Origin of the sequence: Sphingopyxis sp. MC1 (assembly GCF_000371385.1) — a bacterium.
Lineage (GTDB): Bacteria > Pseudomonadota > Alphaproteobacteria > Sphingomonadales > Sphingomonadaceae > Sphingopyxis > Sphingopyxis terrae.
In genome coordinates this window covers 283,220-335,593 of record NZ_AOUN01000006.1, presented here as the reverse complement: position 1 = coordinate 335,593, position 52,374 = coordinate 283,220, and the positions used below count along the sequence as shown (strand labels likewise).

Genomic DNA, 52,374 nt, shown 5'->3' with positions numbered 1-52,374 from the left:
CCCACTCCAATGAGAAGTTGTACGAGGGTCAGCACGACGCAATTGTCGGGGCTGAGCTATGGAACGCCGCGCATCATTTGCTACGAACGAACCGGCAGGGTTATCACGCGACCAAGCGACCGAACGCGATATTGCTCGCCGGGTTGGTTGAGACCGATGACGGCAGGCGCTTCAAGTCGAATCATGCCTGCAAGGGACGAAAGCGGTATCGCTACTACGTGGTTGATCAGGCTTCGGATGCGGGCGTGCCAGGGAATCCGATGCGAATTCCCAACGGAGAGCTGGACGCGGCGGTCTCTCAACTAATTTGCAAAGAACTTCAGGATCCGTTCGCTCTGCTTTTCAAGGCGGACGTCGAACTGCGCCCGTCCGATATCGCGGGCCTCGAGCCCAGAGCGCAAGCCATGCTAGCCGCGGTCGATCAGCGTGACTATTTCACGGTCAGGTCTCTCATTCGAAAAGTGATCATCGGCTCATCATACGTTGAGGTTCAACTCGATGTGTCGGCGCTCCTAAATGGCCTGGCGATCGCAGGTGTCCCCCATGATGACACGATCGCATTGAAAGCGGCGGCGAGGACAATGCGGACAGGCAAAGCGGTCCGGTTGGTTCAACAAAATGGGCGTTCGCCCAACCGGGCGAAGCCAAATCTCGAATTGGCGCGCCATATTGTGAAGGCTCGCGAATGGTGGTCCGAGCTCAAAAGCGGGGACATCCGTATTGCCGACATTGCGCGGCGAGAGGGACTCAACCCTTCCTGGGTTTCTCGGATGGTGCGTCTGAACTTCCTCGCTCCCGCCGTTGTGGAAGCTATTTTCGCAGGGACGCTACCAGACCATCTGGGACCCGACTTGTTGCGGCATCCAAAATTGCCGTTATCTTGGCAGGAGCAGCTGAAGTTTTTGGCCGTAACGGCGCATAAAAACTAATTAAATCAAAGACTTGGCGGAGCGGGAGGGATTCGAACCCTCGATACGCTTTTGACGTATACTCACTTTCCAGGCGAGCGCCTTCGACCACTCGGCCACCGCTCCGCATCTTGCACTGGAAGGCGCGCCCTAATCGCTTGGCGGGGCTTTCGCAAGTCGCATGGCCATGGCAGACAGGCGGCATGAAATATCTTTTGCTCGCCGCGGCTGCGGCATCGCTCGCCATTCCCGTTCAAGCCCAGGAAGCGACTGAGGTGCCGTCGCCGGGCGAGATTGCGGCCGCGGCGCCCGCGAAGGACTGGGTTGCGATCCCGACGTCGGATCTGCTCGTGATGGACCTTGCGCCCGACGCCAAGGGCAAGGCGCGCCGCGTGGTCATCCAGCTGATGCCCGCGCCGTTCAGCCAGGGCTGGATCGGCAATATCCGCAAGCTCGCCGCCGCTCACTGGTGGGACGGCACCAGCGTCAACCGAGTGCAGGATAATTATGTCGCGCAGTGGGGGGACGCGACCGAGAAGAAGCCTTTGCCCGAGGGTTTGGTAACGGTACCGGAGAGTGAATATTCCGTACCGCCCCATATTTTGGTGGCTCATGAAACCCGTAGTCCGGCCTTCGCGCCGTCCCCGCACCGACCGCGCGGCGATGCCTACGCAGAATTCACCGGTTTTGTCGCAGGCTGGCCTGTCGCCTATGATCATCAGAGCGAATGGCCCATCCATTGCTATGGCATGGTGGGCGTCGGCCGTAACATGTCGCCCGATACCGGTTCGGGCGCGGAGCTTTATGCCGTCATCGGCCACGCGCCGCGCCACCTCGACCGCAATATCGCGCTCGTCGGCCGCGTGATCAGCGGGATCGAATATCTGTCCAGCCTGCCGCGTGGCACTGGACCGCTGGGTTTCTACGAGGATGAAGCCGAGCGCGTCGGGATCCGCTCGATCAGGCTTGCCAGCGACTTGCCGGCGGCGGACCAGCCGCGCTTCGAATATCTGTCGACCGACAGCGATGCCTTCACTAACTATGCCGACGCCCGCGCGAACCGGCGTGATCCCTTCTTCATCCGCCCTGCGGGCGGCGCCGATATCTGCAATATCCCCGTGCCGATCCGGCCCATCGCGGCGAAATAGGCGCGCGTGGAAGATTTCACCGTCACGACGCCGCTCTGGCGCTGGCAGTCGGCGACCGCGCCCGCAGCCTGGTTTTTCCTGACCATCGCGGGTGAGGCGGCAGACGGGATCCGCTTCGCAGCGATCGGCGGACAGTGGCTCGACGGCCGCAAGGGATTCGGGTCGGCAAAGGTCCGCGCGACCGTTGGCGATACCTGTTGGAACACCTCGGTCTTCCCGCACAACGAAAGCGGCGGCTGGCTGCTGCCGGTCAAAGCGGCTGTGCGCAAGGCAGAGGGCTTGGCGGAAGGCGACGCGGTAACGGTGACGGTCAGTCTTTAAGTGCGTCATCGGACTTTTCGACTTGCGTCTGGGCTTCGCGCGTCTGCGCCTTGCGCTTGCGCAGGTTCGCGCGCAGCGCTTCCGCAAGGCGGCGTTCGCGCTCGATATCGGCGGGGGAAGGCGTCTTGGACATTGCCGCGTCCATGCCCGGGAATTCGGCAAAAGGTCAAGCCTCGCACCTTGACAGGCGCGGGCCGCCCCGCCATAGGCCGCGCCTGCCCAGCGAGCGTGACGCCGCGATGGGCCCGGATGCTGCTGTAGCTCAGTGGTAGAGCGCACCCTTGGTAAGGGTGAGGTCGAGAGTTCAATCCTCTCCAGCAGCACCATTCTACCCCTAGAAATCCCTGATTTCCGCCCTTCTTGGCCTTCCACTGCTACACAAATATGCTACATGGAAGGCATGGAAATGACCTATGCGCTGAGCCGTAATAAGCGTTCGTCGAAGTGGCAGTTTCGGAAGCGGTACCCGTCCGACGTGGCGAGAATCCTCCCCGGCGAGTTCATCAAGTCGACAGGGGAAGAGGACAAGAGAGCGGCGCAGGCGCGCGTCCCGATGATCGCGGCGGAATATGAAAGGCGCATAGCGGAGGCCCGTGCGAAACTTGCGGAGGCGCCGCCGACCACACTATCGGACGCGCAGGCGCTCGCGATGGCCGCGAACTTCTATCGCTCCGCGCTTCCCTCCTACCTTGTTACCCGGCCCATTGGTCAGCTGGAGCAGCGGCAGCTCCTTCAGGACACCCGCGAGCGCCTTGAGGCCACCCGTGAGGCTCTCGGGCGCAATGAGTTCGGCATGGTCGCCGCAGCGGCCCGAACGGCAGCGCGAGGGGCAGGGGTGGAACTCCCTGAAGATTCGCCTGCAATGGATATGCTCCGCCGGTGTCTTATGCTGGCGTTCGTCGAGCTGATGCGCGCCGCCGTGGCTCGCCTTGAAGGCGCGCCCGACTACATGCCGCAGGGGCTGCCATTGGATGCCCCGGCAGTTCCGGCACCGACCGCAGCGGCCCCTAAGCGGACCGTAGAGGCCCTTCTGACGGCCTATGAAGCCGATAAGGCGGCGGGTTGGAGCAAGGCCAGCGCCAATGCGTTCGGGCCGGTTTCGCGCGTTCTGCGGGAAATGTTCGCCGACCGCGAAGTCGGCACGATCACCCGCGAGGAGGCCAAGGGGCTGGTGAAGGTGCTGGAAGGCCTGCCGGTTTCCTTTGGTCGCCGAAAGGATCTGGCGGGGCTTTCCGTGCCGCAGATGGTCGAGCGGGGCAGGGCACTCGGTCTCCCTCTTCTTGCCCCGAAGACGATCAACTCCAAATACCTCGTCAACGTCGCTGCCGTGTTCAACTGGGCGGTGACGGAGCAGTGGATAGCCTCCAGCCCCTTCAAGTCCCTCTCGGTCCACGATCCGGTGGACGCTGCAGACAAGCGCGACCCGTTCAAGGTGCCTCAGCTCAATAAGCTGTTTCGGTCGGGGCCTTGGCAGTCCCCATGGGCGGAAGATGGGCGCTCTTCGGGTGACTATTGGGTGCCGCTGCTATGCCTCTTTCATGGTCTCCGAAACGGCGAGGCTGCCGGTCTGCGGGTGGAAGACGTTGGCGAGGAATCCGGTTTCGCGGTCCTGCATGTCCGGCCCTACGGTGGGCGGACGTTGAAGACGAAGGACGCGCGGGCAACCCTCCCGATTCATCCCGAGCTAGTCAGGCTCGGTTTCCTGTCTTTTGTTGCGGCGCAGCGTGAGGCAGGCGCGGTGCAGCTATTCCCCGATTCCGATGTCGGCGGCAAGCGCGAGGTCGGCGGGAAGATCGGCGCGCGGTTTAGTCACCATGTTCAATCGCTCGGGCTGGAAGGGAAGCGGCTCGGTATGCACTCATTCCGGCACTCGTTCGAAGATGCGACCCGCGAGGCCGAGCTGGCGCCTAGAACAGCCCTTGCGCTGTCCCGAAGGACCGAGACGGGGTCCGGCAAGTCCTATGGCGACGGTATGTCTACGCGCCAAAAAGCGGAGGCGCTGGGGAGGGTGGCCTATCCGGGTCTCGACCTCTCGCACCTTTATCGAAAATGACGCCGTGAGGGGGCCGTTTGGGGCCGTGGAGGGGCATTGCTCCGCAACCGCCGCACAGCGCCGAAGTGGAGCTTAATCGGCTCGACGAAGCGAACCGAGGTCGCTTAGGAATACGCTATGGCGAGTCCCGACAATATTATTCCTGAGGAATCCTTCAAACAGGACACTACGCAGGGCATTGTAGAGCTGCACCTGACTGGCGGCGTACGCGCTATTGAAGACGGTAACCGGCGGTGGATTTGGCATCCCGTGCTTTCTGGCGGAACCGTGCAGGCATTGGAAGCTTTGCCCATAAATCGGATCGATCAGCACGCCGGACGTGTCGGCCTTCTGCTTTTTGGGGGCGATCAGCAATCAGGTCTAGAAGGCTCGTTAGTGTCGCGGTCTTGGACTCCCCTTGACGGTGCCCACGATGGCACATTGCAGCCTGCTGACCTGTGGGGCGCCATTGCCGGTAATGCGGACAAAGCGGGTGATGAAGTTTATGCGCGGGTTGCAAGATATATTTCTTTCACCCTCCACGCGGCGGGTATTCGTTTGCGCGATGCGTCGGACGGGTATCGCGCACAACTCCTCCATGCTGTAGAGATGAACTGCCAACACGGACGTCGATACGCCAACATTCCGATGCGAGATATTCAGCTCGCATTCCATTCTGTCCTTTCAGAGCTTGCTAGTGCGCGGGACTATCTTGCCAAGCTGTTAGCAGGACGTCTTGGTGCGCCTCAAAAAGTCGATGCAATGCGCAGTTTCGCGGCGTGGCTCGACAAGGCGCAGCAGGCTCACCTCCGCTCAGAACCGGTCGTTGCTGAGATGCTCGCGGCATACGACGCGACCTCCGCAGACCCTTGGCTACATCAATTGACGGAGTACCGGAACATATTCACTCATCGTCAGCCGATGGGTTCAACGGGACGACCGCAGTGTATGGTATACGAGATCGTGACTGTTTCAGACATCGAATACCCCCGGATAACGCTGCCGCTGTCTGATGGGGACGCTGCGGCGCACGGGCAAGACGCGCTAACCCGCTTTGTCGGATTGTACCGATCCATGATCTCTCTTTCAAAGCTCGCTGCGGCTAATGCGCCCTATAGTACTCAATTGCCCAGCTTCGAGGTACGGTGATTTGCCCCCGCCGCCTTCCTGCCCCTGACGGACGACCAGAAGGTCGATGCAAGGGCGCTGCACGGCTGGCTGGGGATCGCCACGCGCTTCAATGACTGGATCGCGAAGATCATGGACGACTACGGATTTGAGGAGGGGTCAGACTTTTACTCAAATCTCAGTAAAACCGGCGGGCGTCCCCGCAAGGACTACCTCCTGTCCCTCGACGTCGCGAAGGAAATCGCGATGATCGGCAACACCCCCAAGGGCAAGGCCACCCGCCGGTACTTCATCGCCGCCGAGAAGGCTGCCGCCGCACCCACAAGCTCCGCACCGTCGAGTTGGACGGCCATCCTTGGTTCTGCGGCGCCGATGTGCTGCACATCCTCTACGGGGCAGCGAACGGCAAGGCTTGGGCATACCGGCTCCTCGAAGACGACCAAGTTCGGGAAGTTGATCCGATCAACTTTGGTCTCGGCGCGAGGCGGGGGATGAAGGCTGTTTCCGAAAGCGCCTCTACAAGCTCATCATGCGCTCGGACAAAGCCGAGGCGGTCGAGTTCCAGAACTGGGACACCCGCGAGGTGTTGCCTGCGATCCGCCGCACCGGCGACTATGTCATGAAGGACGCGAACGTCGGCGCGGTGCTGGACCAGCAGCCCGCCAACCCCGCTTTAACGCATTCGCGCTATCCATTTCAGCGCCGCCCCGGACGCTAACGGCTCAGCGACCGCCTTCCGGTGCCCCGTGCGGTACCCATCAAGCCCTTACCATGACACCGTGGCGGTGGCTTTTTCGCGCGCACAACGCTGTTCGCGCCTGCGGGGCTGCTACCCTACCCGAAATCACCTGTGCGGACCTGAGGGGCCGGAAAAGCCGCCCAGACGGTCACGAATAAGTCAGGACCACTGATGAAAGAAACCCCGGCTGCGCAACTGCGCATTGCGAGAAGTTGACCGGCGGCCCGCCTATCGCCCATGATCGCCTGCACAGTAGGGGGGGGGGGGTCCGTGAATCGTCGTCTCAAAGCCGCTGCCGTGACCGCCGCGTTCTACGCGGTTTGCGCTTTTCCGCTGTGGGGGCCTGCCGACTTGGCAGACGGGGCGAAGTCTACACTGCTAGTACTCCTCGCCCTGTGGGTCGGCGGTGGCATGTATCACGAATTACTCGCCGCATCAGATTGATGCGGCATCACATCCATCTAGCGCGCCGTGCCTAGGCTGTGGCCTGACCCTCGCGACCAGCGTCCAATCAGCTGGTGGGAAATCGCGTTCGTGTCGGTAACGACGGCGGCAGGAACGGTGATGATGGTAGTAAGCTGGCTGCGCTGAGGCTCAGCAAATCAGCGGTATCGGGCGGTAGGTGCAATTAGTCAGGACTATCGGACAAGGGAAACCCTCCGTCCCCGGTCAGGATATTTAAGGTATACCTTAAGGGCACCCTCAAGACCCCCTGACCGTTCCCATGGGCACCCATGGGTAACCCCCTCCTACATTCCCTTCAAACACCTCCTACATCGGGGTGCGTAAGGCGGTGGCCTAAGGCCGCTGCCACTACTGCGCTGGTCGAGCGGCGCTACCACAGGCGCGGATAGATTCTGCGCAAAAATCCGAAGCGGGATAGCGTATCAGACCGAACCGGCGTTCCCCCCATAGGGTGCGCCGTGCCGACGGATCGCTGGCGCTATTCCCTTCGGTCGCCCTCAACACCCCGGCAGCATCCCCTAGGGCCGCATCCCTGCGCCTTTTGCACCGGCACCCCGAGCGCGCACCAGTTCAACCGCCCGCCACGGGCTACGAAAGCAAACACAAATGGCAATGGACCTATCGCGGGCGGAAACGCGCACCGCGAACCAGCGGCGCGACCGTCTCGTTGATCGCCGCACCTCGATCCTCCCCGAGCGCCGGGATACCCGAGCGCCCGAGCTACGGCCTTCAGGGGACATGCGGTCAGCCAGCAGGGGCGACGTAGGGGGCGCTGAGGCGCTCATGAAAACCCTCGGCCTCGTCAACCGCGCTGCCGGTGACTTCCAGCAGTATGCCGATAACCGATACAAGAAGACGCCCTGACAGCGGAGATTATGGCCCCGGTCTACACCGGGAAGCGGAAGCCCGAAGAGGCCCGCGCCATGATGCTGCAGCGGCTCGCCAAGGTGCCCCCTTCGGTCGCCCGAAAGGCTCTCGCCGAAATGACCCCGGCATTATCCGCCATGGAAAATGCCAACGAACAGACCGGCGAGGCGCGGGACGCGCTGGAGTATATGGACGATTCCGACCGCAAGGCATGGATGGCCGCTGTACTTAAAGGCATGCCGCCCTCCCGTGCTAAGCGCCTCGGGGCCGAAGCCTCCAGCTTGATGGACCGAGCGATCCAGCGGACCCAGCGCGACATTGCGCGCGGCGTTGCGCCGAAGGATGCGCGAGAGCGGGCCTACCAATGGCTCCGCGCGCAACTGGACGGGCTGCGCCGGTCCCGCTGAAGGAAATGGAAAGTCCCCGCTAGGTGGTCGTAAGGGCACCTGCGGGGACTTCCTCTCCCTCAATGAGCCAGAGCGGCTCGGCGGGCTTGCTCGGGGCGCGCTAGATTCTGAGGGTCGCCCTGAGCCACTGTCGCGCCCGCATGAAAGGGCAACGGCTAACGGGCGGCGCCCAAGGGTCGCCCTCTAAGAGCGCCGAGATACGCGCCCGCAGTTCCGTCCGCTGTTGTGAAGATTTGGGTTTCATATCGCCTCCTGTTGTTGAGGCTGAACCATCTACACACATCTGCGGGCAGGTGTTTCCGTTAGCCTGAGCATCCCGGCGATTTGAGTCCAGACGAGTCCGCAGCGCGACGAGTTGAGCGGAACCCCTCATTCCATATCCTTACAAAACGGCCTAACGGACGTTACGAGGATTTGTAAGGAGCCTGCACCATGTGCCGCGTTGTCGCCTATTACCGCGTTTCGACCGAAGGGCAGGGCCGCTCAGGCCTCGGGCTGGACGCCCAGCGCCATGCCGTCCACGCGCTATGCGATGGCCGGGGGTGGGAGGTCGTCACCGAGTATACCGAGGTGGAGAGCGGCAAGCGGAATGATCGCCCGCAGCTGGAGGCCGCGCTTGCGGATGCCCGCCGCACCGGCGCAAAGCTCGTTGTCGCGAAGCTCGACCGGCTGAGCCGCAACGCGGAGTTCACCCTGAGCCTGCGTAACAGCGGTGTCGATTTCGTCTGCGCCGACAATCCCGACGTTAACCGGCTGACCATCGGCCTGCTCGCCGTCATCAATGAGGACGAGCGCGAGCGGATTGCTGAGCGCACCCGCGTTGCCCTTCAGGCCGCAAAGGCCCGTGGGGTCCGTCTGGGGAACCCGAACGGCGCCGCTGCGCTCCGCAGGGCAGGCAAGGGGAACGGCGCGGCTGTGGAAGCGGTGAAGGGTAACGCTGAGCGGCTTGCAGCGGACCTGAAGGGGACCGTGGAGGAGATAATGGCAAGCGGGGCGACCTCGCTCCCGGCCATCGCCGCCGAACTCAACGCCCGCCATATCCAGACCCGCAGGGGCGGGAAGTGGCATGCATCGAGCGTCCGGAATCTCCTCGTACGTCTGTAAGCATGCGCGCACCCTCTTCTGGCCCTGCTTTTTTCGTTTAGAGGCTCAGCGCTGCACCACGCCCGAAAATGAGCATTCGAAGCCGTGGTGGTAGCTGCAACCCTCTTCGCCTAATGTGATGGTCTTACCGTTGCGTTTCAGGGCAATGCGGCATGACTCGCCAGACTCGTCCTCCGGCAACGCCACGACTCCTTCTGTGTCGGACAGGACCGCTAGCGTCGCTTCGAGGCCCCCGGTGCAGCGCGAAGCGCCGATGCCGAGTGAGAACTTTAGCCGGCCTCTGCTCCCCTCGCGGATGGTAAGTTCGCCACGAGCATCGCCTTCAAACGTCCCTTTGTACCTTCCGACCCAAGGGTTCGGAGGTGGGGGCGGGGGCGCAGGGTCGGGAAGTGGAACGGCGACTGGTGCGGGATTAACCGGAATCGCCATCTTTGGTGCGGCTTTTGAGGCAGATTGGGGAACGGGGGTGCTTCCCAACTGCCACGCCGCATATCCCCCGCCAGCTAGCACTGCGGCAATGATAAGCACTGCCCATCGGTGCCCGCCGCCCGGAGGTGCCGGATCTATTGCAAGCAGCTTGCGCTTCTCCACTTCGAACTCTGTCACAGACAGCGCGCCGGAGTCACGAAGCCGCGCTAGGCGTTCGAGTTTCTCAATATTTGCTCCCAAGCCCTTTCCCCTCGTCGCTCTCATAATTCTCAATGCGCACATGAGGGGCGCCCTCTCATGCGATATAAGGCGATAGCAGCTGCTATGCCCCCGGAGACGTGCCGTTCGCGGGAAGTGAACCGTCACTTTGAGCGCCGTTTTTGCCCTTGTTTAAGCGGCCTGCGATAAGTTCCGCCCAAGGGCTACCATGATTTTCTTCCTCGACATGACGGAGAGGCGCTTCGTCGAGCCGATCCAGGATCGAGCTGAACAACCTCTTTTCGAACGCGGGATCGACCTTGACGGCTTCACGCCGATAGCCTTCAAATGCTTTCGCCACGGATGCCTTGAACGCGTAATCCTCAGCTAGCCGGAACCGCTGCCCGATCTGCTTGGTCAAAATCCAAGCCAACCACACCGGCCCGGCAACGCTAATAGCTGTAAGCAATACGTGGACCCAAAGAAGTTGTAGGGACACATCCGGCTTTTCGATAAGCTCGTGGATCGCCTTAATGCGCCCCGATGACAGCCATGCCGCAACCCCTAGCGTCACGGCAAGTATCACGCCCAAGATTGCGGTGGACATACCCAAATCACGCGCCCTTTTGTCAAAGGCAGCACCCAGGCCTTGAGTGGTCGCGGCAGCCTGAGCGGCTTCCGTATTTGCTACCAGTTGTTCGGCTTGCTGTTTGAGTTCATCGATCTGTTTTTGATCGGCGTCAGCCTTGGTGAGTGCCGCCGTCACCTTAGCCCTCGTGCCTTCGATCTCCTTCATCGCCTCCGCATATGCCATTTGGGCTTCTGCAAGAGCCTGAAGGTCCGCGGGGAGCGCTTCCGCAATCGCGCGAGCCGAATTAATCTCCTCAATCTTCGCAGCTATGCCTTCGCTATCGCCAGTCGCTTTATCTATTGAAGCTTGTAGACGCCTAAGTCTTTGGAGCTGGGAGGCGGGGACTAAATTGTTATCTTCAATCTTTTTCCAGTCGCTATCGGATGGCGTATACTGATCGATAATCACTTTAAGCGCGTCGATCATAGACACGGCTGTCAGATAAGCATGGAATGAATTGCCGCCCGCCACATGCGGTAGAACCTGATCCACATAATTGCTTATACGCGAAGGATACGAGCTTAAGGCGTCAAAATCGGCCTCACCAACGCTCTTGTCTTCGAGACTATGGATTAGCTGAATAGGCTCACGAAAAATCGCCGCGAACTCGTCGCGGGTGATGGCGGGCATATTCCAACCCCAGATCTGATTTAACGGCTCATCCCTGCCAATGTTCGCATGTACCTGTGTAGCAAGCGATTCCAGCGCTCCTGCTATTTGATCAAGTATCGCGGTTCCATCGATCATATCATTCCCCCTCTGCAGGCCGTCCCCCGTCCGGCTCTTCTGTTCTGCCTGCCACACTATACCGCCCATTTGGCCAGCTACAACGGGATGTCTTGCAGTTCCCAACAGGAGGAAGGAGACCGTGAGGGAGTTGTGGACGCTTGCTGCTCTACCGCAGGACTGCTACACAAATGCCCGCAAGTGGTTGTCCATAATTGGCAGAAAACTGCGATTCCTAGGGGTGCATCTGCGAGTTCAATCCTCTCCAGCAGCACCATTTCTCCCTGAACTCGTATGTGAGGACCGGTGCAATCCGGCGTCCCATATATTGCCACCTATGCGGTCGACTGCGTCGTCGCTAGAGAAGGGGAATTGCTGCAGGGGTAATGGATCATGGCGAGCGAGGGTGAAGGGCGGGGCACGGACGGGCGTTGGTCCTTTCTGGTCATCCTGATCGCCATCTCGGCCGCTTTTGCGCTCGTTCTGTGGCCATTTCTGACGGCCATCCTCTGGGCGGTGATCGCGGCGATCCTGTTCACGCCGGTCTATCGCCGCTTGCTCGCGCGCATGCCCGGCTGGCGGAACAGCGCCGCCTTGCTGACCCTGCTGCTGATCGTCGGGATCGTCATCCTGCCGGCGGCGATCCTGAGCGTGGCGCTGGTCGGAGAGGCGACGACGGTCTATCTGCGTATCCAGTCGGGCGATATCGACATTGCGCGCATTTTCACGACCTTGTTTGCCGGATTACCCGGTTGGGCGACGACCCTGCTCGCCAATCTGGGAGTCAAGAATCTCGCCGACGCGCGCGACGTCTTCGGATCGGGCGCGGCCGACGGCGTGCGCGCGGTGCTGGGGCAGGCGCTGCTGTTCGGACAGAGCATCTTCGGCCTGCTCGTGAAGCTGAGCGTCGTGCTCTATCTCGCCTTCTTTCTGCTACGCGACGGCGATGCGCTGCAGCGCCGTGTTGCGGCCGCCGTGCCGCTGCGCGCCGACCAGCTTGGCCTGCTCGTCGATCGGTTCATTGTGGTGGTGCGCGCGACGATCAAGGGCAGCATCGTTGTCGCGATCATCCAGGGGATGATCGGCGGGACGGTGCTGTGGATGCTGGGGGTCGAGGCACCGTTGCTCTGGGGCGTGCTGATGGGCGCGGCATCGCTAATACCGGCGGTCGGAACCGGGCTCGTCTGGGTGCCGATGGCGCTCTATCTCTTTTTCAGCGGGGCGATCTGGCAGGGAGCAGTGCTCGTCTTTTGCGGCCTCTTCGTCATCGGCATGGTCGACAATCTGCTGCGCCCTATACTGGTGGGGCGCGAGACGCGCATCCCCGATTATGTCGTGCTGATCACGACACTGGGCGGGCTGCAATTGTTCGGATTTCACGGCATTGTAATCGGGCCGGTGATCGCGGCTATGTTCATCGCGGTTTGGGATATAGCTGCGCAGATGCGCGGCGAAGCCCTGTCGCCGCCGACCTAGCGTCCTGACCTAGATCTTCGCTTCGAGCAGCCAGTCGTGGAACAGCTTGACCGCGGGCTGGCGCAGCGCGCGGGGGCGGCAGACGAACCAGTAGCTGTAAGGGCTGTCGACGTCGAAATCGAACAAGCGCACCAGCCGCGGATCCTGCGCGTCGTCGAAATGATGACCGTGCATGAAAGCGACGCCGATGCCCTGTGCTGCAGCCTCTAGCATCAGCGGTCCCGAATCGAAGAAATCGGTCCCCATCGGTTCGAGATACGGCATGCCGATCGCATTGCGCCATTCGTTGAAGGTTTCAGGCATTTCGCGGTGCAGCAGGATCGTCGCGCGCTGCAGCTGTTCGGGCACCGCAATCGGGCGCTCGCCATCGGTCAGTCCCCGCGCCGCGATCGGGAACACTTTGTCCTGATCGAGCCTGGCTGCATAAAGCGCCGGATCAATTGCGCGGGCAAGCGCGATCGCGGCGTCGATGCCTTCGCCGAGCCGCGCTTCCCCGTGCGACAGCGTGTCGATGTCGATGTGCAATTCGGGATGCGCGCGGCGCAGTTCGGGCAAGCGCGGGAACAGGCGTTGCTGCGCAAAGAGCGGCAGCACATTGAGGTGCAGCCTTACCGACGCGTCGGGACTCCCGACCTGGCCGATAACGCTGCGCAGCTCGTCGAGGATGGGCGACAACTGGTCCTGCAGGTCGCGCCCTGCCTCGGTCAGTCGCAGCCCATGGTGATGCCGATCGAACAGCGGTCGACCGACGGCATGCTCTAGCGTTTGGATACGGCGCGAGAGCGCGGGCATCGACAGACCAAGCTCGCTCGCGGCGGCCTTTACGGTGCCGTGACGGGCAACCTCCAGAAAGGCTTCCATACTGCTGAGGGGAGGAAGGCGTGGCATGATCGTGTCTCGATGGCGATGATGACATGCGTGTCAATCCCGCGCCAGACTTTTGTGCAGTGCGGCATGATTGGACGGCGGGCTGGGGTCAGGACCCATTAATTCCACGATCGAAGCCATTTCGGCGTCCCTGCGGGATTTGACCGATTTTGCCCATGGCGTCGTCGAAAAGTCTCGAAATATCAGAATATTCCTTCGCCTTTTCTCCTCGACCTGAGCAAAATCGATTCAAACCTCGATCGCGGAATTAATGGGTCCTGGCCCTAGGGGTCGCAAATCGGGAACTGCCGTCCTATCTCTGCCGTTCTGAACTCTTTGTGGGAGATTGGCGTTGGCCGACGCACCGGTAAAAGAAAAGCAGGTCAAGCTTCAGGTGGCGACACTGCGCGCAGAAGAAAGCGGCGCGGGGATCGCCCGGATTCCGCGCACCGCAATGGCCGAACTCGGCGTGACCGAGGGCGATGTCATCCAGATCAGCGGCAAACGCGACACCGCGGCGCGTGTCGTAGCGCCCTATGCCGAGGATGAGGGGATCGAGGTAATCCGCCTCGACGGCTTGCAACGCGCCAATGCTGGCGCCGGCGCGGGCGATATGGTGCATCTGAGCCGGGTCGAGATGCGGCCCGCGACGCGCGTAGTCTTTGCGCCAGCACAGGAAAATCTGCGGCTGCAGGGCTCGGCCAATGCGCTCAAGCGCAGTTTCTTCGGCCGTCCGCTGGTCGCCGGCGATACGGTCGCGACCGCAGGGCAACAGCGCGTTCCCGCAGGCGATATGCCGCCGCAATTGCGCCAGATGCTCAACGCGCCCGCCTATGCACTCGCCGAGGTGCGCCTGCTTGTTGTCTCGGCGAATCCGAAGGGCGTCGTGTTCATCGATGAAAGCACCGAAGTCGAACTGCTGTCCGAATATCAGGAGCCGCAGGACGCGCGGCGCACCGACGTTACCTATGACGATCTGGGGGGGCTTGGTGACACGATCAATCAGCTGCGCGAGATGGTCGAGCTGCCGCTGCGCTATCCCGAACTGTTTCAGCGGCTCGGCGTCGATCCGCCGCGCGGCGTTCTGCTCCACGGCCCGCCGGGAACCGGCAAGACGCGGCTGGCCCGCGCCGTTGCGAACGAAAGTGATGCACAGTTTTTCCTGATCAACGGGCCGGAGATCATGGGCAGCGCCTATGGCGAGTCCGAAAAGCGCCTGCGTGAGATTTTCGAGGCCGCGACCAAGGCCGCGCCGTCGATCGTCTTCATCGACGAAATCGATTCGATCGCGCCGAAGCGCGGACAGGTGACGGGCGAGGCGGAAAAGCGCATCGTCGCGCAGCTTCTGACGCTGATGGACGGGCTCGAACCGCGCACCAATCTGGTGGTCATTGCGGCAACGAACCGCCCCGACGCGATCGACGAGGCGCTGCGTCGTCCTGGCCGCTTCGACCGCGAGATCGTGATCGGTGTGCCCGATGAAAGCGGGCGCCGCGAGATACTCGCGATCCATACGCGCGGCATGCCGTTGGGTGACGACGTCGATCTGGGCGAGCTTGCGCGCACGACCTTTGGTTTTGTCGGGGCGGACATGGCCGCGCTGACGCGCGAGGCGGCCATCGAGGCGGTGCGGCGGATCATGCCCAAGCTGAACCTTGAGGAAGGAACGATCCCGCCCGAAGTTCTCGCGGAATTGCGCGTGACGCGCGACGACTTTCTGAATGCGCTGAAGCGCGTCCAACCGTCGGCGATGCGCGAGGTGATGGTGCAGGCGCCGAAAACGCGCTGGAGCGACATCGGAGGGCTCGACGCGGCGCGCGACAAGATGATCGAAGGCATCGAACTGCCGCTCAAACATCCCGAGGCGTTCCGGCGGCTGGGTATTCGCGCGGCGAAGGGCTTTCTGCTCTATGGTCCGCCCGGTACGGGCAAGACCTTGCTGGCAAAAGCCGCAGCGCGCGAATCGGACGCGAATTTCATTGCGATCAAATCGTCGGACCTTCTGTCCAAATGGTATGGCGAGAGCGAGCAGCAGATCGCCCGGCTGTTCGCGCGGGCACGCGCCGTTGCGCCGACGATCATCTTCATCGACGAACTCGACAGTCTGGTGCCGGCGCGCGGCAGCGGAACGTCGGGCGAACCGCAGGTGACCGAGCGCGTCGTCAACACGATCCTAGCCGAGATGGACGGAATCGAAGAGATGCAATCGGTGATCGTCATCGGCGCGACAAACCGCCCGAACCTGATCGATCCCGCGCTGCTCCGCCCGGGGCGACTCGACGAGCTGATTTATGTCTCGGTTCCGAATGCCGAGGGACGGAGGCGGATTCTTGAGATCCATACCGCCAAAATGCCCCTAGCCGACGATGTGTCGCTCGACACGCTCGCCGAGCGTAGCGACCGCTTTACGGGCGCCGATCTGGAGGATCTGGTGCGCCGGGCGGGGCTTGCCGCGCTCAAGCGATCGATCGCGAGCGATCTCGTCACCATGGCCGATTTCGAAGCTGCGCTGAAGGATACCCGCGCTTCGGTCACGGAGGCGATGGAGCGCGACTATGAAAAAATCCAGGGCGAGATCAAGCAGCAGGCGATGAGCATCGACCCGATCGGCTTTTTCGCGCCCGGCATGCTGAAACCCGTTCGCGAGCAGAAGCACGCCGATGATGCGAAGGGCTGACGCGAAGCGCTAATGCTCAGTTTGCGGGCTGGTCCTGTCGTAAGGCGGACCAGCCCCAGAGGACGAGCCAGCCGCAAAAAGCGGCCATCAGTCCGTAGCTGATCATCGGGTGCCAATTGTAGAGCAGGACGCCGATGGCGGGCGAGATGATATAGGCCGATCCATTGATCGACGCCGTCATCCCGGCGACGCTGCCTTGGTCGCGGCGCGGGACCGAGAGCGAGGCGCCGGCGGTAAATCCGGGCCGAAACAGTCCGAAGCCGAGCGAGGCGAGGGCGAAACCGATGACGATCGCGTGCAGATCCTGCGCCAGCCCGGTCATGAGGATGCCGACGCCCCCAAAAGCGGCGCCGTACAGGACGGTGGTGCGCGGGGTCATCTTGAGCAGCGGGATCAGCCCCCATTGCGAGAGCAGCGTCGCAAAGGCGCCGGCCATCAGCACGATACCCGTAATCGCTGCGCCTTCGTCGGGCCTCAGACGCAGATGCAGCCGGTCGAGAATGAGAAAGCCGATGACGCCGAGCATCATCGCCTGCGCCTGACCGCCGAAAAATCCCGCGAGCAGCCAGGGGCGCACGCGCCGGTCGCGCCAGCCGAGCGATTCCTGCTCGGCGGGGTCGAGTTCATTCTCATCCTCGGCGGTCGGTTCGCCCGGTCCTGCAGAGAGCGGATAGGAGGCGATCGCACCGCGTGCCGCGAAGCGCGGCATATCGTCGGGAAGCCGCCAGCGCAGCATCACAAGCACCGTGAGGCCGATCAGGGCAAAGACGAGCAACGGCCCCGCAAGGCCGAAGATCGGGAGAATGAAGAAGGGCGCAACCGCGGGGCCGATCACCGTGCCGAGCCCGAAGGAGGAGGAGACCAGCGACAGCGCCTGCGTGCGCTCCTCGGGATCGGTGCGTGCGGCAACATAGGCCTGGACCGCGGGCGGCGCGGCCGAGCCGAAGCCGCCGTAGAGGCTGCGGAAAAGCGCGAAGAGAATGAAGGTCGCGCCCGCGGCGAGCCAGCCCTGGAGCCCGGCCCACAAGGTCACGCCGCACAGCGCCATCGACAGGAAAAAACCGATGATTCCGCGCGCCATCAGCACCTTGCGCCCGCGCTTGTCCGACTGGCGCGCCCAATAGGGAGCGGTAAGCACCCAGAGCAAGGCCGACCAGCTGAACGCCAGGCTGACCCAGACATCGGGGATGTGAAGCTTGGCGCCGATGGCGGGAAGAATCGACTGCATCGCGGTATTGCCCGCGGCGGCGACGAGCATGATGGCGAAGAGGACGGCCATGCGATCGGCCGGAATCGAGCGCGTCATATTGCTCAATTCGTCCTCCCCCTGTTTTCCAACCATTTACCGCAAGTGGCTGTTTCCCTACACGCCGCCGGGCGTCTGTCCAGTGTCAAGACAGACTCTTTTCTTGCACCGCCGCCACGATTTTGCCACTCCACCAAGAACCGCAACAACGCGAAAGCCATCATGACCAATCCGCGGGCGCAGGCCCAAGAATCGAAAATCGCGATGTCCCGTCGGATCCGCGAGAGGCTGAAGCGATTTTTTGGCCCTTGGGGTATGTTCGTGAAGGGATTCATCAAGCATCCCGTCATGGTCGGGTCGATCGTGCCCTCGTCACCGACGCTGATCCGCCACATGCTGCGGCCCGTCGACTGGAAGAATACCAAGCTGTTCGTCGAATATGGCCCCGGCGTCGGCACCTTTTGCCGCCCGGTGCTCGAACGGCTGGCGGGCGATGCGATGCTGATCGCGATCGACACGAACGAGGATTTCATCGCCTATCTGCGCAAGGAGATCCGCGACAGCCGCTTCGTTGCGGTGCATGGCTCCGCGGCAGACGTTGAAGAAATCGTCAAGGCGCACGGTTTCGACAAGGCCGATTATGTGCTGTCGGGTCTGCCCTTTTCGACGCTCCCGGCAGGCGTCGGGCCGGCGATCGCGGCAGCGACGCACCGCGTGCTACGCCCGGGCGGGGCCTTCCTCGTCTATCAGTTCCGCGCCCGCGCCCGCGATTTTCTCGCGGCACATTTCAAGCGCATCGACAACGCCTTCGAATGGGTCAATGTCCCGCCCTGTTTCCTGTTCTGGGGCTGGAAAGACTGAGCCCTCAAAGCTCGGGATCGGGTTCGGCGAGCCCGAAATTCAGCCGCCGCGATACCGTATAATCGGCCACACCGACCACGAACCAGGCAAGCGTCCAGCGCAGCCGGGTCAGCCAGCCGGCGCGGGCCTTGTGCGTTTCGGCGGTAATTACGTCGCAATCCTCTTCGAGTCCTGCGACGAAACCGCGCATGCGCTGTGCAAAGTCCGCATCCGCGATCCGCACCATGATCTCGACATTCACGAACAGGCTTCGCACGTCGAAATTGGCCGATCCGATATAGACGATGTCGTCGATGACGATCAGCTTCATGTGCAATTTGCACGGCCGATATTCCCAAACCGCCCCGCCTTTGCGCAGAAGATAGCCGTAGAGCAGACGCGAGGCGCCGATCGTCGCAGCATTGTCCGATTTGCTCGCCATGACGAAACGCGCGCGCCCGAAGCGCGCGACGCGTCCGAGCCGGCGCAACATCCCCTGCGTCGGCGAGAAATAGGCCATCGCCATGTCGAGTTGCCGTGCCCCCTCGAGATCGGCGCGCACGGCGCGCGCCCATGGTGAGAGGCGCTGCGTCGGACCGCCGACAAGCCAGGTCACGGCGCCGTATTCGACCGGCCATTCGCGGATCAGTCGCCGGAGCATGAGAAGCTTGCCGTCATGATGGACGGCATAGTCGCGTATTTGCGCGAACCACTGGACGGCGCGCGCGACGCTCGGCCCGCGCAGGACCATCCCCAGATCGAACCAGCAGTCGGCGCGCGGTGGGCTCAGATAGTCGTCGGATATGTTGAAGCCGCCGGTGATCGCGATATCGCCGTCGACCAGGATCAGTTTTTGGTGGTTGCGGATCAGATAGCTCGATCGCCAGCGGCGCGAGAAATAGGTCACTTCGCCGCCCGCATCACGCAGCGGCACGAAGATGCTGTCGGCCGTGTTCGACGAACCGAAACTGTCGATGACCGCGCGCACGCGGACGCCGCGCCGCGCCGCGCGGGCAAGCGCTTCGAGAACGTCGGTCCCCGCGCCGTCGCCCTCGAAGATATACATGACGAGGTCGATGCTGCGGATCGCGCCATTGATCAGGGTGAGCAATCGTTCGAGCCGCGCGGCGCCGTCGAACAGCAGCTCGATCCGGTGCCCCGCCACATCGGCGCTCCAATGCAATCCGTCGCGGGCAGGGGCAGGGGGTTCGGTCATTCTGCGCCTGTCATAAGCAGGAGCCGCGAAGCGCCGCAAGCGCCCCGGTTTTGTTGACATATCGGGCGCTGCCTGCTAGCGCGCAGCGCTTGCCGCCATGCCCATCGGGCTGGCCTCTCCTCATCTAAGGAAACAAGATGGCCCGCGTTACCGTCGAAGATTGCGTCGACAAAGTTCCCAACCGTTTCGATCTGGTGCTGCTTTCGGCGCATCGCGCCCGCGAAATTTCGGGTGGCTCGGAGCTGACCATCGATCGCGATCGCGACAAGAATCCGGTCGTCGCGCTGCGCGAGATCGCCGAGCAGACGATCCGCCCCGTCGACCTCAAGGACGCGCTCACCGGATCGCTGCAGAAGGTTGTCGTCGACGATGACGATACGCCCGATGAAATCAGCTCGATCGCCCGCTCGGCCGAGGCGCTTCGCCTCACCGCCGCTGCGCCGCCGCGCAGTCCCGCGGGTGGCGGCGCCGATTTCGACTAAGATCGGCGAAAGCACTACCGAAAGGGGCTGCGGGAAACCGCGGCCCCTTTTCGTTTCTGGGCCCCCTTGGCGGCGCGCTCAGGGAAGCTGCGTGAGTTCGGCGACGCGGATCGCGCGCGAGGCGAGCATCGGTTCGATAATGATGCCGATGCGCCGTGCACGCGGTGACGCGACCTCGACATTATAGAGGCTGTTCGCGACGACATCGGCGATCTGCACGCCTTCCGAGCGGCGGCTGTCGGCGAGCGACGCGCGGCCCCAGCCGCCGAGCCCGGTCTGGATCGCCTCGCGGACATTTTCGAGAATTACAGGATCGTAGCGGCCGTCGTCGATCACCACGTCGCTGCACACACCGCCCGTTTCGGGGAGCCAGCTTCCGATCGCGAGATCGAGAAGCGCGGCATAGAGCGCCAGATCGCTTGTCGGCTGGCCGTTGGCCGGCGGCTGGAGCCGCGCGCGTTTGGCGACGGCCACCCAGGCGCGTCCGCCCGCCCGGTCGAAAAGTTCGAGGAGATAGGCGCGCTCGGTCAGGCTGATACGGCTGCCCTTGAGTTCGCCGCGCAGGCCCGTCACGGCGCGAAAGCGGGCATGGATTTGCGCCGCGGCTTCGGGGGTAAGCATCACAGCGGCAAAAGTCATCGCGCCGGCGTTGAGGCCGCCCGATTCGTCGCAATATATGGTCATGCCTGCGCCGCGCCCCGTGCGTCGATCATTTGACGCGGCCGAAAAAGGCAACCGAGCGCGATCCGCCTGCCGGTACGGCGGTGCTCCAGAGCCAGCGGACATGAGTCACGTCGGCATCGGTCGCCGCGCGCGGCGACCCATCGGCGCCGGGGAGGGTGAGTCCCACAAGATCGCCGAAGCTCTTGCCGCCGTCGACCGAGACGCTGAAATCGGCGCGGTCGTCGGTGCCGTCGAAAACTAGCCCTGCGGGGATCGGGTTGACGATGCGAACCCCCGTCGCCGGGCTGAGCCCGGGATTGGCGAACAGCAGCGTGACGCGCACGCGGTCGCCGGGAACGACGACGTCCGGGGCGACGTAGGATTTGACGGGCTTGGCGCTGTCGGCGCCGCTCACCTTCTCGAGTTCCACCGTCGAGGTCAGCGCGCCCTTTTCCTGCGCGGCGGCCATGGGGCCGGCGGCGCCAAGGCCTGCCGCGAGAATATATGCGAAAAGCCTGCCGCGCATCATCTGGTCCTTAGAATGTTGGAAATCGGCTTGGTCAAGCGGGGCAGGGATAGCGTTTCCGCATCAACCCGTCGAACGCCATGTTGATCGTTGTGCGGCTGCGGCTCTGCGGTGGATAGGTGCGAAGATGCGCGAGCCATTGCTCGGGGGTCAGCGTGCCGCTTTTCGGCGGACAGCTGGCCGATTTGCGTCCCGCTTTGCGGTCGGCCTCGATCCGCGCCTGATAGCGCTTGCCTGCCGCGATGACCTCGCCCTTGAGCTGGTCCGTCTCGGGCATGGCGAGCGCGAGCGGCCCAAGCCGCTGCAACGCTTCGGCGCGCTGGAGGAAGGTCGCGACGCTCATGTCGCCGGGCGACGCCGCGGTCAAAACCAGCCCGGCGGCCAGAGCCGCCGAAACCAGTCCCATGCGCTGCATCCTGCCGTTCATCATGCCGCCGAAATTCCTTCGGCGCCCTGAATACCGGCTGAATCGACGGTCGTCACGCGCCCTGAGGATGCGTGTCGCCGAAGGGGCGCGGTTTGCGCTTGATCTGCGGCAGGCCGCCGGCGTGACCCTGAATGGGGGCGCCGGGCTTGTTCGCGTCGCTGTCGCGGCCGATGTCCTCGCCCTTGATCGCTCGGCGCGCTTCCTCGCCCGAGAGCGTCTCATATTCGAGCAGCGCTCCTGCAAGCAGATGCAGCTCGTCGAGATGGTCGGTGAGCACCTTGCGCGCCGTCTTCTCGCCGTCCTCGACGAGGCGGCGAACTTCGGCGTCGATCAGCTTGGCCGTTTCTTCCGACATGTTCTGCGCGCGCGAAACGCTGTGGCCGAGGAAGACCTCGTCCTGATTGTCGCGGTAGCGCAGCCAGCCGAGCTTGTCGGACATGCCATATTCCATGACCATCGAGCGCGCCATGTCGGTCGCCTGCTGGATGTCGTTCGACGCACCGGTATTGAGCTCATCCTTGCCGTAGATGAGCTGCTCGGCGATGCGGCCGCCGAAGCAGAGCGCGAGGCGCGCCTTCATCTGCTTCATGCTCATCGAATAGCGGTCGCGTTCGGGCAGGTTCCACGTGACCCCAAGCGCGCGGCCGCGCGGGATGATCGTCACCTTGTGCAGCGGATCATTATGCTCGACGTGAATCGACACGAGCGCGTGGCCGGCCTCGTGATAGGCGGTGGCCTTCTTTTCGTCCTCGGTCATCACCATCGAACGGCGTTCGGCGCCCATCAGCACCTTGTCCTTGGCTTCCTCGAACTCGCTCGACGCAATCAGGCGCTTGCCCTTGCGGGCCGCGAGCAGTGCGGCTTCGTTGGCAAGATTGGCGAGGTCGGCACCCGAAAAGCCGGGCGTACCGCGCGCGATGCGGCGCAGGTCGACATCGGGCGCGAGCGGCTTCTTGCGCGTGTGAACCTCGAGGATCTTCTGGCGGCCTTCGATGTCGGGGCGCGGGACGACGACTTGGCGGTCGAAGCGGCCCGGACGCAGCAGCGCCGGATCGAGCACGTCGGGGCGGTTGGTCGCGGCGACGATGATGATGCCCTCGTTCGCCTCGAAGCCGTCCATTTCGACGAGCAACTGGTTCAACGTCTGTTCGCGCTCGTCATTGCCGTTGCCGAGGCCGGCACCGCGATGGCGGCCGACCGCGTCGATTTCGTCGATGAAGACGATACACGGCGCATTGCGCTTGGCCTGCTCGAACATGTCGCGCACGCGGCTCGCGCCCACGCCGACAAACATTTCGACGAAATCGGAACCCGAGATGGTGAAGAAGGGGACGCCGGCTTCACCCGCGATCGCGCGGGCGAGCAACGTCTTGCCGGTGCCCGGCGAGCCGACGAGCAGCGCACCCTTCGGAATCTGGCCGCCGAGCTTGGAAAATTTGCTCGGATCTTTGAGGAATTCGACGATTTCCTGCAGTTCTTCGCGCGCCTCGTCGATGCCGGCGACATCGTCGAAGGTCACGCGGCCCTGCTTCTCGGTGAGCATCTTGGCGCGGCTCTTGCCGAAGCCCATCGCGCCCGATCCATTATTCTTCTGGACCTGGCGGAAGACGAAGAAGGCGATGCCGAGGATCAGCATGAAGGGCAGCGCCTGGATCAGCAGATAGACCCAGATATTGCCCTGGTCGGTCGGCTTGCCGTCATATTTGACGCCATTGTCGTTGAGCAGCTTGAGCAGTTCGGGATCGCGGACGATATTGGCCGAGAAGTTTTCGCCATTGGTCAGCTTGCCGGAAACGCGGTCGTCGGAGAGGACGACTTCCTTCACGGCGCCTTCCTGAACCTTCTCACGGAATTCCGAATAGGCCATCGGCGAACCGGTGCCCTGTGAGACGCCGCCGAACATCGATGCGACGAGGAGCATGGCAAGCAGGATGCCGCTCCAGATCATCACGCTCTTCATCCAGGGGTTGCCCTGCGGTTCCTTGTCGTCCTGCATTCGGAAAATATCCCAATCAACGCCAGCATCGCGAGAAGCCGCGACTATAGGCTGCAAGATAGGAATATCCGGTTAAATGACAATGCGCCAAGCGCGATAAATTCAGCTTTTCCGCCGCGGCGCCGAGGAAATGCGCCAGATTGAGCCGTCGCGCTCGCCCGCGGCGTCGATCAACAGGCTACCGACCATTGCGCGCCGGCCCTCGCGCATCGCCGCGATGACCGTGTCGAGGGTAACGCCGCGCAGCACGAGTCGCGGGTCGGCATGCGAAAGGCGGCGCATGACGATGCGGCGGAAAAGCTCGGGCGGATAGCCGAGATCGCGGATGACGGCCGTGTCGTCGACCTCGGGCCAGCTCGTGATCGCCTGGTCGACAGCCCAGTCGAGCGCCTCGTCGGCTTCGGCGAGCCAGCGCGCCGAGCGCGCGGCGGCTTCGGCGTCGATCGTGGACTGATAGCGCAGCGCATGGCGCAGCCGCGCCCGGTCGAAGCGCTCGTCACTGTTCGACGGGTCGTCGACGAACGGAATGTCCTGGTCGAGCGCGAGCCGCGTCAGGTCCATGTGCCGCCAGCCGAGCAGCGGGCGCAAAACCTGGCCGTTGCGGGCGCGGATCGAGGCCAGGCCGCCGACGCCGCTGCTGCGGTTGAGCCGCATGATCATGGTTTCGAGCTGATCGTCGGCATGGTGCGCGGTGACGATGAAGTCGATTCCCTGTTCGCGGCGCCAGCCGTCGAGCAGATCATAGCGCGCCGTTCGCGCCGCGGCCTGCAGCGAGCCCGCGATTGGACTATCCGGCGTCAGCGTTGCGTGGGGAATATGTTCACGCGCGCAGAAAGCTGCGACCATGCGCGCCTCTTCGGCCGAACCGCTGCGCAATCCGTGATCGACCGTTGCCGCCCGGACCTGCCCGGGCAGCAGCGAAGCCATCAGCCAGAGCAGCGCCATGCTGTCGGGGCCGCCCGATACGGCGACGCCATAGTCACGGCGATGCCAGTCGGCGCCGACGAGCGTGGCGAGTTCGCCGCCGAGCCGCTCGACGGCGTCGCTTTCAACAGCCTGCTTTTGCTTTTGCGGCGGCAGCATCGTCGCGGACATCCTTCGGTGCCTTGTCGCCATAGACCTCATCCAGTTCGCGGAAGGCCTTGCAGGCGTCGGCTTTGCGCCCGAGCTTGTCGAGCGCTACTCCCATATACATCAGGCTGTGCGGCGCGCGGGGCCCGCTCGGCCGATCCTTGTAATTATTATAGAAAGCGACGGCGGCAAGGCTCGGCTTGCCTTCATCGAGGTAGGCGCGCCCGAGCAGGTTCTGCGCATAGCTTGCCTGGTTGCTCTTCGGCCATTTTGCCACGACCTGTTTGAGCTGCGCCTGCGCCTCGGGATAGAGTTTGGCGTCCCACAGGCGGAAGCCGTAGGTATAGGCATCTTCGGCTTCGTTGCCGGTCGCCGGAATTTCGACCTTCTTGACGAGCGCGAGCCGGTTGGCGTCGGGTTTGCTCGCGGCGGGCGTCGTCGTTGAGGGCTTTTTGGTGGTCGTAGTCGTCGACGCCTGCGTCACCGTGGCAGGCTTGGTCGCCCCCGAACCCGATGCAAGCGGCAGACTTGCCGGGGTTTCACCGCCGATGGCGGGGGCGGCGAGGCGCTTTTCCATTTCGGCCTTATAGGCGGCGAACTGCTTTTCGAGTTCGCGTAGTTGATAGCTGTTCTGCTCGGTCTGGCCGGTGAGCGTCTGAAGCTGGGCTTCGAGCGCATCGACGCGCGCGGTGAGGTCGATGACCGGGGCATTGCCCTTCGCGCGTTCGCCGGGCGTGTTGTCGGGCGCGATCTCGCCCTCGAAGAAAGCGGGGCTGCCGCCGGGGAAGACCGAGCGCTGGACCGCCCGCATTTCCTTTTCCAATCGCTCGACGCGCTTGTCGATCCCGGCGTCCTGCGCCTGTGCAACAGGCGCCGCTGTCAGCGCGATCATTGCCGCGCCGATCAAAGACCCTTGTAACTTCCTCATCTGCCGTGCGGCCCCCACCAGTTAACTATCTCGTCTCTATGCTCTCATAACGCCGCAAACGGCGGATACGCAAACCCATTTCGGCGCGCGGCCGCGTCGATCCGTCGGGAACGGAGTCGATCCGTCGGGAACGGAGAGGAATCAGGGGCGCGCGGGCGCGCCTTTGGCCTTGGGCAGCGGAACCGTCGCGGTACTGCCGCTTCCTTCGGCGCGCGCCACGAGGTCGGCGGGTTTGAGCGAGATTCCCTTGACGAGCGTATCGGCGGGGCCGGTCGCGCCGACGTCGCGGCCGCCGACGGTGATCTTGAGCGCCTGCGGGCGGCTCGTGCGCAGCGTGAACTGCTCGATATAGGCTGCGGGAACCTCATAGGTCTCGCCGGCGTCGAGCGTCCGCCAATTCTCGGTCTTGCCGGTCGCATCGTCGAAACCGATCCACACTTCGGAAAGGCCGGTGAGCACGACCGGGGCATTGGCCGGAATGGCAGCATTCGGGGCCGCCGCCTTGGGGGTGCCTGCCGCGGGCGTTGCGGCAGCGGGAGCTTCCGATGCATCGGCGTCGGCATTCTGCGCCGCGATCAGCGCCTCGTCGGGTTCGACCGACAGGAAACGCCACACACCATAGGCCGACACCAGCAAGAGCGCGACGATGACAAGCGTCCAGGTCAGCCGTGCGGTCGGCAGGCGGGCGGGGTCGGTCGGCTCATAAGCTTCGTAAAGCGGTCGCGCGCCATATTCATCCTCGTCGAGTTCGCGGCGAAGCTCGGCGGCGATTTCGGCCTCGGGCAGATCGAGCGCGCGGGCATAGGCGCGGGCGAAGCCGGTGACATAAGTCCGGCCCGGAAGTTCCGAAAATTCCGAGTTTTCTATGGCTTGAAGATGCCGCTGGGTCACACGCGTACGCGTCGCGATGTCGGCGAGCGAAAGCCCCGCCGCCTCGCGCGCTAGGCGAAGCCGGTCGCCGGTGCGCGTGATCGCCAACTCGCCCTGCTGCGGGGCGACGTCCTCATCTGCCATTACTGTCTCCGTGCCGGTCGCTTGCAACCCGTTTCGACCGTGTCGCCTCGTTCTCGCATTGTGGACGCGCGAAAGTCAAATGAAGTTCCGCAAACAACAGGCCGAAAGGAAGCGGATTCCGGATTGGCGGAAAAGCCGACGTGCGGACGCGAGGACGGGGCAGGGAACATTCGCCGCCGCTCATCCGTTCAGATCATCGTTCCCGCGAAACAAAGCGCGCGAATCCGGATGATTAGGTGTCGAAAGGATTTCAGCATGTTCAAATGGGCGTTGATCTTCGCCGTGATCGCATTGCTCGCGGCCGTTCTCGGCTTTTCCGGCGTTGCCGGCGCGGCAGCCGGGATCGCCAAAATCCTCTTCTTCGTCGGCTTGGCCTTGGTTGTTCTGTTCCTCGTCCTCGGTTCGGCCGCGGCGAAGAAGATCAGCTGACAGGTCGCGACATAAGTGACGAAAAAAAGCGGGCGGCTTCAAGCCGCCCGCATTTTTTGTGCGCAATCGGGGGGGGGGAGGGGGGCGGCTCCTGCCGCCATCCGGCGATGGGGCGCTAGCTGTCAGAGCACATATTTGCTGAGATCTGTGTCCCCCACGACATCGGCGAGTTGCTTGTCGACATAGGCGGCGTCGATTTCGAGCGTCGTGCCGGGCATATCCTCGGCAGTGAAGCTCACTTCCTCGACAAGCCGCTCCATGATCGTCTGGAGCCGGCGGGCCCCGATATTCTCGACCTTTTCGTTCACCTCTGCCGCGAGCCGGGCGACGCGTGCGATCGCATCGGCGGTGAAGCTGAGCGTGACCCCTTCGGTCCCGAGCAGCGCGGCATATTGCTCGGGCAGGCCCGCCTTGGTTTCGCTGAGGATGCGAACGAAATCCTCCTCGCTCAGCGCGCCTAATTCGACGCGGATCGGCAGACGGCCCTGCAATTCGGGGAGAAGGTCGCTGGGCTTGGCGACATGGAACGCACCGCTGGCGATAAAGAGGATATGATCGGTCTTCATCGGGCCATATTTGGTCGCGACGGTCGTCCCTTCGATGAGCGGCAACAGGTCGCGCTGGACGCCCTCGCGGCTGATCGAGCCACCGCGCACGTCGCTGACCGCGATCTTGTCGATCTCGTCGAGGAACACGATCCCATTGGCTTCGGCATCGGCGAGCGCGACGCGCGCGACATCGTCCTGATCGAGCCGCTTGTCCTGCTCTTCCTCGATCAGCCGTGTCGCGGCGTCGATGACCTTCATCTTGCGGCGCTTCTTGGGCAGGCCGCCCATCGCCTTGCCGAGCATGTCGGAGAGATTGATCATGCTCATCTGGCCGGGCTGGCCGGGCAGGTCGAACGGCATGCCGGGGGCGTCGGAGACCTCGATCTCGACTTCGCTGTCGTCGAGATGGCCTTCGCGGATACGCTGGCGGAAGCTCTGGCGCGTGGCTTCGCTGGCGCCCTTGCCGGTCAGCGCGTCGAGGAGGCGCTCCATCGCGGCTTCCTCGGCGGCCGCGCGCACCGCGCCGCGGCGGCGATCTTTCTCGAGCCGCACCGCTTCCTCGACCAGATCGCGCGCGATCTGCTCGACGTCGCGGCCGACATAACCGACTTCGGTGAACTTGGTCGCCTCGACCTTGATGAAGGGAGCATCGGCGAGCTTGGCCAGGCGGCGCGAAATCTCGGTCTTGCCGCACCCCGTCGGGCCGATCATCAGGATATTCTTGGGGCTGACCTCATCGCGCAGATCGGGGGCGAGCTGCTGGCGGCGCCAGCGATTGCGCAGCGCGACGGCGACCGCGCGCTTGGCATCCTTCTGGCCGATGATGTGCGTGTCGAGCGCGGCGACGATCGCCTTCGGAGTCAAATCCTTGTTCATGATATTATGCCTGAATTTCGATGGTTTCGAGCGTGGTCTGGTCGTTGGTGTAGACGCAGATATCGGCGGCGACCTGCATCGCCTTTTTCGCCAGCACCTCGGGATCCTTTTCATAATCGGCGAGTGCGCGCGCCGCCGACAGCGCGAAATTGCCGCCCGAGCCGATCGCGGCGATACCGCCGAGCGGTTCGAGGACGTCGCCGTTGCCGGTGATGACGAGCGTCACTTCCTTGTCAGCGACGATCATCATCGCTTCGAGATTGCGCAGATATTTGTCGGTGCGCCAGTCCTTGGCGAGTTCGACCGCGGCGCGCAGCAACTGACCATTGTGGCGTTCGAGCTTGGTCTCGAGCCGTTCGAACAGGGTGAAGGCGTCGGCGGTCGCACCCGCGAAACCCCCGATCACGCTGCCGTCGTGGAGGCGGCGGACCTTACGGGCGTTGGGCTTCATCACCGTCTGCCCCATCGACACCTGACCGTCGCCGATTACGACGACCTTGTCTGCATTGCGGGCGGAGAGGATGGTGGTTCCGTGCCAGGGCGCGTCACGGTGCGCGGTCGATTGGGTCATGCGGCGCGATATGGGTAAAGCGGCGCCGAGCCGCAAGGGGAGGGGGCGATCAGGCGGCCCAGCAGAGCAGCGCTCGGGTGCCCGGCGCCATTTCAAGCGAAGATAAGTCTTCGAGCAGGCCGACTGCCCCGAACGGCAAGGGTTCGTCGCCGATGCTGCAGCCGTCGGCTAGCGGAACGAGCGTCAGACTTTGCCCGGTCGGTCCGACAAAGTCGCGATCGAAAGGCGCCGCCAGATGCAGCAGATGGAAGTGGGGCCCATCGACAAGGCGCTTGTTCACCGCCGGGTCGATCGCGCAATGCGGCGCGCCGTGGGACAGCGCAGCATCGACAACCGCAAGCCCGTCATCGAGGTGCAGTTCGCGCGGCCGGCCATAATCGAAGAGGCGGTAGGTGCAGTCGGCATTCTGCTGCACCTCCACCAAGGTCAGCCCGCCGCCGATCGCGTGGATCGTGCCCGCCGCATTATAGAAGAATTCGCCCGCGTGTGCCGGCCGCCAATCGATCATGTCGACGATCGATCCATCCTGCGCCGCGGCGCGAAGCGCGGCCACATCGGTGGGGGCTTTCAGGCCGAGGCCAAGTTCGGCGTCCGGTTCAGCGCCCAGGATCAGCCAGCATTCGTCCTTGCCGCGCGCATGTCCGGCGGCGCGTGCGCGGACGTCGTCGGGGTGAACCTGAATCGACAGCCGCTCGGAGGTGAACAGGAATTTGATCATCAGCGGCGCGGCATCGCCGTCGGGATGCGCGAACCATATCTCGCCGATGCGCCGTTCGCCGAAGTCACCGAATGCCGCGGGAATGTCGGTCCGTCCCCACGGCTTTTCGACGATATGCGGGGGAAGGTGGGTCAACATGACGATGTCATGTGTCGCGTGCGCGAGGACGTCAAGCGACCGCGCGCATCAAGCGGCGCGATTGAGCCGGTTGGGGGTGCACCCGCCGGGCTGGTCGAGCCAGAGACCGCGCGTGTCATAGACAATCTTGTCCGACCGTTCTTCGAGCGGGATCGATTTGAACAGGTCGTGATCGACGAGCACGATCAGCAGGTCGCACTTCGCGAGTGCGGTATCGAGGTCGATGAGTTCGGATCCGGTACCGGCGAATTCGGCCGGCAGGCCGCGCGCATAGGGCTCGACGATGTCGACCTGCTTGCCGAAGCGGCGAGCGAGGGCTGCCGCCACCTCGACCGCGGGACTTTCGCGAAAATCATCGATGTTCGGTTTGAAGGCGAGGCCGAGGCAGGCGACGCGCGCCTGCGGATGCTGCGACACCAGCATTTCGGCGGCACCGATGACATGCGCGGTCTTCGCGAGATTGACTTCGCGTGCGGTACGGATGAGTCGGCTGTGATCGGGCGCCCCATGAACGAGGAACCAGGGATCGACGGCAATGCAATGGCCGCCGACGCCGGGGCCGGGCTGAAGGATGTTGACGCGCGGGTGGCGGTTGGCGAGGCGGATCACCTCCCAGACATCGACGCCCATTTCCTCGGCCATCATCGACAATTCATTGGCGAAGGCGATGTTGACGTCGCGGTAGCTGTTTTCGACGAGCTTGACCATTTCGGCGGCGCGCGCCGATGTCGTGATGCAGGCACCGCGCACGAACTGGCGGTAGAAGGTCATCGCACGGCGCGCGCAGCGCGGCGTGATACCGCCAATACAGCGGTCATTATCGACCAGCTCAACCAGTATGCGGCCGGGCAGGACACGTTCTGGACAATAGGCGATGAAGATGTCGGCGGCACCGGCGCACGCGCCTGGCACCTTCAGGTCGGGGCGCAGTTCGGCGATCAGCGCGGCGACCTTTTCGGTCGTGCCGACGGGCGATGTCGATTCGAGGATGACAAGATTGCCGGCTTGCAGTTTGGGCGCGATCGCGCGAGCTGCTGCCAGCACATAGCTGATGTCGGGGCGATGATCGGCGTCGTGCGGCGTCGGCACGGCGATCACGAAGCTGTCGCCGGGAGCGACTTCGGTCGAAGCGATGAGTGCACCGCGTGCAACGACGCCCTGGACGAGACCATCGAGATCGACTTCCTCGATATGCACCTTGCCGCTGTTGACCGTTTCAACGACCTTTTCGCTGACATCGACGCCGGTGACCTGGCAGCCCGATCGCGCGATCAGCGCCGCGGTCGGCAGCCCGATATAGCCGAGGCCGAGGACGGTAACTTGCTGGTCGGTATCAATGGGCACGCGCGACAATCTCCGCAATTCGCTGGGCAGCGAGGCCGTCGCCGAACGGATTGTGCGCGCGGGCCATCGCCGAATAGGCTTCGCTATCGTCCAAAAGGCTGAAAATTTCGGTAACGATACGGTCCTTGTCGGTGCCGACGAGCTTTGCCGTGCCTGCCGTAATGCCTTCGGGTCGCTCGGTCGTCTCGCGCATGACGAGCACTGGTTTGCCGAGAGAAGGCGCTTCCTCTTGCACGCCGCCGCTGTCGGTCAGCACGAGATCGGCTTCGGCGAGCAGGCGCACGAAATGCGGATAATCGAGCGGGTCGATCAGCGCGACGTTGGAAAGCGCGGCGAGCAGCGGCTCCATCGCGCTGCGGACCTGCGGGTTCGGGTGGACGGGAAAGATCACCGCGACGTCGGGGCGCGCGGCGATGGCTGCGATCGCCTCGGCGATCGCGCGCATCCCCTCGCCGAAATTCTCGCGCCGATGCGAGGTGACGGCGATGATCCGCTTCCTCGCATATCGTTTTACCAGCGGATCGAGGCCAGCTGCGAGCGACGGGTCTTCGTTGATGCGCGCGTTCGTTGCGAGCAGGGCATCGATGACGGTGTTGCCGGTGATGTGAATCCGCTCGTCTGGCACATTCTCCGAACGCAGCGCAGCGGCGGCGGTCTCGGTCGGGGCGAAATGCAGGTCGGCGACCGAGCCTGTGACCTTGCGATTTACCTCCTCGGGCCAGGGATGATAAATATCTCCGCTGCGCAGCCCCGCCTCGACATGGCCGACAGATATCTTGCGGAAATAGGCGGCGAGCGTCGCTGCCATTGTTGTCAGTGTATCGCCATGGACGAGAATGCGGTCCGGCCTTTCTGAGTCGAAAGTCTCGCCAAGACCGGTGACCAGTCTCGCGAGAAGGGCATCGAGCGACTGGTTCGGGGTCATGACGTTGAGATCGACGTCGGGAATGATTCGGGCGATTTCAAGAACCTGGTCGAGCATCTCGCGGTGCTGGGCGGTCACGCAGACGCGAACGTCGACGCCCTCGGTGCGCTGAAGGGCGTGAATCACGGGAAACATCTTGATGGCTTCGGGTCGTGTGCCGAATACGACAACGATTTTTCGCGCCGCTGAATGCTGTGATGAACGCAATTCCGGACTCATAAGGCAAAGGCTTTCTCGGCGATTCCTTCGCCCGCCTTAGCGCAAAGCTCTTGCCGCTGGCTTAACTTGCCACTATTCGCCCGGCCGTTCGCGGAATTCTGGTTCGAAACGATCGGATACGCCTCCCGTGGGCCGTAACACATGCCATCGAGGGGGCGGCAGGTGACGCATTTGTCTGTAATTTCAGAGTTCTACTCGTTAAGCCCCATATGTCCTTACTTGGTTTTCTGAAGCGCCGGCGAGGCGAAGAGCGCGGTTCGCGTGCGGCGGAGCCGCGCGTTCCCGCTGGCGAGCGTGTTTATGCGATCGGTGACATTCATGGTCGTGACGATCTGTTCGAGCAATTGTTGGCGAAGATCGAGGCCGACAACGCCGGCCGAGGCCAGGCGAAAACGACACTAATCCTGCTCGGCGACCTGGTCGATCGCGGACCCGATTCTGCATCTGTCATCGAGCGCGCGATCCGCCTCGGGGCTCCGTTCGACAAGGTGACTCTTCTCATTGGAAATCATGAGGAATGTTTTCTGTCCGCGCTTTCGGGCGACCTGCGGCGCGTGCGCTATTTTATCCGGATTGGCGGCGATGCGACCATAAGAAGCTATTGGTGCGACGATGCCGCCTATGCCGCAGCGGACTTTGAAGAGGTTGCCGAGCGCCTGCCGCATCTGGTTCCCCAATCGCACATCGATTTTCTGGGGCGCGGCGAAGATATGGTTCAGATCGGAGATTATGTGTTCGTCCATGCCGGCGTCCGGCCTGGCGTCCCGCTCGATCGGCAGCAATTGTCGGATCTGCGTTGGATTCGTGACGAGTTTATCGATGGCGAGCATGATCATGGCGCAACCATAGTTTACGGCCACACGATTTCGGATGGCGTCGATGAGGCGCGTGGACGCATCGGCATCGACACCGGCGCATATCTAACGGGCCGCTTGACAGCGCTTGGACTGGAGGGAAGCGAACGCTGGTTTCTCGACACCGCGGATATTGAACGCGAATAGTCTTTTGCCTGCTTTATGATGAAGCGATAGACTCTGAACCGGTTGGATCGCTCTCTCGGTTGCGCTACGAATATTGGGATAGGAATTTAATGAGGCCGACCAAGTCGATGAAACCCGTATCGGGCAATTTGCTGCGAAACCAATTGTCTCCAGCAGCGAGTGTTGTCATTCTCGCCCTTTTCGTCTTTGCCGTTGCGCTGACCGGGGGGGGGTCGCGCAGCGATATTGCCTCGCTGCCCCTGCTGCGCGGGCTCGCCACGATGACTTTTTTCGCTATGCTTGCGTTCGTGCCGGCCCAGGCATGGCGGGGAATTCGTGTTCCGCTGATCCTACTCGGCCTGCTGGCGATGTGGATGCTCGTCCAGTTGATTCCGCTGTCTCCGAACATCTGGAGCGTGCTTCCGCTCCGCGATCGCATCTTTGCGATCGATGAGCTGCTCGGCACGGCAGAACGGTGGCGACCGATCAGTCTGACCCCGACCCAGACGGTTAATAGCTTGCTTGCGCTCATCGTTCCTGCGGCGGGTCTGCTCGTTGCTGCTGCGGTTCCCAACGACGAGCGGATACGCTTGTGGTGGGCGATTTGGTCCTTCGGCGTGGCGTCGGCGCTTTTCTGCCTGTTACAGTTCGTCGCAGGGCCCCGAAGCCTGTTTTATCTCTTTCGCATTACCAACGAGGGCTCGCTCGTTGGCCTGTTCGCCAACCGCAACCACAATGCGCTGCTGCTGTCGCTGTCGATCCTCTCGGCCGGCTGGCTCGCCGCAAACGAGATCGCGAGCCGCACGAAGCGGCCACTGATCCTGCCCATGCTGGCCGGCAGCGTGGTCTTTTTCCTGTTGCTGATTCTGATCATCGGGTCGCGCTTCGGTTTGGTTTTCGGGTCTGCAAGCCTGCTTTTCTCGTATCTGCTCGTTAGGTGGAGCTATCGTTTCGAGCCCAAACCGCTAAATCAGGCGCGGGATCGCGCGCATCGCCGCACGTCGGCTGCTGCGCAAACAGCGAGGCCCTCGCGACGCATTCTTCTGATCCTGTTTCCTTTCCTGCTTATCGCGGGGCTGGGTGCGGTCTTTTACTTCTCTGGGCGTGACAATACGGTCGGGCGCCTCGTGGATGGGGACGGGGCGGAAGAGATCCGAATCGCCGCGCTCGGGACCGTTGCTTCGCTCGCGAAGGGGCAGTGGCTGCTCGGTTCCGGTTTCGGGTCGTTCGCGAGCGTGTACCAGATAGTTGAACCCGACGCGCTTCTGCGGCAAGATTATTTCAATCAGGCTCACAACGACTGGCTGCAGTTGCCAATTGAGGGCGGATTGCCGGCGGTACTAATTTGTCTGGCCGGAGTGTTATGGATCGTTTCAGGTCTGGTCGGTGCACTGCGGCAACGCTCGCGACCGCTCGGGGTTGAATTTATCGAGCCGCTCGTTCTTGCCGGCGCCTTCTCACTGATCGCACTGAATTCCATCGTGGATTATCCCTTGCGAACTCAATCGCTTGCAATGGTCGGGACGTTTTTGCTTGTCATTCTCGCTCGCCTTCATCCCATGAGCGGAGGTCAGGCTCGGCAGGGCTAAAGAAGCTTTCGCAACCTCGATTTTCTTCCTATGGCCGCTCAGTCCCCCCCCAATATTCTTGCTTGGAACTTTCTAATATGACCGGCCTGCGTTCCCTTGTTGTTTTTGTCTGCCTTGGCCTTGCAGCCTGCGGCGGGAGGGCTCCCGTGGCGAATGTCCCGACCAGCGGCGTCACCGTGCTTGAAGCTCTGCCAGAGCCGACCGGTGTCGATGTCCAGCAGGCGTCGCGCCAGACATTCGTCGGTCCTTTTAGCGAGCTCACAGTCGAAGTGTATGGGGTTCCCGATCTCACGCGCGAAGTGCTGACTGACGGCAACGGCCGCTTTTCCTATCCTTTCGCGGGGATAATTGACGGCGCAGGCAAGACGACGGCCGAGCTCGCCACCGAAATTGAAAGCCGGCTCGCTGGACGCTACGTCCGCAATCCACAGGTCACTGTTAATCTAAAAGCGTCGAGCAACCCGGCCTTGTTAATGTCGCAGGCGGTGACCATCGACGGCGAAGTGACCAAGCCCGGCCAATACCCCCTCGTTGGCAAGCAGACCCTCATGCGCGCGATCTCGCTTGCGGGCGGGATAACTGAGTTTGCAAAGCTCGATGATGTGCTTGTCTTCCGCAAGGTCCAGGGCAAGCAATATGTAGGGATCTATAATCTGAAGGCGATCCGCCGTGGTAACTATTCCGATCCCGAGATTTTTCCGAACGATGTGGTGGTAGTGGGCGATTCTCCGCAGCGCCGCCTGTTCGAGGACGTCATCAAGGCGGCGACTTTGCTCAGTACGCCGCTCGTCGTGATTAGCAATCTCTGAGGCGATCTCGGAGCACCCGCAATTTCTGAACGGATGAAGCTGAATATGGATAGCGTAAATGGCCGGGGATCGATGGCCAAAGCCGCGATTGGGGAAGCACTCGTCGATGATATTCCGGCCTATCGTGGCGGAATGCTCGACATGCACATGCTCGAGCGCGCGTTCATCGCATTGTTGAATCACAAGGCGTGGGTGGCGGGGGCGGTCCTCGCCTGCCTTTCGGCCGGGTTGATTGCCACATTCCTAATGACTCCGCTGTATACGAGCACATCGCGCATTGAGATTTCGCCGCAGGCTCCTGTTGAAACGGATGTCGAAGGTGCGCGCGAAAAGACGTTGACCAACGAAATCGCATTCTTCAACACTCAATACAGCCTTCTTGCGTCGCGCTCGCTTGCGCAGCGCACCGTGCGGGCGGGGAATCTCCTCAACGACAAGGAGTTCCTTGCCGTCTACGACCTGAGTGAAGGGCAGGAGGGCGACGGCGTACCCAATAGCGCGCAGCGTGCACACATGGCCGAACGGGCGGAAAAGATTCTGCTTGAAGCCGTCACTATTGCACCCGTCCGTCAGTCAAGCCTAGTCGATGTCAGCTTCTCGACACCTTCCCCGGCGCTTTCAACGAAGCTTACGAACCTTTGGGTTCAGCAATTCGTCGCAGCCAACTTAGATCGCCGTTTCGCAGCGACGAGCGATGCGCGGAAATTTCTTGAACAGCGCATAATCGCGCTGCGCCGCAACCTTGAGGATTCCGAACGCGAACTGATCACTTACGCCACCACGAACGGCATCATTACTATCGAGGGTAAGGTCGATCCTATCAGCGGTCGCACCGTGTCCGAGCGGACGCTTGCCTCGGCCGATGTTGAACAGGTGAGTGAGGCGCTCGGCGCAGCCCGCGACGCGCGGATTGCTGCGGAAAGCCAGTTAAATAGTTCGACCGCAGCCGCCGACAGCTGGAGTAATAACGCTGTCAGCGGACTACGACAACGTCGAGCAGAACTATCGGCGGATGTCGCGCGCCTCAGCGCCATCTTTGGTGACGATTATCCCGAGCTCGTTTCAAAGAAGGAACAACTTGCTACGCTCAACCGCAGCATCGAGATTGAGACGCGCCGTGCCCAGGGGATCAACCGTGAGACCTATGCGGCGGCTGTCAAGCGCGAGCGCGACCTGACCACCGAGCTAGACAAAATTACCGGCAAATATCGAGACCAGCAGCGTCGTTCGATTGAATATGCAATCCTTCAGCGGGAAGTTGACACGAACCGCCAGCTTTATGATGGTCTGCTTCAGCGCTACAAGGAAATTGGCGCGGCTGGTGTGGGCACCAACAATATTGCCGTCGTTGACACAGCGACGCCGACGCGAAAACCGTCGAGCCCCAATCTGCTTTTGAACTTGGCGGTGGCGCTTATCGCTGGTCTTGCGCTTGCTGCGGCCATCGTATTCTTGCTTGAGCAGCTCGACCAGTCGATCCGTGATCCGAGCGAGGTCACCGATCGCTTCGGTCTGCCGCTGCTCGGATCGATCCCGAAGGTTGACGCTGACGATTTCGAAGAGTTGCTTCTCGACAAGAAGTCTTCGGTCTACGAGGCGTATCTAGCGGCTCAGACCAACCTAACCTTTCTTACCCCTCATGGCGCGCCGCGGAGCTTCCTACTCACCTCGACGCGGCCCGCGGAGGGGAAGAGCAGTTCGGCGCTTAGCCTTGCGAGCGTGTTCTGTCAGACGAACAAGAAGGTTATCCTCATCGACGCCGATATCCGCAGCCCGTCGCTCAACGAAATGCTCGGCATCGAGAACAAGATCGGTCTAAGCAACTATCTGACCGGCGTCGAAAATGTTTCGAGCCTGATAGCAAAATCGGGCGAATTCGGCTTCGACTATATGCTCGCTGGCCCGATGCCGCCCAATGCGGCGGAGCTGTTCAGCTCGTCGCGCCTCGGCCAGCTGATCGACCTGCTCCTGGAGGAATATGACCATGTCATTCTTGACGCGCCGCCGGTGCTTGGTCTTGCCGACGGACCGCTCCTCGCACGGGCTGTCGAAGGCGTCATGTTCACGATCGACGCGTCGAGCAACAGTTCGCGAGCGATCAAATCGGCGCTCAATCGCCTTCGCCAGACCGGCGCGCAAATTTATGGCGCTCTCGTCACCAAGGTCGGTCGTCGCAACGAAATCTACGGCTACGGGTACGGCTATGGGTATGGTTACGGCTATGGCTATGGCGCGGACAAGCAACAGGGCAATGGCGACAGCTGAGGCTTTCGGTAGCGGGTCATGAAAAGCACAGGAAAAAAGGCTCTATTGCTCGGCGTCGGCCTCGTGGCCGCCATCGTCGCGGCGGCGCAGAGCTTCGTCATCGCCAATCAGCGCCGTGCGCCGGCCCGTTCGGTGGCCTTGGGCATGCCGCCGGTCGGTGCCGCCAAGGCTTCGCTCAGCCGTCAGCTTCAGGGTGTGCGGCTGGCCAGGAAGCCGAAGTCGGTTCCCTCCGCGCTCGAGGTCCGGTTGGCGCGTGAGGCGTTCGCCAGTGACCCGCTGGCAGTTTCGGCCTTGCCGGTGCTGATCCAGTCGCTGCAGGGGCAGGGCAAGGCCGTGCAGTCGCGGCAATTGCTCACGCTCGCAAGCCGGCTGACTCGCCGCGACAATCTGATCAACGCGATGCTGATCGACGACGCGATGGCCAAGGACAATCCCGAACGGGCGGTGACGCTGCTCGGGCAGGCCATGACGGTCAGCTTCGAAGTGCGCGATCTCTATGTCGGGCGGATGGCGGCGGCGACTGTCAGCCCCGGCGCCCTTCAGGCTCTGCCACCGATTCTGGGCCGCAATCCGAAATGGGCGGAGGATTACTGGCTGGCAGTGCTAGCCAATCCCGCGGCGATCCAGCAGGCGGCCAAAGTGCGGCAGCGTATCGCGGGCGCGCCGTGGAAGCTCGACAAGGCAAACGAGAGCGATCTCCGGCTTATCGTCGAACTGGCTGCGCGGGGCTATCCTGCGTCGGCGTTCAACCTCGCACATGCCCTCGGACTGCCGCAACCGCCGGCGGGCGAACTGTTGACCAACCCGGGCTTCGACCGCCAGCCGCGCTATGCCCCGATCGACTGGGAGCTGCTGCAGACGGGCGATATCGGCGCCAATATCGAGGCCAAGGAAGGCGCCTTGCTGCTGTCGAGCCTGCCAGACGCCTCGGGGATCGCCGCGCGCCAAATCGTTCATCTCACCCAGCCCGGCGGATACCGCGTCCAGTGGAACATGTCGGGCCTTGCCGACCGCAAGGACGCAGCCGTCAAACTGCGCCTGAGCTGCGCCGAGCGAGGCAAGGGCGGGACCCAGATCGCGCCTGCGACGCTGGTAGAGGGGACGGGCAGTGCGCGGATCGAGGTGCCGGCCTCGAACTGCAACTGGTACTGGGCGACCATCGAACTCGACACGACGGCCGGCGATGCCGGTGTCGATATCGCGATTCGGCGCCTCAGCCTTCAGCGCGCCGCCGGAGCGGCCCCTAAGGTCGCCGCCCCGGTTTCGTAATCCACCCCATAGATTGTTCGTAATTGGAGATTCGCGTGCGTCGCAAGATATTCGTGACCGGCACCGCCGGCTTCATCGGATTCCACTTGGCGAAACTGTTGCTCGCCGAAGGGTTTGAGGTCGCCGGTTTCGACGGCATGACCGACTATTATGACGTCAATCTAAAGCGTCGTCGGCACCAGATCCTGCTTCAGAACCAGGCATTCCAGGCGACCGAGGCGATGCTCGAGGATCGCAAGCGGATCGACGAGGTCATCGATGCCTTCCAGCCCGACGCGATCGTCCATCTCGCGGCGCAGGCCGGCGTGCGCTATTCGCTCGAAAATCCGCATGCCTATCTGCAGGCCAATGTCATCGGCACCTTCAACGTCATGGAGGCGGCGCGCCGAAACAATGTCGGTCACCTGCTGATGGCGTCGACCTCGTCCGTCTATGGCGCCAACGAGGACATGCCGTTTCAGGAAACCGAAAAGGCCGATACCCCGCTCACCATCTATGCCGCGACCAAGAAGGCAACGGAATCGATGGGGCACGCGCATGCGCACCTTTGGAATGTGCCGACGACGATGTTCCGTTTCTTCACCGTCTATGGACCGTGGGGCCGCCCCGACATGGCGCTCTACAAGTTCGTCGATGCAATCCTCGATGGCCGTCCGATCGACCTCTACAATGGCGGCGACATGTACCGCGACTTTACCTATGTCGAGGATCTGGTCCGCGGTATCCGCCTGCTGATCGATGCCGTGCCGCAGCGCCCGGCATCGGCCGCCGATATCGACGAAGGCGACAGCCTGTCGCCGGTCGCGCCGTTCCGCATCGTCAACATCGGCAACAACGACAAGGTCCGCCTGCTCGACTTCGTTACCGCGATCGAGGAATCGCTGGGCCGCAAGGCCGAGCGTAATCTGATGCCGATGCAGATGGGCGATGTGCCCGCAACCTGGGCCGACGCCAGCCTGCTCGAAAAGCTGACCGGCTATCGTCCGCAGACCGATTTCCGCGACGGCGTCGCGCAGTTCGTCGCCTGGTACAGGGATTATTTCCAGAAATGACCGCCATCTCCCCACTGCCTGATTTTGCCTCGGCGCCGATTGCCATTATCGGCCTCGGCTATGTCGGCCTGCCGCTTGCCGTCGAATTCGGCCGTGTGCGCGACGTCACCGGTTTCGACATCAACCGGGAGCGCATCGCGGCGCTTCGCGAAGGCCGCGACGATACGCTGGAGACGACGGCCGAAGAACTGGTCGCCGCAGCGCGCCTCGGCTTTTCGTCCGACGCCGCCGATCTGTCGGCGGCGCGCGTCTTCATCGTCACCGTCCCCACCCCGATCGACGCGCACAAGCGCCCCGACCTGACCCCGCTCGTCAAGGCGTCGGAAACGGTGGGCAGAGCACTGAAGCGCGGGGACATCGTCATCTATGAGAGCACCGTCTATCCGGGCTGCACCGAAGAGGATTGCGTGCCGATCCTCGAGCGCGTGAGCGGGCTGAAGTTCAACGAGGATTTCTTCTGCGGCTACAGCCCCGAGCGGATCAATCCCGGCGACAAGGAGCATCGCCTGCCGACCATCCGCAAGGTCACCAGCGGTTCGACAGCAGAGGTCGCCGAGTGGGTCGACCGTCTCTATTCAGAGATCATTACGGCGGGCACCTTCAAGGCCGAGAGCATCCGCGTCGCCGAAGCCGCGAAGGTGATCGAGAACACCCAGCGCGACCTCAACATCGCACTGATGAACGAACTGTCGATCATCTTCGGCAAGCTCGGCATCGACACGCACAGCGTGCTCGAGGCCGCCGGGACGAAATGGAATTTCCTGAAGTTCACGCCGGGCCTCGTCGGCGGACACTGCATCGGGGTCGATCCCTATTATCTGACGCACAAGGCGCAGGCGGTCGGCTATCACCCCGAGGTCATTCTGGCCGGACGGCGTGTCAACGACGGGATGGGGGGCTATATCGCCAGCCAGACGGTGCGGATGATGATCAAGCGCGGGCTGCCGGTGCAGGGTGCACGCATCCTGCTCCTCGGCCTTGCATTCAAGGAAAATTGCCCTGACATCCGCAACACGCGGGTTGTCGACGTGATCAGCGACCTCGCCGAATATGGGGCCGAGGTCGACGTTTACGACCCGTGGGTCGATGCCGATGAAGCGCGGCATGAATATGGCCTCGACGTGCTCGCAAAGCCGGGTGCCGGCTACGACGCGGTCGTCCTCGCCGTGTCGCACCGCGAATTCATCGAAAGCGGCGCGGCGGCGCTCCGCGCCTTCGGCAAGAATGAAGCGATCCTCGTCGACGTGAAGGGCGTGCTCCCTCTCGAAGACGCGGACCTGCGGCTGTAAGAGGCGGTGTGGCGCAATCTTCCCGGCGGCGGGAAGGGAAGGGCATTTCATGATCCGGGCAAGCGGCATCTACATGGTCGGTCGGGCGCTCGCCGCCCTTCTCACCATCGCGTCGATTGCTATTTTTTCGCGGCTTCTCTCGCCGGCCGACTATGGCGTCTATACGCTGACGATCACGACCTCGGCGCTGTTCAACGCCCTGTTCTGCACCTGGGTGATCCAGTCGCTGTTCCGCATGTACGCCGAGGTTCCCGACCGCGTCCGGTTACAGAGCAGCGGACTGTTCGCGCTGTTGCTGTCGGCCGTACTGTCCGCGCTGTCCGCGCTTGCCGTCATCCTGCTCTCGGGACGGCCGATTACAGCCGAGATGACGATCGGCATGCTGATGCTGCTGACCGGCTATTCGGTGTACGAATACAGTAATGTGCAGCTGACTTTGCAGCGCCGTCCCGCGCTGTTCGTCCAGCTCCAGCTCGCCAAGCTGCTGCTGACGCTCGCACTGCCGCTGGCGGCCTTTTTCGTGTCGCGGCGCTTCGATCATTTCATGTTCGCGCTCGGACTCGCCTATTGGTTGCCGCTACTGATTCCGCGCTTTCTGACGTGGGCCGAAGGCGTGCGTGTGCGCCATGTCGACCGCGCGATCCTGGGGCATCTCGCGCGCTATGGCCTGCCATTGTCCTTTTCGATCCTGCTGGTTCAGCTCGGAACCAGTCTCGATCGCTATATTCTGGGCGCCAAGCAGGGCGTCGACGCCGTGGCGGGCTATGCCGCGGGCGCTGATCTTGCGATCTTCTCGATCGGAATGATGGCCTCCTCGCTCAGCCAGGCCTTTTATCCGCGGCTGCTAGAGCTTCATTCGGCGCAAGAGGATGAGGAGGAGCGTCAGCTTTATTCGCAATATATCCTGTTGTTCGTCGGCTTGCTGTTGCCCAGCGCGGTCGGCCTGCATTTCGTCGCCGACGATCTGGCGTGGATGATCACCGGCACGGCGATTCGCGCCGACGCAGCGGTATCGCTCGGCCTGTTCGCGGCGACCGCGCTATTGATCAACATGAAGTCCTTCGTCGTCGACCTCAGATACCAGATCGCCAAGCGCACAGCGCTGCCGATTGTCAACGCCGGGGTGATGATCGGTCTGCTCGTTGTCGGGTGCTTCGTGCTGATCCCCATCTATGGTGGCGCGGGCGCGGCGTGGGCCAGCCTGATCGCGGCGGCGGCCGGCTGCACCATCGCGGCGCTCGTTTCGACACGGCTGCCGGGAACGGTCTCGCTGCCGCTTGCCGATCTCGGCAAGATCGCGGTGGCGGTAACGGCGATGGCCGCATTCCTCCACGGCATCGATCGATGGTCATATGGCGCCACCGGCTGGACTGTGGCATTGGTACGGCTCGCAGTACAGATTTTCACAGGGATAGCAGTCTATTGCGCGATCCTCGTCGCAACGAATTTCGGACCCGCGCGTCACGCGCTGAGTCGCGTTTTCGCTTTTCGCGCCCGCAGGCGCCCGCTTTGAACCGATCTGAATCATCTGCCTGCAAATGCGCGGGCCAAGGAGTTTTTTCAGAATGTCTGCAAGTCTGACCGATGTTTCGACGCACTTTGAATTCGGTGCGAACTGGAAGGATTATTCGGAGAAGATCGACGACGAGGCGATCCGGCACGCCGAAGCGGGTGTCCTCAAGCTGATCCCGGAGGAAGATATCGAGGGCCGGACCTTCCTCGACATCGGCAGCGGGTCGGGGCTCCACAGCCTTGCGGCGCTGCGCCTTGGCGCAAAATCGGTGATGGCGGTCGACATCGACGCCAACTCGATCGAAACGACCCGCAAGGTCGTGGCGGCGAACTGGCCCGGAAAGAATGTTGAGGCGCGGCTCGTGTCGATCCTCGATCCCCAAGCCCGCGATCTTGGCACGTTCGACATCGTCTATTCGTGGGGTGTGCTGCATCACACCGGCGCGATGTGGGATGCGATCGACAAGGCGGCTACGCACGTCGCGGCGGGCGGCCAGATTGTCCTCGCCATCTATCGCAAGACGCCGCTCTGCTGGGCGTGGAAGGTCGAGAAGAAGGTCTTTACCAACGGCGGCTCGTTCGTCCGTTCGCTCATCCGTGTGCCATATATCGCCGGGTACAAGCTGCGCTTGCTACTCACCGGAAACAGCCCGTCGAAGTTCATCGCCGAATACACGAACCAGCGCGGGATGAACTTCTACAATGACGTCGACGACTGGCTCGGCGGCTATCCGTATGAATCGGCGACCGAACAGGAGATCATTGATTTCATGCGCACGCGGGGTTTTGAGCCCGAGCTAGTGCTGGAGCTTCACCCCAAGCTGGGACTGTTCGGAACCGGCTGTTCAGAGTTCCGGTTCCGCCGCACCGCCTGAGCGCACGACCTTCGCAAACAGGTCGTCCCACATCGCGAGGACGCGATCCTTCGAATAGTCGGTAGCGGTTTCGAGCGCCGCTTGCCCAAGTTCTGCGCGCCTCGCTTCGTCGGTGAGTAACGCCGAAAGAGCATCCGCGAGCGCGTCGACATGGTCGCGGTCGGGCAGGAGGATCAGGCGCCGACCGTTGTTGGCGAGTTCGGCGGGGCCGGTCAGTACGTCAAAGGCTATGGAAGGCAGGCCTTGGGCCAAAGCTTCGAGCAGCGCGTTGGGGAAGCCCTCGTAAGACGAGGTCATGACGAACGCGTCGGCGCGCGCATACCATTCGGCAAGGTTGCCCGCGAAGCCGGGCAGGCGGATTCGGTCTTCCAGCCCGTGCTGTCTCACCCGTTCGACCGCCGCTTCACGCGCTGGCCCGTCGCCGAGCAATATGACATCCCATCCGACCGCACCGTCGGCGATAAGGGCGAACGCGTCGATCAGGACGTCGGCGCGCTTAGATTCCTCGAAGCGCCCGGCCCACAAGACGAGCTTCCGGCCGGGATCGAACAGGTCGCCAGGGTTAACCCGAGGTGGATTGGACGGCAGCGGATTCACCACCGGATTGGGTATCGTCGCGACCGGCGCGCGGCCGGCGCGCGCGCGCAGCCAGACGGCCGCAGTTTCGGTCTGGCTGACCAGCGCCGCGGCAAAGGGATAGGTCAGCCGACGGGCGACGCGATAGAGGAGTGGCAGGGGCGGCTGGAGAAGCGGCGGATAGGTCCGCTCGCAGGCGACGACCGGAATGCCCAGCCCCGTAGCCGCCGCGACCGCGGCGGCATTGACGTGCGGGAGAAATGAAATGATGACATCGGGTTGGGCAGATCGTATGAATGCACGAAGAGTCCGGAGACGCCCTAGTTTTCCGGCGTTTGGCGAGGCGATATCGGCGAGAAACCGGAGTTCGACGGAATCTGACAGCGGAAAATCGCAATCGCCTCGTCCGGAAAAGGTCGGCATCAGCGTGACGTCATGGCCCTGATCTGCCCAAGCGCTCGCGAGCAGCGCGGCGACGCGTTCTGCTCCCCCGGTTTCCATCGAGGATGTGAGGAAGAGGATTTTCATTTTTCTTCTTTGCATGGCCAGGTCGGGACGCTTCACTATAATGGATGACGAGAAGGCAAGATAGAGTAAAAAATGTCTGTTCTGAGCATACTTATCTTCTCCTTTATATTTCTACACGCGTTATCGAAAGAAATAGTTCGTCAGGTCGCCAAGGTTCGGCTCGACGGTCGATTCATAATGAGCATGAATTTTTCGATCGTTTATGGCCTGTGCCCGCTCGCAATATTTTTCTTTAAAGACCTTTATGGTGACAATATAAATATATATGGTCTTAATGAAGACTCGCAGATCGTGCTAGAAATTGCTATTGCAGTACTGATTTCATATTTCACTTGCATTATCTTCTATGGGTCGGCGAAGCGCTCGCGATATTTCTCGCATCCGAAATATCAGGTCGGTCCGATCGCGCGGACGCTCAATCTACGTATCGTCTATGGGGTGATGCTCGCGCTTGGCGCCCTCTCGCTCTACGCCTATACCTATCAATATGGCGGATATTTTCGTACGGTCGAGCTGACGGGCCTGATCCGGCAGGGCTTGCAGGACGATTACCTCGAGACCGAGGGTTCTTTCATTTTTATCCAGAATCTGACCACCATGGCCTTTCTTGCCGCAGTTATCGCAATGGCGTTCGTGGCGGCCGAGGGGCGGCGTTACATTCCGTTGTTAATCGCCGCGGCGATATTGTCGATCATGGTGTCGCTGATCTGGGGCAGCCGCGGGCAGGTCCTGATCTTCGCTTTGATGCTGATCTTCACTTGGATGACCACGCGCTATCCCCGGGGCGTCGGTCTACGCCCTGGCATGGTCCTATTCTTCGCGCTGCTTGCACTGATGGCCGATTTCTTCGTCGGGGTCGGCAAGGATATCACGGCATCGCTGTATCAGGACGACCTGACGATCGGCGACGTCGTCAGCAACTACAAATATGTCCCGTTGGCACCCGTCGTTGGCTATTATGACGAGTTCATCGCGTCGCTTGTCGGAGCCTTTTCGTACAGCGGTCTCGACTACAGCTATTATTACGACAGTTTCGCTATCCCGCTGTACCTTGTTCCCGGCCGCCTGTTCGGGATCGAAAAGCCGGAGACAATCGTCGTTCTCAACACCTATCTCGTCCATGGCGTCTGGGAGCAGATGACGCCGCCGGGGCTGGTGGGGTACGGCTATTACTCGCTCGGTTTTCCCGGCGTCGTGATCTCCAGCGGCATCTATGCCTTCGTGCTCGGGCTGCTCGATCGGGCGAAGGAGATCCGAACGTTCGACAAGTCTGTCTTCCCGGTGATCTATGCGCCATTCGTGCTTTACTGGGGCATCTATTATTTCCAAGGCGATCCGAAGAATCTGACGCTCAGCATGACCCCGACGGTCATCCTGATCCTGGCGCTATGGTTCCTCTCGCTTTCGAAGCGCCACCATGTGCGGCCCGCCAAGGCCTGACCTCATGACGACATCATTGCCACGCGTCCTCCACGTCATCACCGGCCTGGATACGGGCGGAGCCGAACGTTCGCTGTTCAATCTCCTGCAATCGAGGTTGCGGGACCGGTTCGACAACCAAGTCGTGTCGCTGTCGGGGCCGGGCCATTATGGCCCATTGCTGCACGACCTCGGTATTTCCGTCCATGCGCTGGGCATGCGCGAGGGGACGGGGGCTGTCGGCGCGCTGTTGCGGCTTCGTACGCTGGTGCGCGAGATCGCCCCGGCCATAGTGCAAGGATGGATGTATCACGGAAACCTGGCGGCGAGTGCCGCCGCATGGGGGCGATCACCAAAGCCTGCAGTAAGCTGGAACATCCGCCAGTCGCTTGATGTGATCGGGCTCGAGAAACGTGGTACGCGGTGGACGATCAACGCCCTGAAGCCGCTGTCGGGCGCGCCTCGCGCGATCATCTATAACAGCTACCGCGCGTGCGGACAGCACGAGGCGCACGGTTATTCGGGCGCCCGGTCGATCGTGATCCCCAACGGCTTCGACACGCAAAAATGGCGACCCGACGCGGCACGCCGCGTGGAATGGCGCAAAAAGCTGGGGCTGACCGCGGACGAGGTCGCGCTGGGCTATGTCGGGCGCTTTCACCCGATGAAGGATATCCCGACCTTTCTTGACGCCTGCGACCGTTCGCTCAGCAGCAGCCCCAACCTGCGCGTCGTTATGATCGGAGAAGGGCTCGACGAGAACAATCGGGCGATCGTCAATGCGATCGCGCCCGAAAAGCGCGCACGCTTCCGGCTGCTCGGCCGCCGCCCCGACGTGGAGACGATCCTGCCGGCGTTTGATCTCTTCTGCCTTGCGTCGAGCCGGAACGAAGGTTTCCCGAATGTGCTTGGCGAGGCGATGGCGTCGGGCTTGCCGTCCGTCGCCACCGATGTCGGCGATAGCGCGCGGTTGATGAACGGCTTGGGGCGCGTCGTTCCACCGGGCGACGCGGCGCAAATGGCGGAAGCAATTGGTGAAATTGCCGGGATGGACCTTGCGCGCCGTAGCGAAATGGGGAAAGCGGCGCGCGACAGGATTGTTGCCACCTATGGCCTCGATGCCACCGTCGAGGCCTATGGCGGGCTCTATGATTCGATGCTGAAAAGAGACGATTGATGTGTGGCTTTACGGGGTTCCTCGATCGGACGGGATTTGCCGACGGTGAAGCGCAGCTGCGGCGAATGGCGGACACCATCGTCCACCGCGGACCCGACAGCGACGGCTATTGGGTCGATAGCGATGCGGGGATCGCGCTGGCGCATCGCCGCCTTGCGATCATTGACCTGTCGCCCGCGGGGCACCAGCCGATGCTCAGCACCGACGGCCGCTATGTGCTGAGCTACAATGGCGAGATCTACAATCATCTCGACATGCGCCGCGAGCTCGAGACCGCGGGGGCTGTCGCGTGGCGCGGCCATTCGGACACCGAAACATTGCTCGCGGGCTTTTCGGTGTGGGGTATGCTCGGCACGCTGCAACGCGCAAACGGGATGTTCGCCTTTGCACTGTGGGACCGCGCAGAACGCAAGCTCTACCTCGCCCGTGACCGAATGGGCGAAAAGCCACTTTATTACGGCATGCAGGGTTCGACACTTCTTTTCGGGTCTGAGCTAAAGGCGCTGCGCCAGCATGCCGCGTGGCGGGGCGGTGTTAACCGCAATGCGCTGGCGCTGTTTCTGCGGCACAATTATGTGCCAGGCCCCTATTCTATCTACGACGACATCCTGAAACTGCCGTCCGCGCATTATCTGGAAATCGGCCCCGACGACCGTACGCTTCCCGAGCCGGTCGCCTATTGGGACATCGCCGAAAAGGCGCGCGCGGCGCGCGCCAATCCCTTCGCGGGTTCGGCCGAAGCATCGGTCGATGCGCTCGACAGGCTGCTAAGCGATGCGGTCAATATCCGCATGGCCGCCGACGTCCCGCTCGGTGCCTTCCTGTCGGGCGGCTATGATTCGAGCACGATCGTCGCCTTGATGCAGGCGCAGTCGCGGCGGCCCGTGAAAACCTTCTCGATCGGCTTTTCGGAAGCCGAATATGACGAGGCCCATCATGCGAAGCGCGTCGCAGCGCATTTGGGCACCGACCATACCGAGCTTTACGTTACGCCGCAGGACGCGCTCGACCAGATTCCGTTGTTGCCGCATCACTGGGATGAGCCCTTTGCCGATTCTTCCCAAATCCCGACGCTGCTAGTCAGCAAGCTGGCGCGGACCGAAGTGACCGTCAGCCTGTCGGGCGACGGCGGCGACGAACTGCTCTGCGGCTATAATCGCTATGCGCAGGGTTATGATATCTGGCGCCGGCTCGGAAAGCTGCCGCGCGGGATGCGCAAGGCGGCAGCTGCTGCACTGCGACTGACCCCGGGGCGGGCAATCGACGCGATCATGAAGGTTGCCCCGTCGAAACTGCGGACGCTTGCGGTCGGCGACCGTCTACTCAAGCTTGCCGACGTCCTCGACGTCGAGCGCTCGGATGATTTCTACCGCTCGTTAATTTCGCATGCGAAGCACCCAGATCGGCTCGTTCCCGGCGCGCGCGAGCCAGAGACGCTCCTCACTGCCCACGACCCGGACTGGGAGGGTAGCGATTTCCGCGATCGCATGATGTATCTCGACATGCGGACCTATCTGCCCGACGACATCCTCGTGAAGGTCGACCGCGCGAGCATGGCGGTTAGCCTCGAATCGCGCGTGCCGCTTCTCGATCACCGGGTTGTCGAATTCGCTCTCGCGTTGCCGCTCGACTACAAGCTTCGAGAAGGGGCGTCGAAGTGGCCGCTGCGTCAGCTTCTATACCGTTACGTTCCACGCGAAATAATGGAGCGACCCAAGATGGGGTTCGGCGTGCCGATCGATCACTGGCTGCAGGGTCCGCTGCGCAACTGGGCCGACGATCTGCTCGCTGAAGACCGGCTGCAGCGCGAGGGCTTCTTCGACGTCGACGAGGTACGCCGTCTGTGGAGCGAGACGCGGAGCGGCCGGCGGCGCTGGCATTACCATGTCTGGGACATATTGATGTTCCAGGCGTGGCTCGACGCGCAGCGGGCGAATTGAGCGCGGCGCGATGCTGAAACGCGGGTTCGACCTGGTGATGTCGGCGCTGCTGTTGGTACCGGCGGTCTTCGTCTGCCTTCTCGCGGCGCTGTTTTCGGGGCTGGAGTTCCGCGCCAACCCGCTGTTCGTGCAATGGCGCGTCGGCCGCGATCAGCGACCATTTCGCCTCTACAAGATCCGCACGATGGCGCCGACGACCGGAGACCGTCCGTCGCACGAAGTCGCGGTCACGCGCATTTCGTGGTCCAGCGCGCTGATCCGCAAGCTGAAGCTCGACGAATTACCGCAGCTCATTTGCGTGCTGCGCGGCGACATGAGTCTGGTCGGTCCGCGGCCGTGCCTCCCGATTCAGCACGAACTGATCGATGCGCGCGAGCGTCATGGCGTATTTCGCGTCCGGCCCGGGGTGACTGGGCTGGCGCAGGTGCAGGGGGTCGATATGTCGGAGCCTGAGCGACTTGCGGCGATCGACGGCGATTATGTCGCGAACCAGAGCCTCGCGGGCGATATACGGATCCTGCTCCACACATTCGGCGGCGGCGGCCGCGGAGACGCCGCGAAGCGTTAAGGCGCGACCGCACGCTCGATCAGCGAATCCGCGGGGACGGGCCAATCGAGTGGACAGTCCTTGGCGAAACGCTCTCCCGAAAAGGCGGCGTCGCCGAACAGGCTGTCGCCGCGCTGGCCGATGAGCCGTCGCAGGAGCCCGCGTCCGACCCCGCCGATCGAAAACACCCGGGGCTTGCGGCCAAGCGCGCGCGATATGCGCGCATAGAATTCGGCGGTCGAAATCGGCGCGGAGTCGGTGACGATATAGGGTCCCGCGAGACCGGCTTTAGCGGCCGCGAGCAGCGCGGCGGCGAAATTGTCGACGTGGACGATACTGCGCCGGTTGTTCATGCCGCCGACCGGCAGCGGCAGGCCGCGCCGCGCCGCCGCACGCAGCATTGCAAAGGGGCCGCCCGCGTCGGCTCCGATGAGGATCGGCGGGCGTAGGATCGTAAGCCGCGTTGCGGGATGACAGGACGCGAGGTGCAAAAGTCTGTCGTCACCACGACGTTTGCTGATCCCGTAGGGTGTCGTCGGCCGGCCCCGATACTCGTCGGACACCGTCTCTCCGGCGCGCGTCACACCGGTCAAGGCGGCAACGCTGCTGACATGGACAAAGGCCGGAACGCTGGCAGCGGCGGCGGCGAGAAACAAGCTTTCGGGCAGCGCGACATTGGCGTCCTCGGCTGCGGGCCCGATTCCGCTCTTTTCACCGGCGCAGTTTATCAGCACATCGCATCCGGCAAGTTTTTGCCCAAGCGTCGCGGCATCCTCAGTACGCCCGAGCGGCACCATGCCGACATCTTTCGCCGCAAGACGACCGACCAGATGTCGTCCGAGAAAGCCCGTGGCGCCGGCGACCGCAATACGCATTATCTTTCATACCCTTGCAACGAGCCGCGAGTTCGCGTGCCGGCTCAAGTCCGCTCTTGACGCGTCGTGCGGGAAGGCGTCAAGCGGGCGCGCAGGACGAAACGGAAATATGGCCAGAATTCTGATCAACGGGTCCCACGCCCACTATCTCTACAACTTCCGGTCTGCGCTCGCCGAGGAGATGATCCGACGGGGGCACGAGGTGCATGTAGCGTCGCCCGAATTGCGAGGCGAATTCGCCGACCATTTCCGGCGGATGGGAGCAATCCCGCACGATATCGCGCTCAAGCGGACCAAGGTCTCGTTCACCGGCGACATTCTCTATTACCGCAGCATGGTCCGACTGATCCGCGAGCAGCGGATCGATTTCGTGCTCAACTATACGATCAAGCCCAATATTTGGGGCAGCCTCGCCGCGCAAAAGGCGGGCGCACGGTCGGCGAGTATGGTGACGGGCCTTGGCTTCGCTTTCATCGAGCGGAGCGGCGTGATTCGCAAACTGACGCAGAAAATCGCGCAGGGTCTGTACCGGCTGGCGACCAATGCCAACATCCATGTCATTTTCCAGAACCCCGACGATCGCGACGATTTCATCGCGGCGGGTTGCCTGAACGAAACCGCGAAGGTGGTGATGGTCAACGGATCGGGGATCAATCTCGATCAGTTCGCGCTGACCGCGCTCCCCGATCGACCGGTGTTCCTGACGATCGCGCGGCTGCTTCACAGCAAAGGGCTCTATGAGCTAGCCGAGGCAAGTCGGGCCGTGCGGGCAGCGGTTCCGGGCACGCGGATACGGATCGCCGGAATGCTAGATACCGGGCCAGATGCGGTGACGCGCGCCGAGCTCGACGAATGGATCGCCGACGGGATCGAATATCTCGGCCTGCTCGACGACGTCCGGCCCGCACTCGCCGAGGCGTCGGTCTTCGTTTTGCCGTCCTGGCGCGAAGGCACGCCGCGCACTGTGCTGGAGGCGATGGCCATGGGTCGGCCGATCGTCACGACCGACGCGCCCGGCTGCCGCGAAACGACGGTCGACGGGCTCAACGGCCGGCTGGTGCCCTTGAAAGATCCCGACGCGCTGGCGCGGGCGATGATCGAGCTGGGATCGGATGCAGGGCTTCGCGAGCGCATGGGCGCTGCAAGCCGCAAGATCGCGCAGGATAAATATGACGTCCATCAGGTGAACGCCCGGCTGCTCGATCAGATTGGGCTTTAAGCGCTGATCTTTCCGGTCTTCTCGGGTGCGAATTCGGGAACGAGTCGCGCGATGATCCGAACTGCCGCATCGGCATCGCCGAACTGGCGGATCGCTCCGTCGAGCTGGGCGAGCGCCTGCTCAAGGTCGGCCCAAGGCCACAGGATTTCACGC

46 protein-coding genes, 2 tRNA genes and 2 pseudogenes (1 of these 50 running past the window's edge) are annotated in these 52,374 nt (G+C 62.6%); 29 read left to right on the top strand and 21 right to left on the bottom strand.

The window, feature by feature from the left end; translation table 11 throughout:
- Positions 1 to 929 (top strand): annotated as a pseudogene (locus EBMC1_RS18665) (hypothetical protein); the annotation flags it as partial.
- Positions 930 to 943: 14 nt separating this feature from the next.
- Here the strand turns inward: EBMC1_RS18665 and EBMC1_RS10685 are convergent.
- A tRNA-Ser gene (locus EBMC1_RS10685) sits at positions 944 to 1,034 on the bottom strand.
- 77 nt (positions 1,035 to 1,111) lie between these two features.
- Here EBMC1_RS10685 and EBMC1_RS10680 point away from each other — a divergent pair.
- Both EBMC1_RS10680 and EBMC1_RS10675 read left to right on the top strand, forming a co-directional pair.
- Positions 1,112 to 2,056 carry a peptidylprolyl isomerase gene (locus EBMC1_RS10680; RefSeq protein WP_003044883.1) on the top strand — a complete coding sequence of 315 codons (945 nt, stop codon included), beginning with the start codon at positions 1,112 to 1,114 and terminating at the stop codon, positions 2,054 to 2,056.
- A 6-nt stretch (positions 2,057 to 2,062) separates the two neighbouring features.
- On the top strand, positions 2,063 to 2,377 hold the full coding sequence (locus EBMC1_RS10675) for a DUF1905 domain-containing protein (protein WP_003044881.1): 315 nt from the start codon (positions 2,063 to 2,065) through the stop codon (positions 2,375 to 2,377).
- Here EBMC1_RS10675 and EBMC1_RS18660 read toward each other — a convergent pair.
- Entirely contained in the window at positions 2,367 to 2,510 is a 144-nt protein-coding gene (locus EBMC1_RS18660) for a hypothetical protein (protein WP_162928223.1), read from the bottom strand. The two genes, EBMC1_RS10675 and EBMC1_RS18660, sit on opposite strands and share 11 nt — an antisense overlap.
- Before the next feature lie 118 nt (positions 2,511 to 2,628).
- On the opposite strand from EBMC1_RS18660, the gene EBMC1_RS10670 reads away from it, so the two are divergent.
- The 7 genes and pseudogenes from EBMC1_RS10670 (at position 2,629) to EBMC1_RS10630 (ending at position 9,119) form a co-directional block, all read left to right on the top strand.
- Positions 2,629 to 2,703 (top strand) — tRNA-Thr (locus EBMC1_RS10670).
- Between the two features lie 80 nt (positions 2,704 to 2,783).
- Positions 2,784 to 4,430, top strand: coding sequence for a site-specific integrase (locus EBMC1_RS10665; RefSeq protein ID WP_156001141.1), 1,647 nt, complete (start codon positions 2,784 to 2,786; stop codon positions 4,428 to 4,430).
- 117 nt (positions 4,431 to 4,547) lie between these two features.
- Positions 4,548 to 5,558, top strand: coding sequence for a hypothetical protein (locus EBMC1_RS18655; protein WP_196795409.1), 1,011 nt, complete (start codon positions 4,548 to 4,550; stop codon positions 5,556 to 5,558).
- A gap of 18 nt (positions 5,559 to 5,576) precedes the next feature.
- Entirely contained in the window at positions 5,577 to 6,032 is a 456-nt protein-coding gene (locus EBMC1_RS17850) for an antA/AntB antirepressor family protein (RefSeq protein WP_081611187.1), read from the top strand.
- 25 nt (positions 6,033 to 6,057) lie between these two features.
- A pseudogene (locus EBMC1_RS10650) lies at positions 6,058 to 6,255 on the top strand (hypothetical protein); the annotation flags it as partial.
- 1,361 nt (positions 6,256 to 7,616) lie between these two features.
- Positions 7,617 to 8,015 (top strand): hypothetical protein, encoded by a 399-nt coding sequence (locus EBMC1_RS10635; protein WP_003044862.1) that lies wholly within the window; start codon positions 7,617 to 7,619, stop codon positions 8,013 to 8,015.
- A gap of 432 nt (positions 8,016 to 8,447) precedes the next feature.
- Positions 8,448 to 9,119, top strand: a complete 672-nt coding sequence (locus tag EBMC1_RS10630; RefSeq protein ID WP_003044860.1) for a recombinase family protein — start codon at positions 8,448 to 8,450, stop codon at positions 9,117 to 9,119.
- Positions 9,120 to 9,870: 751 nt separating this feature from the next.
- On the opposite strand, the gene EBMC1_RS17845 is transcribed toward EBMC1_RS10630, so the two are convergent.
- Positions 9,871 to 11,124: a hypothetical protein gene (locus EBMC1_RS17845; RefSeq protein ID WP_156001139.1), complete on the bottom strand. Its 1,254-nt coding sequence runs from the start codon at positions 11,122 to 11,124 to the stop codon at positions 9,871 to 9,873.
- A gap of 372 nt (positions 11,125 to 11,496) precedes the next feature.
- On the opposite strand from EBMC1_RS17845, the gene EBMC1_RS10620 reads away from it, so the two are divergent.
- Positions 11,497 to 12,579: an AI-2E family transporter gene (locus tag EBMC1_RS10620; protein WP_003044853.1), complete on the top strand. Its 1,083-nt coding sequence runs from the start codon at positions 11,497 to 11,499 to the stop codon at positions 12,577 to 12,579.
- A gap of 9 nt (positions 12,580 to 12,588) precedes the next feature.
- Here EBMC1_RS10620 and EBMC1_RS10615 read toward each other — a convergent pair whose 3' ends face one another.
- Positions 12,589 to 13,467, bottom strand: coding sequence for a LysR substrate-binding domain-containing protein (locus EBMC1_RS10615; protein WP_040590058.1), 879 nt, complete (start codon positions 13,465 to 13,467; stop codon positions 12,589 to 12,591).
- A 325-nt stretch (positions 13,468 to 13,792) separates the two neighbouring features.
- On the opposite strand from EBMC1_RS10615, the gene EBMC1_RS10610 reads away from it, so the two are divergent.
- On the top strand, positions 13,793 to 16,123 hold the full coding sequence (locus EBMC1_RS10610; RefSeq protein WP_409371971.1) for a CDC48 family AAA ATPase: 2,331 nt from the start codon (positions 13,793 to 13,795) through the stop codon (positions 16,121 to 16,123).
- A 16-nt stretch (positions 16,124 to 16,139) separates the two neighbouring features.
- Here the strand turns inward: EBMC1_RS10610 and EBMC1_RS10605 are convergent, their stop codons facing one another.
- Positions 16,140 to 17,429 (bottom strand): MFS transporter, encoded by a 1,290-nt coding sequence (locus EBMC1_RS10605; protein WP_231292898.1) that lies wholly within the window; start codon positions 17,427 to 17,429, stop codon positions 16,140 to 16,142.
- Positions 17,430 to 17,633: 204 nt separating this feature from the next.
- Here EBMC1_RS10605 and EBMC1_RS10600 point away from each other — a divergent pair, with 204 nt between their 5' ends.
- Entirely contained in the window at positions 17,634 to 18,230 is a 597-nt protein-coding gene (locus EBMC1_RS10600; protein ID WP_051066408.1) for a class I SAM-dependent methyltransferase, read from the top strand.
- Between the two features lie 4 nt (positions 18,231 to 18,234).
- Here the strand turns inward: EBMC1_RS10600 and EBMC1_RS10595 are convergent, their stop codons facing one another.
- Complete coding sequence (locus tag EBMC1_RS10595; protein WP_003044840.1) at positions 18,235 to 19,425, bottom strand: phospholipase D-like domain-containing protein; 1,191 nt, start codon at positions 19,423 to 19,425, stop codon at positions 18,235 to 18,237.
- Positions 19,426 to 19,562: 137 nt separating this feature from the next.
- Here EBMC1_RS10595 and rpoZ point away from each other — a divergent pair, with 137 nt between their 5' ends.
- Entirely contained in the window at positions 19,563 to 19,907 is a 345-nt protein-coding gene (gene rpoZ / locus EBMC1_RS10590) for a DNA-directed RNA polymerase subunit omega (protein ID WP_003044837.1), read from the top strand.
- 78 nt (positions 19,908 to 19,985) lie between these two features.
- Here rpoZ and EBMC1_RS10585 read toward each other — a convergent pair whose 3' ends face one another.
- From EBMC1_RS10585 to EBMC1_RS10555, 7 genes are all read right to left on the bottom strand, one after another.
- Positions 19,986 to 20,591: a DUF3800 domain-containing protein gene (locus EBMC1_RS10585; RefSeq protein WP_003044833.1), complete on the bottom strand. Its 606-nt coding sequence runs from the start codon at positions 20,589 to 20,591 to the stop codon at positions 19,986 to 19,988.
- A gap of 25 nt (positions 20,592 to 20,616) precedes the next feature.
- Positions 20,617 to 21,099 carry a hypothetical protein gene (locus EBMC1_RS10580; RefSeq protein WP_003044830.1) on the bottom strand — a complete coding sequence of 161 codons (483 nt, stop codon included), beginning with the start codon at positions 21,097 to 21,099 and terminating at the stop codon, positions 20,617 to 20,619.
- A 31-nt stretch (positions 21,100 to 21,130) separates the two neighbouring features.
- Positions 21,131 to 21,526, bottom strand: coding sequence for a hypothetical protein (locus tag EBMC1_RS10575; protein ID WP_003044827.1), 396 nt, complete (start codon positions 21,524 to 21,526; stop codon positions 21,131 to 21,133).
- Between the two features lie 49 nt (positions 21,527 to 21,575).
- The gene (gene ftsH / locus EBMC1_RS10570) at positions 21,576 to 23,519 is read right to left on the bottom strand and encodes an ATP-dependent zinc metalloprotease FtsH (protein ID WP_003044825.1); all 1,944 of its coding nucleotides are present in this window, start codon (positions 23,517 to 23,519) and stop codon (positions 21,576 to 21,578) included.
- Positions 23,520 to 23,621: 102 nt separating this feature from the next.
- The gene (gene tilS / locus EBMC1_RS10565) at positions 23,622 to 24,614 is read right to left on the bottom strand and encodes a tRNA lysidine(34) synthetase TilS (RefSeq protein ID WP_003044822.1); all 993 of its coding nucleotides are present in this window, start codon (positions 24,612 to 24,614) and stop codon (positions 23,622 to 23,624) included.
- Positions 24,568 to 25,482: a tetratricopeptide repeat protein gene (locus tag EBMC1_RS10560; RefSeq protein WP_051066407.1), complete on the bottom strand. Its 915-nt coding sequence runs from the start codon at positions 25,480 to 25,482 to the stop codon at positions 24,568 to 24,570. Before EBMC1_RS10560 ends, tilS begins: the two co-directional genes overlap by 47 nt.
- 177 nt (positions 25,483 to 25,659) lie before the next feature.
- Positions 25,660 to 26,532 carry a helix-turn-helix domain-containing protein gene (locus EBMC1_RS10555; protein ID WP_003044817.1) on the bottom strand — a complete coding sequence of 291 codons (873 nt, stop codon included), beginning with the start codon at positions 26,530 to 26,532 and terminating at the stop codon, positions 25,660 to 25,662.
- A 60-nt stretch (positions 26,533 to 26,592) separates the two neighbouring features.
- On the opposite strand from EBMC1_RS10555, the gene EBMC1_RS18980 reads away from it, so the two are divergent.
- Complete coding sequence (locus EBMC1_RS18980; RefSeq protein WP_442852383.1) at positions 26,593 to 26,961, top strand: DUF1328 domain-containing protein; 369 nt, start codon at positions 26,593 to 26,595, stop codon at positions 26,959 to 26,961.
- 122 nt (positions 26,962 to 27,083) lie between these two features.
- Here EBMC1_RS18980 and hslU read toward each other — a convergent pair whose 3' ends face one another.
- The 5 genes from hslU to wecB are packed head-to-tail and all read right to left on the bottom strand — an operon-like array spanning position 27,084 to position 32,216.
- Complete coding sequence (gene hslU, locus EBMC1_RS10545) at positions 27,084 to 28,385, bottom strand: ATP-dependent protease ATPase subunit HslU (RefSeq protein ID WP_003044812.1); 1,302 nt, start codon at positions 28,383 to 28,385, stop codon at positions 27,084 to 27,086.
- Positions 28,386 to 28,389: 4 nt separating this feature from the next.
- Complete coding sequence (gene hslV / locus EBMC1_RS10540) at positions 28,390 to 28,956, bottom strand: ATP-dependent protease subunit HslV (protein WP_003044808.1); 567 nt, start codon at positions 28,954 to 28,956, stop codon at positions 28,390 to 28,392.
- Positions 28,957 to 29,005: 49 nt separating this feature from the next.
- Positions 29,006 to 29,812, bottom strand: a complete 807-nt coding sequence (locus EBMC1_RS10535; RefSeq protein ID WP_003044800.1) for a class I mannose-6-phosphate isomerase — start codon at positions 29,810 to 29,812, stop codon at positions 29,006 to 29,008.
- A gap of 48 nt (positions 29,813 to 29,860) precedes the next feature.
- Positions 29,861 to 31,156, bottom strand: coding sequence for a UDP-N-acetyl-D-mannosamine dehydrogenase (wecC, locus tag EBMC1_RS10530; protein WP_040590136.1), 1,296 nt, complete (start codon positions 31,154 to 31,156; stop codon positions 29,861 to 29,863).
- The gene (gene wecB / locus EBMC1_RS10525; RefSeq protein WP_003044794.1) at positions 31,146 to 32,216 is read right to left on the bottom strand and encodes a non-hydrolyzing UDP-N-acetylglucosamine 2-epimerase; all 1,071 of its coding nucleotides are present in this window, start codon (positions 32,214 to 32,216) and stop codon (positions 31,146 to 31,148) included. The genes wecC and wecB overlap by 11 nt, the downstream gene beginning before the upstream one ends.
- Before the next feature lie 293 nt (positions 32,217 to 32,509).
- On the opposite strand from wecB, the gene EBMC1_RS10520 reads away from it, so the two are divergent.
- The 9 genes from EBMC1_RS10520 to EBMC1_RS10480 all read left to right on the top strand — a co-directional run bounded on the left by EBMC1_RS10520 (position 32,510) and on the right by EBMC1_RS10480 (position 43,940).
- Positions 32,510 to 33,301, top strand: a complete 792-nt coding sequence (locus EBMC1_RS10520) for a metallophosphoesterase family protein (protein WP_081611186.1) — start codon at positions 32,510 to 32,512, stop codon at positions 33,299 to 33,301.
- A gap of 107 nt (positions 33,302 to 33,408) precedes the next feature.
- Positions 33,409 to 34,869 carry an O-antigen ligase family protein gene (locus tag EBMC1_RS10515; protein ID WP_003044788.1) on the top strand — a complete coding sequence of 487 codons (1,461 nt, stop codon included), beginning with the start codon at positions 33,409 to 33,411 and terminating at the stop codon, positions 34,867 to 34,869.
- Positions 34,870 to 34,946: 77 nt separating this feature from the next.
- On the top strand, positions 34,947 to 35,678 hold the full coding sequence (locus EBMC1_RS10510; RefSeq protein WP_156001137.1) for a polysaccharide biosynthesis/export family protein: 732 nt from the start codon (positions 34,947 to 34,949) through the stop codon (positions 35,676 to 35,678).
- Positions 35,679 to 35,711: 33 nt separating this feature from the next.
- On the top strand, positions 35,712 to 37,943 hold the full coding sequence (locus tag EBMC1_RS10505) for a GumC family protein (protein WP_051066400.1): 2,232 nt from the start codon (positions 35,712 to 35,714) through the stop codon (positions 37,941 to 37,943).
- Positions 37,944 to 37,961: 18 nt separating this feature from the next.
- Positions 37,962 to 39,212: a hypothetical protein gene (locus tag EBMC1_RS10500; protein ID WP_156001135.1), complete on the top strand. Its 1,251-nt coding sequence runs from the start codon at positions 37,962 to 37,964 to the stop codon at positions 39,210 to 39,212.
- A gap of 35 nt (positions 39,213 to 39,247) precedes the next feature.
- A complete protein-coding gene (locus EBMC1_RS10495; protein ID WP_040590132.1) occupies positions 39,248 to 40,264 on the top strand; it encodes an NAD-dependent epimerase/dehydratase family protein in 1,017 nt (338 codons plus the stop codon).
- Positions 40,261 to 41,553 (top strand): Vi polysaccharide biosynthesis UDP-N-acetylglucosamine C-6 dehydrogenase TviB, encoded by a 1,293-nt coding sequence (gene tviB, locus EBMC1_RS10490; RefSeq protein WP_003044774.1) that lies wholly within the window; start codon positions 40,261 to 40,263, stop codon positions 41,551 to 41,553. The genes EBMC1_RS10495 and tviB overlap by 4 nt, the downstream gene beginning before the upstream one ends.
- A 49-nt stretch (positions 41,554 to 41,602) precedes the next feature.
- Positions 41,603 to 43,066, top strand: coding sequence for a lipopolysaccharide biosynthesis protein (locus tag EBMC1_RS10485; RefSeq protein WP_003044772.1), 1,464 nt, complete (start codon positions 41,603 to 41,605; stop codon positions 43,064 to 43,066).
- Positions 43,067 to 43,118: 52 nt separating this feature from the next.
- The gene (locus EBMC1_RS10480; RefSeq protein WP_003044770.1) at positions 43,119 to 43,940 is read left to right on the top strand and encodes a class I SAM-dependent methyltransferase; all 822 of its coding nucleotides are present in this window, start codon (positions 43,119 to 43,121) and stop codon (positions 43,938 to 43,940) included.
- Here the strand turns inward: EBMC1_RS10480 and EBMC1_RS10475 are convergent.
- The gene (locus EBMC1_RS10475; RefSeq protein WP_081611184.1) at positions 43,911 to 45,080 is read right to left on the bottom strand and encodes a glycosyltransferase family 4 protein; all 1,170 of its coding nucleotides are present in this window, start codon (positions 45,078 to 45,080) and stop codon (positions 43,911 to 43,913) included. The genes EBMC1_RS10480 and EBMC1_RS10475 overlap by 30 nt on opposite strands.
- A 255-nt stretch (positions 45,081 to 45,335) precedes the next feature.
- On the opposite strand from EBMC1_RS10475, the gene EBMC1_RS10470 reads away from it, so the two are divergent.
- The 4 genes from EBMC1_RS10470 to EBMC1_RS10455 are packed head-to-tail and all read left to right on the top strand — an operon-like array spanning position 45,336 to position 50,148.
- Entirely contained in the window at positions 45,336 to 46,484 is a 1,149-nt protein-coding gene (locus EBMC1_RS10470; RefSeq protein WP_156001133.1) for an oligosaccharide repeat unit polymerase, read from the top strand.
- A gap of 4 nt (positions 46,485 to 46,488) precedes the next feature.
- On the top strand, positions 46,489 to 47,640 hold the full coding sequence (locus EBMC1_RS10465) for a glycosyltransferase (protein ID WP_003044761.1): 1,152 nt from the start codon (positions 46,489 to 46,491) through the stop codon (positions 47,638 to 47,640).
- Entirely contained in the window at positions 47,640 to 49,580 is a 1,941-nt protein-coding gene (gene asnB / locus EBMC1_RS10460) for an asparagine synthase (glutamine-hydrolyzing) (RefSeq protein WP_003044758.1), read from the top strand. The genes EBMC1_RS10465 and asnB overlap by 1 nt, the downstream gene beginning before the upstream one ends.
- Positions 49,581 to 49,590: 10 nt before the next feature.
- On the top strand, positions 49,591 to 50,148 hold the full coding sequence (locus tag EBMC1_RS10455; RefSeq protein WP_003044755.1) for a sugar transferase: 558 nt from the start codon (positions 49,591 to 49,593) through the stop codon (positions 50,146 to 50,148).
- On the opposite strand, the gene EBMC1_RS17840 is transcribed toward EBMC1_RS10455, so the two are convergent.
- Positions 50,145 to 51,002 (bottom strand): NAD-dependent epimerase/dehydratase family protein, encoded by an 858-nt coding sequence (locus tag EBMC1_RS17840; protein ID WP_003044752.1) that lies wholly within the window; start codon positions 51,000 to 51,002, stop codon positions 50,145 to 50,147. The genes EBMC1_RS10455 and EBMC1_RS17840 overlap by 4 nt on opposite strands.
- 109 nt (positions 51,003 to 51,111) lie before the next feature.
- On the opposite strand from EBMC1_RS17840, the gene EBMC1_RS10445 reads away from it, so the two are divergent.
- Positions 51,112 to 52,221 (top strand): glycosyltransferase family 4 protein, encoded by a 1,110-nt coding sequence (locus tag EBMC1_RS10445; RefSeq protein ID WP_003044750.1) that lies wholly within the window; start codon positions 51,112 to 51,114, stop codon positions 52,219 to 52,221.
- Here EBMC1_RS10445 and EBMC1_RS10440 read toward each other — a convergent pair.
- Positions 52,218 to 52,374, bottom strand: the 3' end of a protein-coding gene (locus EBMC1_RS10440; protein ID WP_003044748.1) for a polysaccharide biosynthesis protein. 1,775 nt of this gene lie beyond the right edge of the window; 157 of the gene's 1,932 nt are visible here — the last part of the coding sequence; its start codon lies beyond the right edge, outside the window; the stop codon is at positions 52,218 to 52,220. The genes EBMC1_RS10445 and EBMC1_RS10440 overlap by 4 nt on opposite strands.

Bases quoted from the DNA above. Each gene is read 5' to 3' on its own strand.
- EBMC1_RS10680 (WP_003044883.1), top strand. From the start codon at position 1,112: ATGAAATATCTTTTGCTCGCCGCGGCTGCGGCATCGCTCGCCATTCCC.
- EBMC1_RS18660 (WP_162928223.1), bottom strand. From the start codon at position 2,510: ATGTCCAAGACGCCTTCCCCCGCCGATATCGAGCGCGAACGCCGCCTT.
- EBMC1_RS10665 (WP_156001141.1), top strand. From the start codon at position 2,784: ATGACCTATGCGCTGAGCCGTAATAAGCGTTCGTCGAAGTGGCAGTTT.
- EBMC1_RS18655 (WP_196795409.1), top strand. From the start codon at position 4,548: ATGGCGAGTCCCGACAATATTATTCCTGAGGAATCCTTCAAACAGGAC.
- EBMC1_RS10635 (WP_003044862.1), top strand. From the start codon at position 7,617: ATGGCCCCGGTCTACACCGGGAAGCGGAAGCCCGAAGAGGCCCGCGCC.
- EBMC1_RS10630 (WP_003044860.1), top strand. From the start codon at position 8,448: ATGTGCCGCGTTGTCGCCTATTACCGCGTTTCGACCGAAGGGCAGGGC.
- EBMC1_RS17845 (WP_156001139.1), bottom strand. From the start codon at position 11,124: ATGATCGATGGAACCGCGATACTTGATCAAATAGCAGGAGCGCTGGAA.
- EBMC1_RS10620 (WP_003044853.1), top strand. From the start codon at position 11,497: ATGGCGAGCGAGGGTGAAGGGCGGGGCACGGACGGGCGTTGGTCCTTT.
- EBMC1_RS10615 (WP_040590058.1), bottom strand. From the start codon at position 13,467: ATGCCACGCCTTCCTCCCCTCAGCAGTATGGAAGCCTTTCTGGAGGTT.
- EBMC1_RS10605 (WP_231292898.1), bottom strand. From the start codon at position 17,429: ATGACGCGCTCGATTCCGGCCGATCGCATGGCCGTCCTCTTCGCCATC.
- EBMC1_RS10600 (WP_051066408.1), top strand. From the start codon at position 17,634: ATGTCCCGTCGGATCCGCGAGAGGCTGAAGCGATTTTTTGGCCCTTGG.
- EBMC1_RS10595 (WP_003044840.1), bottom strand. From the start codon at position 19,425: ATGACCGAACCCCCTGCCCCTGCCCGCGACGGATTGCATTGGAGCGCC.
- rpoZ (WP_003044837.1), top strand. From the start codon at position 19,563: ATGGCCCGCGTTACCGTCGAAGATTGCGTCGACAAAGTTCCCAACCGT.
- EBMC1_RS10585 (WP_003044833.1), bottom strand. From the start codon at position 20,591: ATGACCATATATTGCGACGAATCGGGCGGCCTCAACGCCGGCGCGATG.
- EBMC1_RS10580 (WP_003044830.1), bottom strand. From the start codon at position 21,099: ATGATGCGCGGCAGGCTTTTCGCATATATTCTCGCGGCAGGCCTTGGC.
- EBMC1_RS10575 (WP_003044827.1), bottom strand. From the start codon at position 21,526: ATGATGAACGGCAGGATGCAGCGCATGGGACTGGTTTCGGCGGCTCTG.
- ftsH (WP_003044825.1), bottom strand. From the start codon at position 23,519: ATGCAGGACGACAAGGAACCGCAGGGCAACCCCTGGATGAAGAGCGTG.
- tilS (WP_003044822.1), bottom strand. From the start codon at position 24,614: ATGTCCGCGACGATGCTGCCGCCGCAAAAGCAAAAGCAGGCTGTTGAA.
- EBMC1_RS10560 (WP_051066407.1), bottom strand. From the start codon at position 25,482: ATGATCGCGCTGACAGCGGCGCCTGTTGCACAGGCGCAGGACGCCGGG.
- EBMC1_RS10555 (WP_003044817.1), bottom strand. From the start codon at position 26,532: ATGGCAGATGAGGACGTCGCCCCGCAGCAGGGCGAGTTGGCGATCACG.
- hslU (WP_003044812.1), bottom strand. From the start codon at position 28,385: ATGAACAAGGATTTGACTCCGAAGGCGATCGTCGCCGCGCTCGACACG.
- hslV (WP_003044808.1), bottom strand. From the start codon at position 28,956: ATGACCCAATCGACCGCGCACCGTGACGCGCCCTGGCACGGAACCACC.
- EBMC1_RS10535 (WP_003044800.1), bottom strand. From the start codon at position 29,812: ATGTTGACCCACCTTCCCCCGCATATCGTCGAAAAGCCGTGGGGACGG.
- wecB (WP_003044794.1), bottom strand. From the start codon at position 32,216: ATGTTTCCCGTGATTCACGCCCTTCAGCGCACCGAGGGCGTCGACGTT.
- EBMC1_RS10520 (WP_081611186.1), top strand. From the start codon at position 32,510: ATGTCCTTACTTGGTTTTCTGAAGCGCCGGCGAGGCGAAGAGCGCGGT.
- EBMC1_RS10515 (WP_003044788.1), top strand. From the start codon at position 33,409: ATGAAACCCGTATCGGGCAATTTGCTGCGAAACCAATTGTCTCCAGCA.
- EBMC1_RS10510 (WP_156001137.1), top strand. From the start codon at position 34,947: ATGACCGGCCTGCGTTCCCTTGTTGTTTTTGTCTGCCTTGGCCTTGCA.
- EBMC1_RS10505 (WP_051066400.1), top strand. From the start codon at position 35,712: ATGAAGCTGAATATGGATAGCGTAAATGGCCGGGGATCGATGGCCAAA.
- EBMC1_RS10500 (WP_156001135.1), top strand. From the start codon at position 37,962: ATGAAAAGCACAGGAAAAAAGGCTCTATTGCTCGGCGTCGGCCTCGTG.
- tviB (WP_003044774.1), top strand. From the start codon at position 40,261: ATGACCGCCATCTCCCCACTGCCTGATTTTGCCTCGGCGCCGATTGCC.
- EBMC1_RS10485 (WP_003044772.1), top strand. From the start codon at position 41,603: ATGATCCGGGCAAGCGGCATCTACATGGTCGGTCGGGCGCTCGCCGCC.
- EBMC1_RS10480 (WP_003044770.1), top strand. From the start codon at position 43,119: ATGTCTGCAAGTCTGACCGATGTTTCGACGCACTTTGAATTCGGTGCG.
- EBMC1_RS10465 (WP_003044761.1), top strand. From the start codon at position 46,489: ATGACGACATCATTGCCACGCGTCCTCCACGTCATCACCGGCCTGGAT.
- asnB (WP_003044758.1), top strand. From the start codon at position 47,640: ATGTGTGGCTTTACGGGGTTCCTCGATCGGACGGGATTTGCCGACGGT.
- EBMC1_RS10455 (WP_003044755.1), top strand. From the start codon at position 49,591: ATGCTGAAACGCGGGTTCGACCTGGTGATGTCGGCGCTGCTGTTGGTA.
- EBMC1_RS17840 (WP_003044752.1), bottom strand. From the start codon at position 51,002: ATGCGTATTGCGGTCGCCGGCGCCACGGGCTTTCTCGGACGACATCTG.
- EBMC1_RS10445 (WP_003044750.1), top strand. From the start codon at position 51,112: ATGGCCAGAATTCTGATCAACGGGTCCCACGCCCACTATCTCTACAAC.